The following is a 55677-nucleotide window of genomic DNA, read 5'->3' as shown; positions in this document are numbered from 1 at the left end:
TCCAACCGCAGCCACTGGTGCTGGAGATAATCAAGGCAAGTGCGGAAAGTCCGGCCATTCGCTTCATGCGTTGTACTTCCTCAATTAAACCAAGACGCCGGACTGGCGCATGGCCTGCCGCAGCGGTTCGTGACAGGCGGCACTGAGCCAGGTGAGCGGCAGACGGATACCGTCCGGCATCAAGCCCATTTCGTGCAGGGCCCATTTCACGGGAATAGGGTTGGATTCGATGAACAGAGTCTTGTTCAGCGGCATCAGGGTCTCGTGGATCTCCCGGGCCTTGGCGGCATCGCCGGCCATGGCCGCGGCGCACATCTGGCTCATGGCCCGAGGCGCGACGTTGGCGGTCACCGAGATATTGCCCTTGCCGCCCAGCAGGATCAGCTCGACTGCGGTGGCGTCATCGCCGGAGTACACCAGGAAATCGCCGGGCACGCCGGCCAGGATGGCCTTGGCGCGCTGCAGGTCGCCGGTGGCTTCCTTGATGCCGATGATGTTCTTCACGCTGGACAGGCGGATCACGGTCTCGGCCTGCATGTCGCATGCGGTGCGGCCCGGAACGTTGTAGAGGATCTGCGGGATGTCCACGGCCTCGGCAATGGCGCGGAAATGCTGGTACAGGCCTTCCTGGGTCGGCTTGTTGTAGTACGGGGTCACCAGCAGGCACGCATCGGCGCCGGCGATCTTCGCATTGGTGGTCAGCTCGATCGCTTCGCGCGTCGAGTTGGCGCCGGTACCGGCGATCACCGGAATGCGCCCTGCAACCTGGGTGACCACCCGACGAATCACTTCGATGTGCTCGTTCACATCCAGGGTGGCCGACTCACCTGTGGTGCCGACCGCCACGATGGCGTTGGTGCCCTCTTGCAGGTGGAAGTCCACCAGTTTGCTCAGGCTGTCCCAGTCGAGATTTCCCTGTGCATCCATGGGTGTGACCAGTGCCACCATACTGCCCGCAATCATGCAACCGCTCCTGCCGGAAAAAGAGAGCGGTAATGGTACTGGCGCCAAGTTCCTTGCACAAGCGAAGTCCCGCGCCATGAGCATTCCCCTGAGCGATGGTTTTCGCTACCCTTCAGGCTTTGATCGCTACTGATAAGCGTGTAGACCGGGTTATCGCCTGCCTGTTGGATCTGCAAAGCCCCATTCCCGCGTTGCCAGCCTGTGTTCCGAGCGTTTCGGGGCCAGTCGCCGGCTTGTGGTCCGAGGCCTTGAAGTTCCGCCGGCGACGCTTGCCCGGTACTGGCTTGTCAAAAAGTACCGACCGCTCATCGCTTTAGGAATGCTGCATGTCCACCCCCACAGTTCGCGAACAATTCCTTGTCATCAGTGCCCTCGGCGCCAACCCCATGGAGCTGACCAACGTCCTGTGCCGCGCCAGCCATGAAAACCGCTGCGCCGTGGTGACGTCGCGCCTGACCCGGCATGGCGAGTGCAGCGCGCTGGTTCTGGAGATTTCCGGCAGCTGGGACGCCCTGGCGCGCCTGGAAAGCAGCCTGCCGTTCTTGGCCAAGAAGCATGCCTTCACGGTCAACGTGGTGCGCAGCGCCGCCCTGGAAAGCCGCCCCCAGGCCCTGCCTTATGTGGCCTACGTCAGCGCCGCGTACCGCTCGGACATCGTCAATGAGCTGTGCCAGTTCTTCATCGACCATCAGGTCGAGCTGGAAAACCTCACCTGCGATACCTACCAGGCTCCACAGACCGGCGGCACCATGCTCAATGCCACCTTTACCGTGACCCTGCCCGCCGGCACCCAGATCAGTTGGCTGCGCGACCAGTTCCTGGACTTTGCCGATGCCATGAACCTCGACGCGCTGATCGAACCCTGGCGCCCACAGAACCCCATGTAAGGAAGCCCCATGGCCGTTGCTATCGATCAACCTATTGCCGATTTCCAGGCCCCCGCCACCAGCGGGCAGACCGTCAGCCTGTCCGACCTCAAGGGCAAGCAAGTGGTGATCTACTTCTATCCCAAGGACAGCACCCCGGGCTGCACCACCGAAGGCCAGGGCTTTCGCGATCAATACGCCGCCTTCCAGGCTGCCAACACCGAAGTCTTCGGCGTTTCCCGCGACAGCCTGAAGTCCCACGAGAACTTCAAGTGCAAGCAGGAATTCCCCTTCGAGCTGATCAGCGACAAGGACGAAGCCGTCTGCCAGCTGTTTGACGTGATCAAGCTGAAGAAGCTCTACGGCAAGGAATACCTGGGCGTGGACCGCAGCACCTTCCTGATCGACAAGGACGGTGTGTTGCGCCAGGAATGGCGCGGGGTGAAGGTACCCGGGCACGTCGACGCCGTACTGGCCGCGGCCCAGGCCCTGAACAAGGCCTGAAATGACCGGGGCGGCTGTATCAGCCGCCCCGTTTATCTAGAGTAGAGGTGCCACCACCGGGTCCTTCCTGGGCCAGGCATCCAGCACTGCCTTGAACAGGGTCGCCAGGGGAATCGCAAAGAATATCCCCCAGAACCCCCACAGCCCGCCAAACAGCAGCACCGCACAGATGATCGCCACCGGGTGCAGGTTCACCGCGCCGGAGAACAGCAGTGGCACCAGCACGTTGCCATCCAGGGTCTGGATGATCCCGTAGACCGCCATCAGGTAGATGAACTGATCGCTCCAGCCCCACTGGAACAGCGCAATCAGCGCCACCGGTACCGTTACCACCACGGCGCCGACATAGGGCACCACCACCGAGACCCCCACCAGCAGAGCCAGCAAGGCCGCATAGTTCAGGCCCAGGGCGACGAAGGCGATGTAGGTCACCCCGCCACAGATGACGATCTCGATGACCTTGCCGCGAATGTAGTTGGCGATCTGCCGGTTCATTTCATGGGCCACGCGAGTAATCAGCGTACGTTCGCGGGGCAGATAGCTGATCACCCAGCGGCTGATCATCGCCCGATCCTTGAGGAAGAAGAACACCAGGATCGGCACCAGTACCAGGTAGATCATGATGTTCACCAGCAAGGGCAGGCTGGACAGGGAGAAGGTCAGCGCCCACTGGCCGAACTTGCCGATCTCGCCCCTGGCCACTTCGATGGCCTGCAGCACCTGCTCGTCGGACACAAGATGTGGGTAGCGCTCGGGCAACAGCAGCAACAGCGACTGCCACTTGGCGAGCATGCCCGGCAGCTCGTTGAACAGGGTGATCAACTGATGCCAGAGCAACGGCACCACCACCAGGATGAACACCAGCAGCAGCCCCATGAACAGCGCGAACACCAGCCCCACGGCCGCCCCGCCAGGCAGTCGCAGCCGCTCCAGGCTCACCACCAGCCCCTGCATCAGGTAGGCCAGGACCATCCCCGCCAGCACCGGCGCGAGCATGCCGCCCAGGGTCAGGACGGCAGTGAAGGCCAGAAACAGCAGAACGGCCAGCACCACCGCCTCTTCATCCGAGAAGTAGCGCTGAATCCAGTCACGTAGCACTTTGAACATCGATGTTCCTTAGATGAAGGCCCTCAAGGGCAGACTGCGCTCAGGCCTTTTTCAACCAGTAGCGATACACCCCGGCCTCATCCTCTTCACGCAGCAGGGTATGACCGGCCAGGCGGGCGAAAGTGCGGAAGTCACGCTGGGAGCCGGCATCGGTGGCAATGACCTTGAGTACCGAGCCACTGGCCAGGCGATTGAGTTCCATCTTGGCCTTGAGCAGCGGCAGCGGGCAGTTCAGGCCGCTGGCGTCCAGCTCGGCATCATGGGCGACAACATCGGTCATTGGGTTACTCCGATCATCAATTCAAGGCGTCTAGAATACCCTGCAAGCCAGGCCCACCGGCAATAAAGAAGGCCGACACCAGAGCACTGCCGCGCGCTGCCGGAGCCACGATCAGGTAGACGCCGGAATTTACCCAAAAGCACTTTTTATCCTCAGAGTTTTCACTGGCTTTGTCTGGTCCCCGGCCAGGTGTCCAGCTACAGTAGAGCCTTTGTCGATTAAGGCTTTGTGCATGAATGTATTGCGCCCTACCCTGCTGACGCTCGCTTGCCTGCTCGCCTCACCGGGCTTCGCCGACGACCTGCCGTCACTTGGTGATGCCAGTTCAGCCATTGTCTCTCCGCAACAGGAATACCAACTGGGCCGTGCCTGGCTGGCGTTGCTGCGCAGCCAGGTTTCGCAGCTCAACGACCCGCAACTCAAGGACTATGTCGAAACCAGCGTCTACAAACTGGTGGAAACCAGCCAGGTCAACGACCGGCGCCTGGAGTTCATCCTGATCAACAGCCCGCAGCTCAACGCCTTCGCCGCTCCCGGGGGAATCATCGGGGTCAATGGCGGGCTGTTCCTCAATGCCCAGACCGAAGGCGAGTACGCCTCGGTGCTGGCACACGAACTGGCGCACCTTTCCCAGCGCCACTTCGCCCGGGGGGTCGAAGCCCAGCAGCGCATGCAGGTGCCGATGATGGCCGCCCTGCTGGCCGGGATCGTGATTGCCGCCGCTGGCGCCGGGGACGCGGGGATCGCCACCATCGCCGGCACCCAGGCCGCAGCCATCCAGGAACAGCGGCGCTTCTCCCGGCAGAACGAGCAGGAAGCCGACCGCATCGGCATCCTCAACCTGGAAAAGGCCGGCTACGACCCGCGCTCGATGCCCACCATGTTCGAACGCCTGATGCGCCAGTACCGCTTCGATGCCAAGCCGCCGGAATTTCTCCTGACTCACCCGGTGACCGAATCGCGGATCGCCGACACCCGCAACCGCGCGGAACAGGCCCGGCAAGGCGGCACCGAAGACAGCCTGCGCTACCAGTTGATCCGCGCCCGGGTGCAACTGACCTATGAGGAATCGCCAGGGCTGGCCGCCAAGCGCTTTCGCGCGCAGCTCGATGAGAACCCGAAGAACGACATCGCTCGCTACGGCCTGGCCATCGCCCAGATCAAGGGCAGCCAGTGGAACGAAGCACGGGAAAACCTCAAGCCGCTGCTGGCCAAGTCGCCCAACGACGTGACCTACAACCTGGCTCAGATCGAACTGGACATGGCCAACAGCCGCCTGCCGGACGCGCAGACTCGGGTCGAAAGGATGCTCAACCTGTACCCGGGCAATTACCCCTTGAACCAGATCCGCGTGGACCTACTGCTCAAGCAGAACCGCCCGGCCGATGCCGAAAAGGCCCTGGAAGGCCTGCTGAAAAGCCGCCCGGACGACCCGGATGTCTGGTACCTGGTGGCGGAAACCCGCGGCCTGTCGGGTAATATTATCGGCCTGCACCAGGCCCGAGCCGAGTACTTCGCCCTGGTGGGCGACTATCGCCAGGCCATCCAGCAGCTGGACTTCGCCAAGCGCCGGGCCGGCAGCAACTTCCCCCTGTCGTCGAGGATCGACGCTCGCCAGCGCGAGATGATGGACCAGGAACAGATGGTCAAGGACATGATGCGCTGACATTGACGCAAGCCACAAAAAAGCCCGCCTCTTACGAGGCGGGCTTTTTATTGGGCAACCTCAGGGGCTGGCGAATTACTCGGCCAGCTTGAAGGTGATGAAGCTGGCTCGCCCCTGACGCAGTACCCGCATGGACACCGAGCGGTTCTTCGGCAATGCCTTGGCGATTTCAGTGAACTCCTTCGCCGAAGTGATCGCCTGATTGTTCAGGTGAGTGATCACGTCGCCCGGCTGCAAGCCGATCAGCGCCGCAGGACCGTCCTGGACTTCCTTGATGACTACCCCGCCCTTGAGGTCGAAGGCTTTCTTCTGCTCATCGTTGAGCTCGACCACCGCTACACCCAGACGATTGCTGCTGCGCTCGACACCCGACTTGGGCAGCATGCTCAGGTCTTTGTCTTCTTCAGGAATCGCGCCGACGGTCAGCTCGACATTCTTGCGCTTGCCGTCGCGGATCACTTCCAGGTTGGCCTTGGCCCCGGCCTTCAGCGCGCCTACCAGGTGCGGCAGGTCGGCCGACATGACGATGGGCTGGCCATTGAGGCTGAGGATCACGTCACCCACTTGCAGGCCGCCCTTGGCCGCCGGGCCATCATCCTGGATCTGTGCAACCAGCGCGCCGGCCGGTTTCTCCAGGCCGAAGGATTCAGCCAGGTCCTTGTTGACCTCCTGGATTACCACGCCAAGCCAGCCACGGCTGACTTTGCCACCGGTTTTCAGCTGGTTGGAAACGTCCATCGCCACATCGATCGGGATGGCGAAAGACACACCCATGAAACCACCGGAGCGGGTGTAGATCTGCGAGTTGATCCCCACCACTTCACCGGCCAGGTTGAACAGCGGGCCACCGGAGTTGCCCGGGTTGATCGGCACGTCGGTCTGGATGAACGGCACGTAGTTTTCGTTCGGCAGGCTGCGACCGATGGCACTGACGATACCCTGGGTCACGGTATGGTCGAAGCCGAACGGCGAGCCGATGGCCACCACCCACTGGCCGGCCTTGAGGTCCTGGGATTTACCCAGTTTCAGCACCGGCAGGTCTTTGCCATCGATTTTCAGCAGTGCTACGTCGGAGCGTGGGTCGGTACCGATCAGCTTGGCTTTCAGCTCACTGCGATCGGCCAGACGCACAAGAATTTCGTCCGCATCGGCGATCACGTGGTTGTTGGTGAGGATGTAACCGTCCGCGGAGATGATGAACCCGGAACCCAGCGACTGCGCTTCGCGCTGACGATCCCCGCGCGGAGAGCGTGGCTGGGGCATGCCCCGTTCGAAGAACTCGCGCAGCATTGGCGGCAGGCCTTCGAGATCGGGCATCTGAGCCGAATTGGAAACCCGGCGGTCCGGCAGTTTCTGCGTGGTACTGATGTTCACCACCGCAGGCGAGGCCTGCTCGACCAGTTGGGTGAAATCAGGCAGCTCGGCCGCCTGGGCAGAAACGGCCTGCCCAAGCACCAGCACGGTGGCAAGAATGGTGAAGTAGGACTTCAAGCGTGGTATCGACATACGGCTCCCGTTACGACGAGCGTGGTTAAGCGATATGGAACAGCAAATACCGAAACTGCAGGGGCGGCATCTTTGTTCCAGGAACGACAAATAAGGTCAGAACCGAGGGGGTTCTGACCTATAGAAAAACTCTGGGAATTTTGCAAATGAAATTGCTGACCAAACATTTCATCTTCTCAATTGTGGAGCGGGCATCACTGACCTCTTACACAACCAACAAAGGCTCATTGCTTGGCAGTGGTATCGGAACGCATCGACAGCGCAATACGTTCAGCAGTACCAATGGGGATCTCCCCGACCACCGTGACCATCATCTCGCCATCGGGGGTAGTCAGGCGGCGTGATACAGCCACCGTAGGTCCGAGCTGAGTGCGGGTATCGGTGACCGTCGCGCCGTTGAGCGGCTCGAGAAACACCGAAAAGCGCGCAAGACCATCGTCATACAGCAGGCTGTTGACCATGGATTTGGTTTCCGGATCCTTGCGGGCACTGCTGCTGGTCAATTCGAAGCCCGGAGGCAGCCAGTCGGAATGCCAGGTTTGCACAGTCTTGACCGCCGAGGCCTTGTCGCTGTCCAGAGACACCGGCTTGCAGCCAGCGCTGGGACGCAACTCGACGTCGTCAGGCACATCCGCAGTATCCAGGCGAGTGAACTGGAAGCGCTCCAGCAACTGCCCCTTGTCGTTGAGCAACAGGGACTTGAGCGGCAGCCCGGTCTCACGATCCAGGTGCAGCTCGAAACCATAGCGATGCTGGTCCTTGGGCGTGACCGAAACGATCACCGCCTGGCGACCGGCCACGCGCGACTTGCCGATGACAGCAAGGTTGTACCAATTCTTGAGTTTTTGCGGGTCCAGGGCTCGGGCGGCACCGTCAGGGGAATCCCCGAGACCTGCCACCAACTCGCCACTGACGCACTGGGTACGACCATCGACACGCACCACCTCTTGAGCGGACCCATCGAGCTGGATCAACCGCTCACGGACCTTTCCATCCTGGACGCGATGCCAGATGTTATGGGTAGAAAAACTACCGTTGCGCTCGTAAACGAAAGTGCCCTGAAAGCTTTGCTGCTGTTCCGCTTGCCCAAGACGCTGCAACCAGTCCTGGGCTTCGTCGGCATGGGCTGGAACCACAAACCAGCCACTGAGCAGAAGCGTTAATAGAGGTATGGCGCGCATGATCCTCCTTAGCGGTTTTCCAGGCTTGCCGCACGGGCGTAAGGCAGAGCGCTTTCAGTGCCTTTGAGTGCAGCTTGCTGGGCGTGCTGGCGCAAGTAGCTTGGCAGACGCTGATCGTGCCAGCCTGGCTGCCCTTGTAGTACGCCATTGGCCATGGGGCCAGTAGCTTCCGAGCTTTCATTGTAGCCGGCCAGTACTGCCGGCCCTTTGACTTGTGGAGTCGCCAGGGTGGGCTGGCCGGTTTGCTGTGCCAGTTCGACACCTGCGATCTCGTCCTGGTTGTACAGGCGAACACCGGCCAGCACGGCCACGGTCACCGAGGCAGCTACTGCCAGACGGCCCAGGCTGCGCCAAGGTCCGCGGGAGGCTTTGGCCGGCACGGCCTCATCAGCCAGAGCTGCAGAAACGGCAGCGGCGATGTCCAGACGCGGAAGCAGCAACTCCTTGTGCATGGCTGCCCGGGCGATTTGATAACGGGCCCAGGTCTCACGGGTTTCCACTTCGTCGACGGCATTCAATACCCGACGCAATTCCAGTTCGTCCGCTTCGTTATCCATCACCGCGGACAGCGATTCCTGCAGGGCTTCACGACTCATGGCGGTTCCTCTCTTGGCTGTCGCCGCTGTCTCAGGTTTCCTGCAACAACGGCTGCAGGGCTTTATCGATGGCTTCCCGAGCGCGGAAAATCCGGGAGCGCACGGTACCCACCGGACACTGCATGACGCTCGCAATGTCCTCGTAACTCAGACCATCGAATTCACGTAAAGTTAAGGCCGTACGCAAATCTTCAGGCAGTTGCTGGATGGTTCGATGGACGGTGCCCTCGATCTCATCCCGCAGCAACGCACGCTCCGGCGATTCGAGATCCTTCAGGCCATGATCGCCGTCATAGAACTCCGCATCCTCAGAACTTACATCGCTATCCGGCGGCCTGCGGCCGCGTGAAACCAGATAGTTTTTCGCCGTGTTGATGGCGATACGGTACAGCCACGTGTAAAACGCGCTGTCACCCCGAAAATTACCTAGTGCACGGTAAGCCTTGATAAAAGCTTCTTGTGCAACATCCTGGGCTTCATGGGTGTCGTGCACGAAACGCACGATCAACCCGAGAATTTTGTGCTGGTACTTCAGCACGAGCAGATCGAACGCTCGCTTGTCGCCACGCTGAACGCGTTCGACCAGCTGCTGATCCTCTTCCTGGGTTAGCATGAACACTCCTCGATAAGCTCGGAGGAGGCTTGCATCACTAAACGATCAGGCTTGCAAACATAGACTCGGGCTTTTCGCAAAAGTTCTCCCCCTCCAAGCAAGTTTCCTGCGGGCTCTGATCCGGCACGCACGAAAAACGCAGCACGGGCGAGGCCGGCTGCGCGAATAATCCTGTCGTCGAATTCTGTCACAAGGGACACACTGTAAACCTTGGATATAACCGACGCTGTCCCTTCTTTCAGGCAACCTTCTATTGAGTTTGGGGCCTTGGCAAAAGTTCCCAATCTTTATAGCTGCGCCAGACGAAGATTGTGTAACGGTGGCAAGAAAAACCGCCCTATGTCTTCGATCAGCCGCTCCAGAGGCTGGAATGCTCCGAATATCGGACTGACCGAGAGCAACGCTTTTGCTCGGTGAAGTCGCACAATGCCATGAAGGCGCGACTATTGTGCCGATCCCCCCCTCTATATACTAGTGGGCTGTGTGGCTGCTTTGACTTGCCGATTCAGGCGTCTTGCGCCAACCCCTTCCCGGGTCGCTTTGAGCGGAATCCTTCAAATGAGCCAACAGTTTCAACACGATGTTCTGGTGATTGGCAGCGGTGCCGCCGGCTTGAGCCTGGCCCTGACCCTGCCCAGCCACCTGCGTATTGCCGTCTTGAGCAAAGGCGACCTCGCCAACGGCTCGACATTCAGGGCCCAGGGCGGCGTCGCGGCCGTGCTGGATGATACCGACACCGTAGAATCCCACGTCGATGACACCCTCAATGCCGGCGGCGGCCTGTGCCACGAGGATGCGGTGCGCTTTACCGTTGAACACAGCCGCGAGGCCATCCAGTGGCTGATCGACCAGGGCGTGCCCTTTACCCGCGACGAAGACTCCAGCAGCGACGACAGCGGCTTCGAATTCCACCTGACCCGCGAGGGCGGCCACAGCCACCGGCGGATCATCCACGCGGCGGATGCCACCGGTGCGGCCATCTTCAAGACCCTGCTGGCCCAGGCTCGGCAACACCCCAATATCGAATTGCTGGAACAACGGGTCGCCGTCGACCTGATCACCGAAAAACGCCTGGGGCTGGAAGGCGACCGCTGCCTGGGAGCCTACGTGCTCAACCGCAGCACCGGCCAGGTCGACACCTTTGGCGCACGCTTCGTGATCCTCGCCTCCGGCGGCGCAGCCAAGGTCTACCTCTATACCAGCAACCCCGACAGTGCCTGCGGCGACGGTATCGCCATGGCCTGGCGCTCGGGCTGCCGGGTGGCCAACCTGGAATTCAACCAGTTCCACCCCACCTGCCTGTATCACCCATTGGCCAAGAGCTTCCTGATTACCGAAGCCCTGCGTGGCGAAGGCGCCCACCTCAAGCTGCCCAACGGCGAACGCTTCATGCCGCGCTTCGACCCTCGGGCCGAGCTGGCACCACGGGACATCGTGGCCCGGGCCATCGACCATGAAATGAAGCGCCTGGGCATCGACTGCGTGTACCTGGACATCAGCCACAAGCCGGAAGCCTTCATCAAGAGCCACTTCCCCACCGTTTACGAGCGTTGCCTGGAGTTTTCCATCGATATCACCCGGCAGCCGATCCCGGTGGTGCCGGCCGCGCACTACACCTGCGGCGGGGTGATGGTGGACCAACAGGGCCGCACCGACGTGCCGGGCCTGTACGCCATTGGCGAAACCAGCTTCACCGGCCTGCACGGCGCCAACCGGATGGCCAGCAACTCATTGCTGGAGTGCTTCGTCTACGCCCGTTCGGCGGCGGCCGACATCCTTCGGCAACTGCCCCAGGTGTCGATCCCCATCGCCCTGCCCGCCTGGGATGCCAGCCAGGTCACCGATTCCGATGAAGACGTGATCATTGCGCACAACTGGGACGAGTTGCGGCGGTTCATGTGGGACTACGTAGGCATAGTGCGTACCAACAAGCGCCTGCAGCGGGCCCAGCACCGGGTGCGCCTGCTGCTGGACGAGATCGACGAGTTCTACAGCAACTACAAGGTCAGCCGTGACCTGATCGAGCTGCGCAACCTGGCCCAGGTGGCCGAGCTGATGATTCTCTCGGCCATGGAGCGCAAGGAGAGCCGCGGCCTGCACTACACCCTGGACTACCCGCAGATGCTGCCCGAGGCCCGGGACACTATTCTGGTGCCGCCCACCTACGCCGGCTGAACTTGAGCCGCAGCCGCAGGCGCCGATGCTGGTCGGCGGCCTGCGCGTCCCGCGGTACACAGAGGGAGCGCACCCAGCGCTCCCCCCGCAGCCGAAAACGCAGCACCACGATCAATGGCAGCGCCAGGCTGTCGGGGCGCAACTGCACGGCCTGCCACCCCTCGGATCGACTCCACAGCTGCCAGCCTTCGGGCGAATGACGCAACCCGGTGAAGGCCCGTGGATGGCTCAAGAGAATCTGCCGCGGCAACACCCAGCCGGCGTGCAGCAGGCACAACCCTAGCCCCACGAGCCTGGCGACAGACGGAAGATCCAGCAGGAAAAACGCGCCCAGGGCGAACGCCTGGGCCAGCAGGTAGGCCGCCAGCAGTTGCCGTGAGGCACGCCAGCGGCATTCGAACAACCTACTTGGGTTGGACACGGTCCAGAATCATGCGGACCATGCGTTGCAGCTCGGGGTCCTCGGACTCGCTGCGCTCCATGAACCAGCCAAACATGTCCTGATCCTCGCACTCCAACAGCTTGCGATAGCACTCGCGGTCGGTCTCATTGAGATGCGGGTACACCTCCCTGACGAACGGCACCAGCAATACGTCCAGCTCAAGCATGCCGCGGCGGCTGTGCCAGTAGAGGCGATTCAGTTCAACATCTTCAACCATGGAGCGCTCCTCAAATAGAGCGCAAGTATACAGCCCGGGGGAGACGAGAACAGTCGGCTTTGGTCGGTGGCCACCCATCCTTTGTGAACTATCCATTTCAGGGGCGCCCCCTTATGATGTGCTCCAGACTTTTTACCCTGCGATGAACCATGGCTGACTCCGCTTTTTTCTGCTCCCTCTCCCACGAAGGCGTGCTTGCTGTCCGCGGGCCTGACGCCAGCAAATTCCTTCAGGGTCAGTTGACCTGCAACCTCAATTACCTCAGTGACAGCCAGTCCAGCCTCGGCGCCCGCTGCAATCAGAAAGGCCGCATGCAATCGAGCTTCCGCATCCTTCTGGAAGGCGACGGCTGCCTACTGGCCATGGCCCGCGAGCTGATCGAGCCGCAACTGGCGGACCTGAAGAAGTACGCGGTGTTCTCCAAGGCCAAGCTTGCCGACGAAAGCGCCAGTTGGGCGCGTTTCGGCCTGGCCGATGCCCAGGTCGCCCTGAGCGGTCTGGGCCTTGAGCTGCCCGAGGAAGACGGCTCCGTGGCCCGCGCCGATGGCCTGATCGCCTTGCGCGTATCCAGCCAGCGCGCCGAACTCTGGGTGCCGGCCGAGCGCGTCGCCAGCCTGCGCCAGCAACTGGCCGCGCAACTGCCCGAGGGCGAGCTGAACCAGTGGCTGCTGGGGCAAGTCCGCGCCGGCCTCGGCCAAGTCATGCCCGAGACCCGTGAACTGTTCATTCCACAGATGCTCAACCTGCAGGCCGTTGGCGGCGTCAGCTTCAAGAAAGGCTGCTACACCGGCCAGGAAATCGTCGCCCGCATGCAGTACCTGGGCAAGCTCAAGCGTCGCCTGTACCGCCTTGCCCTGCCTGGCGACGCCCTCCCCGTTCCAGGCACTGCGCTGTTCGCTCCCAGCCACAACAGCGCCATTGGCGAAGTGGTCCTGGCCGCCCGGGCGCAGCAGGGCGTGGAACTGCTGGCCGTGCTGCAGGCCGAAGCGGTGGAAGGGGGCGAACTGCACCTGGAAACACTCGAAGGGCCAACCCTGCAACTGCTGGACCTGCCGTACCAGCTGGATCGCGACCGCGAGATCCAGCGCTGATTGCCTGCCTTTTCTTGCAACACCCTAGAGAACTTACATGACTGAGCTGGCGCAAAAGGTCCAACAGGATTTGCTGGAGGCCATCGGCAACGATGACCTGGTTCTGCCAACCCTGCCGGAGGTGGCCCTGCAGATTCGCCAGGCAGCCGAAGACCCGGAAATCAGCGTCAGTACCCTGAGCAAGGTGATAGGCCGCGATACCGCGCTGTCGGCGCGGCTGATCAAGGTGGTCAACAGCCCCTTGCTAAGGGCGGCCCAGGAAGTCACCGACCTGCACACGGCAATCACCCGCCTGGGGGTCAACTACAGCAGCAACCTGGCCATCGGCCTGGTGATGGAGCAGATCTTCAACGCCCGCTCCGAAGTGGTGGAACAGAAAATGCGCGATGTCTGGCGCCGCAGCCTGGAGGTGGCCGGGGTCAGTTATGCGCTGTGCCGCAGCTACAGCCAGCTCAAGCCGGACCAGGCGGCCCTGGGCGGCCTGGTGCACCAGATTGGCGTGCTGCCGATTCTTACCTACGCCGAAGACCACTACGAACTGCTCTCCGACCCGGTCAGCCTCAATCACGTGATCGAGCGCATCCACCCGTTGCTGGGAGACAAGCTGCTGCGGGTCTGGGAGTTCCCCGAGCAACTGGTGGAGATCCCCGGGCAATACCTGGACTTCAGCCGCCAGTCGAGCCGGATCGACTACGTCGACCTGGTCCAAGTGGCGACCCTGTACTGCCACAAGGACACCGAGCACCCGCTGTCGCGGATCGACGCCTTCAGCGTGCCGGCCTTCAAGAAGCTGGGGATAGACCCGGACAACAAGGCCATGTGCCTGGACCTGGAAGAATCCCGCTCCATGCTCTATTGAGCATCCCCTAGCCGGCTGTAAAGCTCACCCGCACCTTCAACCCCGACGGCTCGCCATCGTGCAGGCTGATCTGTGCCAGGTGCGCGCGACAGATCTCACCGACGATCGCCAGCCCCAGGCCCGAACCCGCACCCTGCTGATTGCGCCGGTAGAAGCGCTCGAAGACCCGGTCACGGTCTTCCAGGGGAATGCCCGGCCCATCGTCCTCCACCTCCAGCACCCCGGGCGGTGACACCCGCAGCACCACATTGCCACCCGGCGGAGTATGGGCCAGGGCGTTGTCCACCAGATTGCTGAGCAGTTCATTGAGCAGGGTCGGTTCGCCCCTGAGCCACACCGGTTCGTCGGCCTCCAGGGCCAGGGCCACGCCCCGGGCATGGGCCAGAGGCGCCATGGCCATGCCCAGTTCACGGGCCAGCTGGCTGAGGTCGAGCAACTGCGCCCCGCCCTCGGCGATCGCCCGGGCGCCGTTTTCCACCCGGGCCAGGGACAGCAACTGATTGGCCAGGTGGGTCAGGCGGTCGGTGCCCTGGGCCGCACTTTCCAGAGTGGCGCGCCAGGTATCCGGCTCACTTGCGCGCAAGCCCAGTTCCAGGCGGGCCTTGAGCGCAGCCAGCGGGGTGCGCAACTCATGGGCAGCCTCGGCGATGAACTGCGCCTGGCGCTCGAACTGCCCGCGCAGGCGCTCGGTGAAATGGTTCAAGGCGCGTACCAGCGGCCACAGTTCGCGCTGCACCGAGACCAGGGGCAGCGGCCGCAGGTCGTCCGGCTGGCGCTCTTCCACCGCCCCGCGCAGGCGTTCCAGGGGGCGCAAGGCCGCACTCACCGCAAACCACACCAGCACCAGGGCGCCGATGGCCAGCATGCCCAGGCGCAGCAGGGTATCGGCCATCAGGCTGCGGGCCATGGCCACCCGCGCCTCGTCGGTCTCCGCCACGCGGATTTCCGCCATGCCGTTCATGTTCGGCTCGCTGACCGCCTTGAGCAGGCTCACCACCCGTACGTTCTGGCCCTGGTAGCGGGCGTCGTAGAAGCGCGCCAGGGCCGGGTAATCATCGGTTCGCGGGGTGCCGGGCGGCGGCCCGGGCAGGTTCTCATAACCGGAAATCAGTGTCTGATGGATGTCGTTGACCTGGTAGTAGATGCGCCCGGCGCTGTCGTAGGCAAAGGTGTCCAGGGCCACATAGGGCACGTTGGCACTCAGGCTGCCATCGCGCTGGGACAAGCCGGCGGCGATGGTTCGCGCCGAAGCCAGCAAGGTCCGGTCATAGGCGGTATCGGCGGCCTCACGGCCGTTCCAGTAGGCGCTCAGGCCGCTGGCCAGCATCAGCACCACCAGCAGCAGTGCGAGGTTCCACAGCAAGCGCCAGCGCAGGCTGCTGGGCTTATGCATCGCGGCTTTCCAGCAGGTAGCCCAGGCCGCGGAAGGTGACGATGGCGACCGCATGGCCGTCGAGCTTCTTGCGCAGGCGGTGCACGTAGATCTCGATGGCGTCGGGGCTGGCCTCTTCGTCCAGGCCGAACACCTGGGAGGCCAGTTGCTCCTTGCTCATGACCCGGCCGGGGCGGGCGATCAAGGCTTCGAGCACCGCCTGTTCGCGGGAAGTCAGGGTCAGCAACTCCTCGCCCAGGGTGAAACGCCGGGTGTCCAGGTCATAGGCCAGCACTCCGCAACGCTGCTGGCGCTCGCCCCCCAGCACGCTGCGGCGCAACAGGGCCTTGACCCGGGCCTCCAGCTCGGTCAGCTCGAAGGGCTTGGCCAGGTAATCGTCGGCCCCCAGGTTCAGGCCGTGGACCCGGTCCTTGACGTCACTGCGGGCGGTCAGCATCAGCACCGGCAGGTTCTTGCCGCGGGCCCGCAGGCGCGCCAGCACTTCGAAACCATCCATGCGCGGCAGGCCGACATCAAGGATCGCCACGGCGTATTCCTCGCTGCCCAGGGCCAGGTCGGCCGCCACCCCATCGTGCAGCACATCCACGGTCAGGCCGGTACTCTTGAGCGCCTGGGCGATACTTTCGGCCAGTTGCAGATGGTCTTCCACGAGCAGGACTCGCATGGCTGTTTACCTCGTTTCAGGGGGGATCGACGCCGCTCTTTGGCGCGGAGTGTACCGCCGCAACCGCCGCTGTGAAGCCCGAAAGCCACGAAAGTGCACTGAAAGGTTAGCGAAAGGTTGGCCCTTTAGAGTCCCGCCACGGACAGTCTCGACTGCCCTGGCCGTGAAGGCCGCTGACCCGCAAAACGCCTCGAAGCGTTTTCGTCAAAATAAGAACAATAACGGAGTACTCCAGGATGCCATCCACGCACCCTCAGGCTGTCCAGCCCACGCGCTTTTCCCGTCTGACCCCGACTGCTCTTGCCAGCGCCGCCACCCTTGCCGGTTTCGCGCCCTTGAGCCAGGCCGCCTTTATCGAAGACAGCAGCGCCACCTTCGAAACCCGCAACATGTACTTCAACCGCGACTTTCGCGACGGCACCAGCGCCCAGCAGTCCAAGCGCGACGAATGGGCCCAGGGGTTCATGCTCAACCTGCAGTCGGGCTACACCGAAGGTACCGTGGGCTTCGGCCTGGACGCCCTGGGCATGCTCGGGGTCAAGCTCGACTCCAGCCCCGACCGCACCGGTACCGGCCTGCTGCCGACCCACGATGACGGGCGCGCGGCCAACGAGTACTCCAAGCTCGGCCTGACCGGCAAGGTGAAGATTTCCGCCACCGAACTGAAAATCGGCAGCCTGATTCCGGAACTGCCGATCCTCAAGCCCAACGACGGGCGCATCCTGCCGCAGACCTTCGAGGGCGGCTTGCTGACCTCCAGGGAGATCAAGAACCTGACCTTCACCGGTGGTCGCCTGGACAAGGCCAAGGACCGCGATGACAGCAACTACGAGGATATCCGCCTCAACAACAAGAACAGCCGCTTCGCCGGCACCGTGGCCGGCAAGCACTTCAATTTCGGCGGCCTGGACTACAAGTTCACCGACAAGATCACCGGCAGCTACCACTTCGCCCAACTGGACGATGTCTACAACCAGCACTTTCTCGGCCTGGTAGCCTCCCAGCCCATGGGCCCGGGCACCTTCGGCAGCGACCTGCGCCTGGCCATCAGCGACGACCAGGGCCAGGCCCGGGGCGGCAAGATCGACAACAAATCCCTCAACGGCCTGGTGAGCTACGCCCTCAACGGGCATAAACTCAGCGCCGGCTACCAGCACATGTCCGGCGACAGCGCTTTCCCCTACGTCGATGGCAGCGACCCATACCTGGTGAACTTCGTGCAGATCAACGACTTCGCCGGGGCCGAGGAGCGCTCCTGGCAAGCCCGTTACGACTTCGACTTCGCCAAGCTGGGAGTGCCCGGCCTGAGCTTCATGACCCGCTACCTCAGCGGCGACAACATTGCCCTGAAGAACGGCGACACCGGCAAAGAGTGGGAACGTAACACCGAGGTCAAATACGTAGTGCAAAGCGGCACCTTCAAGGACGTCGCCGTGCGCCTGCGCAACGCCACCTACCGTTCCAACTATTCGGCACGCGATGCGGATGAAGTACGCCTGCTGGTGAGCTACAGCCTAGCGCTGTGGTAAGCCCCACCTATCACGCTCCTACGAAAAACGGGTCGGGGATGACCCGGACATACCTACAACAACTCCTGTGGAGACGCTCATGGACCTTTCACTGCGCAAACTCGCCCTCGCCGCCGGCTGCATGTTGTTCGCCGGCCAGTTGCTGGCAGCCTCCGCCGAGCCCAAGCGCCCGGAATGCATCGCCCCGGCCTCCCCTGGCGGCGGTTTCGACCTGACCTGCAAGCTGGCGCAAAGCGCCCTGGTCAACGAGAAACTCCTCTCCAAGCCGATGCGCGTGACCTACATGCCCGGCGGTGTCGGGGCCGTGGCCTATAACGCGGTGGTGGCCCAGCGTCCGGCCGATGCCGGGACCCTGGTTGCCTGGTCCAGTGGTTCGCTGCTGAACCTGGCCCAGGGCAAGTTCGGCCGCTTCGATGAAAGCGCGGTGCGCTGGCTGGCGGCGGTGGGCACCAGCTACGGCGCCATCGCGGTGAAAAGCGATTCGCCCTACAAGAACCTCGACGATCTGGTCCAGGCCCTGAAGAAAGACCCGAGCAAAGTGGTGATCGGCTCCGGTGGCACCGTCGGCAGCCAGGACTGGATGCAGACCGCGCTGATCGCCAAGGCCGCCGGGATCAACCCGCGGGATCTGCGCTATGTCGCCCTGGAAGGCGGCGGCGAGATCGCCACTGCCCTGCTGGGCGGGCATATCCAGGTCGGCAGTACCGACATCTCCGACTCCATGCCGCATATCCTGGCCGGCGACATGCGCCTGCTGGCGGTGTTCTCCGAGCAGCGCCTGGACGAGCCGGAAATGAAAGACATCCCCACCGCCAAGGAGCAGGGCTACGACATCGTCTGGCCGGTGGTACGCGGCTTCTACCTCGGGCCTAAGGTCAGCGATGCGGAGTACGCCTGGTGGAAAGAGGCCTTCGACAAGCTGCTGGCCTCCGAAGAGTTCGCCAAGCTGCGCGACCAGCGCGAGCTGTTCCCCTTCGCCATGACCGGCCCGGAACTGGATACCTACGTGAAGAAGCAGGTAGCCGACTACAAGACCCTGGCCAAAGAGTTCGGCCTGATCCAGTGACCGTCCCTTTCTGACGGCCCGGCCCTCGCGCATCGGGGGCCGGGCCCGGGAGTTAGCCATGCTCGTTCAACGTCTCTTCGCCGCGGTGTTGCTGCTGGCCTGTGCCGGCCTGGCACTGATGGCCTGGCCCTACCAGGCGGCCTTTTCCTACGAACCGGTGGGCCCGCGGGCCTTCCCCCTGCTGATGCTCGGGCTGATGGGCCTGGCCCTGCTGTACATGCTGTTTCGCCCGGCACCGATCAAGCACAGCGAAGAAGAACCGCCCCTGGACCGGCAGACCCTGACCAAGATCGCCCTCTGCGTGGCCTTGCTGCTGGTCTTCGCCGGGGCCTTCGAGCCCTTGGGCTTCATCGTCGCCAGCATTCTCATCGGCGTGCCCATGGCCCGCCTGTACGGCGGCCGCTGGCTGCCCAGCCTGGTGATCATCTGCCTGCTCAGTGTCGGCCTCTACTGGTTGTTCGACCGAGTCATGGACGTCCCCCTGCCCCTCGGCCTGCTCGACGTTCTGGAGAATTGATATGGATACCCTCAGCTATCTGGGCCAGGGCTTCGGCGTTGCACTGACCCCCTACAACCTGGTCACCGCTTTGTCCGGCACCCTGATCGGCACCGTGGTCGGGCTGCTGCCGGGCCTGGGCCCGATCAACGGCGTGGCGCTGCTGATCCCCATCGCCTTCGCCCTGGGCCTGCCGCCGGAATCGGCGCTGATCCTCTTGGCGGCGGTGTACCTGGGCTGCGAATACGGCGGCCGGATCAGCTCGATCCTGCTGAACATTCCCGGCGAAGCCTCCACCGTGATGACCACCCTCGACGGTTACCCCATGGCACGCAAGGGCCTGGCGGGCGTAGCCCTGTCGTTGTCGGCCTGGAGTTCGTTCATCGGTGCCTTAATCGCCACCTGCGGCATGGTGCTGTTCGCCCCGCTGCTGGCCAAGTGGGCGATCGCCTTCGGCCCGGCGGAGTACTTCGTGCTGATGGTGTTCGCCATCGTCTGCCTGGGCGGCATGGCCGGCGACCGGCCGCTGAAGACCTTCATTGCCGCGCTGATCGGGCTGTTCCTGTCGGCGGTGGGCATCGACGCCAACAGCGGTGTGTACCGCTTCACCGGGGACAATATCCACCTCACCGACGGCATCCAGTTCGTGGTGCTGGTGCTGGGCCTGTTCTCCATCAGCGAGATTCTCCTGCTGCTGGAAAAGACCCATCGCGGCCAGGAAGCGGTGAAGGCCACCGGGCGCATGATGTTCAACTTCAAGGAAGCGGCCTCGGTGTTCGTGGTGAACATCCGCTGCGGCCTGCTGGGCTTCATCATGGGCGTGCTGCCCGGAGCCGGCGCGACCCTGGCCAGCGCCGTGGCCTACATGACCGAGAAACGCATCGCCGGTGCCAGCGGCACCTTTGGCCAGGGCGACAAGCGCGGCCTGGCAGCACCGGAAACCGCCATCGGCGCCTCGGCCTGTGGCGCCCTGGTACCAATGCTGACCCTCGGCGTGCCCGGTTCCGGCACCACCGCGGTGATGATCGGCGCCCTGTCGCTGTACAACATCACCCCCGGCCCGCTGCTGTTCCAGCAACAGCCGGATATCGTCTGGGGCCTGATCGCCTCGCTGTTCATCGCCAACATCATGCTGGTGATCCTCAACATCCCGATGATCCGCATCTTCACCCGCATCCTTGCGGTGCCGAACTGGGCCCTGGTGCCGGTGATCGCCATCATTACCGGGATCGGCGTCTATGCGGTACACGCCACCACCTTCGACCTGTTCCTGATGGTGGGCATCGGCATCTTCGGCTACATCCTGCGCAAGCTGGACTTCCCGCTGTCGCCAGTGCTGCTGGGCTTCATCCTCGGTGGCCTGATGGAGCAGAACCTGCGCCGGGCGCTGTCGATTTCCAACGGCGCCATGGAGATCCTCTGGTCGAGCCCGATCACCGTCGGGGTCTGGGTGCTGACCGTGATCATGCTGCTGATGCCGCTGCTGCGTATCTGGCGCAAGCGCGCGGCCCAGCAACGTGCCGTGGCCGATGTCTGAATCCACTTGGAAACAGTGGTGGGGCACGCCCCTGGTGGGCCTGGCTGGCGGCTACCTCGCCAGCCAGATCGGCTGGCCGCTGCCGTGGATGGTCGGCTCGTTGCTGGCGATCATCCTGGTGCGCTGCCTGACGCCCTGGCAACTGGCGGAAATCCCCGGCGGGCGCAAATGCGGGCAATGGGTAGTGGGCATCGGCATCGGCCTGCACTTCACCCCGCAGGTGATGGAGCAGGTGCTGAGCCATTTCGGCCTGATCTTCTTCGGTGCCCTGGTCACCAGCCTGTCCAGCGTGGTCGGGGTCTGGCTCTTGCGGCGCACCGGCGAGGACCGGGCCACCGCGTTCTTCTCCAGCATGCCCGGCGGCTCCGGGGAGATGGTCAACCTCGGCGCGCGCAACGGCGCGGTGCTCAGCCGGGTAGCGGCCGGGCAGAGCCTGCGGGTACTGACGGTGGTGCTCTGTGTGCCGGCGGCGTTCAAGTACCTGCTGGGGGAAGGCACGCCCGCCCTGCATGCCGCTACGGTGGACTGGCGCTGGCTGGCCCTGCTGTTTCCGGCCGGTGCCCTGCTGGCCTGGCTCTGGCAGCGCCTGCGCCAGCCCAACCCCTGGCTGTTCGGCCCCCTGCTGCTCAGCGCGACACTGAGCATCGCCTGGGACCTGCACATCGGCCTGCCCGACGGCGCCAGCCAGATGGGCCAGTGGCTGATTGGCAGCGGCCTGGGCTGCCACTTCAACCGCCAGTTCTTTCGCCGGGCCCCTTCGTTCATGGGCCGCACCCTGATCGGCACCGCCCTGACCATGCTGATCGCCGGCCTCGCAGCCCTGGGCCTGAGCGCCCTGACCCGCCTGGACCTGCGCTCGCTGACCCTGGGCATGATGCCCGGCGGTATTGCGGAAATGAGCCTGACGGCCGAGGTCCTGCAACTGTCGGTGCCATTGGTAACGGCGATGCAGGTCATGAGGTTGCTGTTCGTGCTGTTTCTCGCCGAGCCCCTGTTCCGCCACTGGAACAAAGGCCCCCTGTAGCCCCAGGCTGCGACAAGGTCCGCAGGACCTTCAGTGGCCGAACCACCGCCGCGTCCCCACGGGCCGTTCGCAGCCTGCGGCAGCGGCTACAGATATGCCTTGGTTCAAGTCGCGAGCGGGGTGGCCGCCAAGCAGCCCCCCCATCGAGCACTGGTTACAACGGCGGCAGGCGCCACTCGATCGGCGTCTCGCCGTTCTGCTCGAGGTATTTGTTGGTGCGGCTGAAATGCCCGCAACCAAGAAAGCCGCGATAGGCCGACAAGGGCGAAGGGTGCACCGAGGTCAGCACCAGGTGCTTGGTGGCGTCGATCAGCTTCTGCTTGCTCTGGGCATGGGCGCCCCACAGCAGGAACACCAGGTGCGGCTGATGCTCGCTGACCACTTCGATGATCCGGTCGGTGAAGAACTGCCAGCCCTTGCCCGCATGGGAAGCGGCGTTCGCCCGTTCCACGGTCATGGTGGTGTTGAGCATCAGCACGCCCTGGTCGGCCCAGCTCTGCAGGTAGCCATGGTTGGGGATGTCGATGTTCAGGTCGCGCTTGAGCTCTTTATAGATATTCACCAGCGACGGTGGCGCGGGCACCCCGGGCTGCACCGAGAAGCACAACCCATGGGCCTGACCCGGCCCGTGGTAGGGGTCCTGGCCGAGGATCACCACCTTGACCTTGTCCAGCGGCGTGGAGTTCAAGGCGTTGAAGATCATCGGTCCCGGCGGGTAGATTTCCTTGCCGGCGGCATGTTCCTGGCGCAGGAACTCCCGCAGTTCGCTCATGTAGGGCTGGTCGAATTCGGCACGCAGGGCCTCCTTCCAGCTCGGTTCGAGTTTGATACGATCGTCAGCAGTCATGGCCATGCCCGTGAAAAAACAATGGCCGCACCCTAGGAAAGCCCACTTCGCTTGTCAATTGATCTGACACAGAACCGGCACTTTCCCTTACAGCGATCATACTGACCGCTTAAATTTCCCATCGAGGTCACGATGAACCTGCACGTCGAAGAACTCACCGGCACCGATGGTGCACGCATCGCCATTGCCACCCTGGACGCGGAAAAATCCCTGAACGCCCTGTCCCTGCCCATGATCCAGCAGTTGAGCGAACACCTCGACACCTGGGCCAAGGACCCGCAGGTAGTGTGCGTGCTGTTGCGGGGCAACGGCGCCAAGGCTTTCTGCGCCGGCGGCGAAGTGCGCAGCCTGGCCCAGGCCTGCCTGGCTCACCCCGGCGAAGTGCCGCCGCTGGCCGGGCACTTCTTCGCCGCGGAATACCGCCTCGACTATCGCTTGCACACCTACCCCAAACCACTGATCTGCTGGGGCCACGGTTATGTCCTCGGTGGCGGCATGGGGCTGCTGCAAGGTGCTGGCATTCGTATCGTCACCCCCAGCAGCCGCCTGGCAATGCCGGAAATCAGCATTGGCCTGTACCCGGATGTGGGCGCCAGTTGGTTCCTGTCGCGCATGCCCGGCAAGCTCGGGCTGTTCCTGGGCCTTACCGGCGCCCATATGAACGGCCGCGACGCTCTGGACCTGAACCTTGCCGACCGTTTCCTGCTCGATGAGCAACAGGAAGCGCTGATCGAGGGCCTGCTGCAACTGAACTGGCAGGAACAGACCCCAAGGCAGCTCAACAGCCTGCTCAAGGCCCTGCAACAGGAAGCCCTGGAGCAGATGCCCGACGCTCAATGGCTGCCGCGCCGGCAACAGATCGACAGCTGGCTGGATGTCAGTGACGTGGGCTGTGCCTGGCGGGCTATCAGCCAATTGCACAACCACAGCGATGCCCTCTACAGCCGTGCGGCCAAGACCCTTGTCGAAGGCTGCCCGCTGACTGCACACCTGGTGTGGGAACAAATCCGCCGCGCCCGCTACCTGTCCCTGGCCGAGGTGTTCCAGATGGAGTACACCCTGAGCCTGAACTGCTGCCGGCATCCGGAATTTGCCGAAGGCGTGCGCGCGCGGCTGATCGACAAGGATCATCAGCCGCACTGGCACTGGGCGGATATCACCAGCGTGCCCGAGGCCGTGGTGGAGGCGCATTTCCACAAGGCCTGGGAAGGTCGCCATCCCCTGGCGGACCTGACGGATTACTAGATCGTCACAGGCTGCGCACTGCCCGAAGGGACCCGGCGACAGTGGACTCGCCGAAGGTCCTGCGGACCTTGTCGCAGCCTGCGGCAGCGGCTACAGGGTTTAGCCCAGTACCGGCTCAATGACCGCGGCCACCGTGGCCATGGTCGCCGCGCCCGTGATCGCCGCGCCCGCCATTGTCACGCCCGCCGTGGCCGCCCCAGTCCTGGTTGCTCCAGTTGTTCGGCCGGCCATGCCCACCCCAACCCTGGTTCGGATAAGGCCGGTATACCGCGCGCGGTGGCTGGTAGTAACGCGGGGCCGATTGGTAATAGCGCGGCGCGGGCTGGTAGTAGCGCGGTGGGTAGTAACTGCGCCCCGTGGAATAGTAGGAAGACCCGCCACCGTAGTAATAGGCCGGCGCGGGAGCGCTGTAGACCTCCGAGCTGTAGTAGCCGGAGCCTCCACCGTAATAAGGGGCACACGCAGCAAGGCTCGAACCCAGTAAGGCAATCAGTAGAAGTCGACGATACATGGCGGCCTCCTGGACCGCGAAGAAGCCTCGCCAGCGACGCTGGCAGGCGGCAATCAGCAACAGGCTGACTGACGCAATATCTGACCGCGAAAAGCGCTTGTGGTGCGATTTGCGCAACACTTTGAAACAAGTGCTGCTGACGTCCTTTCCCGCGGTTTTCCACGCCCACGAAAAAGCGCTGCCTCAGGCAAAGGCAGCGCTGTGGGCAACGACTCTCGGCCCTTGGCCTCTTGTCATCCGAGGCGGTGGCCTGTTGTACGGGCCTTGGTGCCGGCTAGTGGTGCCAGCGTCGGTAGCCGCCGTAGTAGTGCGGCCCGTAGCCCCCGTGATAGTAGGGCCGGTAATAGTAGTGAGGCCTGTAGCCGCCTCCATAGTAGGGGTAGCCACCGTAGTAATAGGGGCCTGGAACCGCATACACGTCAGTGCGGTAGTACCCCGGCTCGACGTAATAGGGCACACAGGCGGACAGACTCAAGCCAAGCACAACACCGAGCAAGATTCGACGGAACATGGCGGCCTCCCGGACCGCGTGCAAGCCGTACCAGCGACGCTGGACGACGCCAATCGAAACGGCATGACTGGCATTGCATAGGACCGCAAAAAGCCTTTGTGGTGCGCCGCGCAGCAGTGCCCCGATGACTTCACCGACCAGTGGCGGGGCCTGCTCGGCGGCCTTGCAGGCTCCAGTTGCAACGAGCCCCCCGCTGGCCTTCCAGCGCCTGGCAAACGTATCGAAGTCGAGACAATTCAGGCGCGTGATGAACGAGTTATTTGCGCGCCGTGCCACTAGAATGCGTCATCGGGCCACTATCACGGAATCACCATGCCGCGCCGCTCTCCCCTGTATTCCCAGCGCTCGCTGGTTCTGGTCCTGATCGCCCTGCTGGGCAGCGGTTTTCTCGCCACCTCGCTGCTCAGCTACTACGCCTCGCGGGATTCGATCCGCGACAGCATCGTCAATACCGAACTGCCCCTGACCTCCGATACCGTGTACTCGGAAATCCAGAAGGACCTGGTGCGGCCGGTGCTGATCTCCTCGATGATGGCCCGCGATACCTTCATGCGCGACTGGGTGGTGGCCGGCGAGCGCGACCCGAGCCAGATGACCCGCTACCTCAACGAGGTCATGACCCATTACGACGCCTACACCGCGTTCTTCGTCTCCAACACCAGCCTCACCTACTACCAGGCCAAGGGCGTGCTGAAGAAGGTCAAGGCCGATGAGCCCCGGGACGCCTGGTACTTTCGCGTACGCGACATGAGCACGCCCTACGAGATCAACGTCGACCCGGACCTGGCCAACCAGGACAAGTTGACCTTCTTCATCAACTACAAGGTCTACGACTACCAGGACCGCTTCATCGGCGCCGCCGGGGTCGGCCTGACCGTGGATGCGGTGATCAAGCTGATCGACAAGTACCAGCAGCGTTACCAGCGCAGCGTGTACTTCGTCGACGCCTTCGGCCGCATCGTCCTCACCGGTGCCGACGGTGGCCCCCAGGGCGCCCGCAGCGGCCAGTCGCTGCATGAACTGGGCAGCCTCAAGGAGCTGCTGAGCCAATTGCCCAAGCCCCACAGCGGCAGCTATGAATACAATTCCCAGGGCCAGGGGCACTTTCTCAATGTGCGCTTCATTCCCGAGCTGAACTGGTACCTGTTCGTCGACAAACGCGAAGACGGCGCCCTCAACAGCATCCGCCAGTCGCTGTACCTGAACCTGCTGATCTGCCTGGTGATCACCGCCATCGTGCTGGTCCTGCTCAGCGCCGTGGTGCGCCGCTATCAGCGCAAGATCGAAGCCCAGGCCACCCTCGACAGCCTTACCCGTCTGCCCAACCGCCGCGGGTTCGACCTGCTGGCGGCCCAGGCCCTGCAAGAGGCCTGGCGCGACCTGACGCCGCTGTGCGCCGTGCTGCTGGATCTGGACCACTTCAAGCGCCTCAACGACACCTACGGCCACCTGGCCGGGGACCAGGTGCTCAGTGGCTTCGCCCGGGACCTGCAGGGCTGCCTGCGCCAGTCCGACATCGTCTGCCGCTGGGGCGGCGAAGAATTCATCGTCCTGCTCAAGGACACCGACAGCAGCGTGGCCCTGGGCATCGCCGAGAAGATCCGCCTGCTCACCGAACAGCAGCGCTATCACTATGAAGGGCAGCCGCTGCAACTGACCGTCAGCATCGGCTTGACCAGCCTGCAAGCCCAGGACACCCTGCACAGCCTGCTGTCCCGTGCCGACCACGCGATGTACCGTGCCAAGCACACCGGACGCAATCGAACCTGCGTGGAAATGCCTCACTCCAGCCATGAATGAACCTGAACTCTGCCCCGCCTGCGGTGCCCGCAACGACTGCACCCTGGCTGACCCGCGCCGCGCCGGCCAGGCCTGCTGGTGCTACAGCGTGGACATCGACCCGGCGATCATCGAAGCCCTGGCGCCGGAGCTGCGCAACCAGGCCTGCCTGTGCCCGCGCTGTGCCGGGGTCGACGCGCAGCTGCGCGCCGCTACCCTGCCCCGTCCCTGAGCCCCTCCAGCCGATAGCCACCGATCACCATGCGCATTGACCGTTTTCTCAGCAACCTGCCCCGTTTCAACCGCCAGCAAGTGCGCGTGCTGCTGGTGCAACGACGCATTCGCATCGATGGGCAGCCGGTCAGCGACCCCAAGGCCGAGGTCCGCGAGTTCAGCCGGGTGGAGCTGGACGACGAAGTGCTGCAGGCCGGCAAGCCGGCGCGCTACTTCATGCTGCACAAGCCCATGGGCTGCGTCAGCGCCACCCGCGACCCCGAGCACAAGACCGTGCTCGAACTGATCCATGAGCCGGACCCGCAGGATCTGCATATCGCCGGGCGCCTGGACTACAACACCACCGGGCTGATGCTGATCACCAACGATGGCAACTGGTCGCGGCGCCTGACCCAGCCCCAGACCAAACTGCCCAAGCTCTATTACGTGGAAACCGAGCAGGAGATCGGCCCCGAGTACGTCGAGACTTTCGCCCATGGCCTGTATTTCGCCTTCGAGGACCTGACCACCCTGCCCGCTCAACTGCAGATCCTCGGCCCCCGCAGCGCCCGGCTGAGCATCGTCGAAGGGCGCTATCACCAGGTCAAGCGCATGTTCGGCCACTTCAACAACAAGGTGCTGCGCCTGCACCGCGAACGCATGGGCCCGCTGCTGCTGGACGAACGCCTGGCCCCCGGTGAATACCGTGCTCTGAGCGACGCCGAAATACGCCTGATCTGAGCGTTGCGCCGCGCCACACGACCGCTGGGCAGAAGCTGTCGAACAATTTGCCCAATGACCTTGCAGGTTCCCGGTTGCCCTGCTTGAATCTGTCCGTCGGCCGAATTGTGACCGACGAGTCACAACCACACATCTAAGAAACCCTTTGCCGGCCTGAGCCCTGCCTGCTCTGCCTTCCCCCCGGCAAATCGCCCGCCTATAACAACACCCGTCGACCTGCCTTACCGGATCGACATGGGCTCCGATTCCAGGCGTATGCCTACCTGTCACATTGCCCGTGCACACTCACATTGCGCGCATACCCGCTTGCCAGGAGTCTTATGACATGAGGCCAGAAATCGCTGTGCTGGATATACAGGGTCAGTATCGGGTTTACACGGAGTTCTATCGCGCAGATGCCGCAGACAAGACCATCATTCTGGTCAACGGCTCACTGGCCACCACTGCGTCCTTTGCCCAGACCGTGAAGAACCTCCACCCGCAGTTCAATGTGGTGCTCTACGACCAGCCCTACGCGGGTCGCTCCAAGGCCCACAACAGGCACGAACGGATGCTCACCAAGGAAGTCGAGGGGCAGATCCTGCTGGAGTTGATCGAGCACTTCGCCGCCGAACATGTGCTGTCGTTTTCCTGGGGCGGCGCCGCCGCCCTGCAAGCGCTCTCCCAGCGCCCGCGACGCATCGAGAAGGCGGTGATCAGCTCGTTCTCGCCGGTGATCAACGAGCCGATGCGCGACTACCTGGAACGCGGTGTCGACTACCTCGGCAGCCGCGATGGCCATCGCGTCGGCGACCTGGTCAACAACACCATCGGCAAGCACCTGCCGTCGCTGTTCAAGCGTTTCAATTATCGCCACGTCAGCAGCCTGGCGGAACATGAGTACGGGCAGATGCACTTCCACATCAGCCATGTGCTCCATGGTGATCGCCAGTGCTACCTCAGGGCCGCACGCAACATCCAGGTCCCGGTGCTGTTCATCAACGGCGAATGGGACGAGTACACCTCGGCCAACGATGCCCGGCTGTTCGCCAACCATGTGCAGCAGTCGAGCTTCAGTACCATCCAGGCCACCGGGCACTTTCTCGACATGGAGCACAAGGCCGCCTGCCGCGACACTCGCCAGGCCCTGATGGGGTTCCTCAAACCGGGCCAGTACGACAACCGTTCGCGTGCCCCGCATGTCCAGGAGCAGCATGTACGAGCCCTCTGAAAAGCCCTCCTCGCAGGCCGCCTGCACACCGTGACAACCCCGGTTTTCACGGTATGGGGCGGGCTTGCGATGAAGGTCAGCGGCGCGCAAGCGCAAGTCAGCTAAAGAAAAACTTCAAATCCACGGCCACATCTGGTACAAAGTCAGCCGTTCGAGCGGGTGTCGTATAATGGCATTACTCCAGCTTCCCAAGCTGATAACGAGGGTTCGATTCCCTTCACCCGCTCCACTTCCCCAATCTGCGTGCCCACGCAGAAGCTCCAAGCAGTTTCCCAGTCGTTGAACCGCAACGATCTCTCCCTCCAGACCTGACCATTCAAGCCCAAGCCTTGTGCCTACCCGGGCCGATCGGTGCTGGCCAGAAAAGCTGCATAGCCATCGGCAACCACGGACGTGGCGCCAGTCTCATGGGACCAGAGCACCACCACCGGCTCACCGGCCTCCCCCAGCACGGCGTAATCGAAGCAGTAGTAGTCGCCCGTGCCGAACTGGGCGAACGGCAGCAGGCTGGAGAAACCCGCCGGGTCAGCGCAGACGTTGTCCTGCCAGGCCCGCCAGCCGCCTTCGAAATGGCGGACTATCGACTCCCAGGTCTTGCGCGGATCCCGGGCATCGAAGACCGGAAACACCTCCAGCGCCCCCAGGGCCTTGCCGTTGTGCTCCAGCAACCAGCGCGCGAACGAGCAGGGCAAGGTACGCCCCAATGCCATCTCTGCCGCGCGGATCGCCTCGATCGTCGTGCCTGTCACTCGCGCTTTGCCCATGATGCCTCTCTTGGGGTACGAATTCGGAGCCGGGGACACTCGGTGTTCCCGGGCCGGCGATTGTGCCGATGAAGATCCTGGCGTGCAAAGCATCCGGCGATGGCCCGGCCCGCAAAACTGGCTAAGATATCCGACCTGTTTTGCTGCACCACCTGCCCGGCCATCGACGATACCTGCGTCGCGCCCTGCGAGGGAGAAGCCCCTCAGCTGTTTCAACTGCATGACATTCCCTGCCCACCAGGGCTGCACACGAACCTGATAGAGCCTCCCGACATGACTCAGAACATCTACGACGACCCGATTTTTTTCCAGGCCTACAGCCAGATGGGCCGCTCCCTCGGCGGCCTCGACGCCGCGCCGGAATGGCCGGCCCTGCAAGCCCTGCTGCCACCGATGAACGGCCTAAGGGTGCTGGACCTGGGCTGCGGCTATGGCTGGTTCAGCCGCTGGGCCAGCGAGCACGGTGCCCGCCAGGTAGTGGGCCTGGACGTTTCGCAGAAGATGCTGGCCACCGCCCGCGCCACCACCTCGGCACCCAACGTGCAGTATCAGCAAGAGGACCTGGAGCAACTGCGCCTGCCCGCCTGCAGCTTCGACCTGGCCTATAGCTCACTGGCCCTGCACTACATAAAGGATTTGCCCGGCCTGTTCGCCCAGGTCTATGCGGCCCTGGTACCGGGGGCGCGCCTGGTGTTCTCCATCGAGCACCCGATCTTCATGGCACCGCGCAACCCGGGCTGGCAGGTGGACGCGCAGGGCCGCCAGTCCTGGCCGGTGGACAGCTACCAGCAGGAAGGCGAGCGGGTGACCCACTGGCTGGCCGAAGGGGTGATCAAGCAACACCGTACCCTGGGCACGCTGCTCAACACGCTGATCGATACCGGCTTCAACCTGCGCCATGTGCAGGAGTGGGGCCCCACGGCGCAGCAGATCGAGGACCTTCCGGCGCTGGCAGAGGAGCGGGAGCGGCCGATGCTGTTGCTGGTGGCAGCGCAGCGGTGAGGAGGTGCGGCGCCCTCAAGGTTTTTTAACGCCCCTTCGGGCCGCTCGCAGCCTGCGACAGCGGCTACAGAAGCCGCAGTCAGTAGCCTTGCTGTAGTGGAAAGCGCTGGGCCGCGCTGCGGGCCAGGAATTTTTCCTGGACCATGGGCCGGGCCAGGAAATAACCCTGGGCCTCATCGCAGCCGAAGGTGCGCAGCATCTGCAGGCACTTGAAGCTTTCAATACCCTCGGCCACGGTGCGGTAGCCCAGTTCCCGGGCCAGGGCGATGACCGAGCGGGTGATCTTCTGGTGCTGGGCACTGCTCTCAAGGTCGGTGACCATGGATTTGTCGAGCTTCACCACATTGGCCGGAATCTGATGCAGATAGGCGAAGTTACTGTAGCCGGTACCGAAATCGTCGATGGCCACATCCATGCCCAGGGCGCGGATCTTGCTCAACTGGTCCAGCACCCGCGGGTTGGAACGCAACCAGGCACCCTCGGTGATTTCCACTTCCAGGCGATGGGGTTCGATGCCGTGGCGGCGACAGGCCGCCTTGAGCACATCAGCGATGTCCTGGTCCTCGAAATCCTGGGGCGAGAGGTTGATCGACAGGCGCTGCACTTCACCGTCGCTCCAGGCCTGCAGCTTGCCGAGCACCGCATTGATCACCCAGTGGGTTACCCGGTGGATCAACGCATTGCGCTCCATCACCGGAATGAACTCCGCCGGTGAAATCGGCCCCAGCCAGGGGTGATCCCAGCGGATCAGCGCCTCGGCGCTGACCTGGGCGCCGTCGGGCAGGGCGAAACGCGGCTGAAACATCAGGTAGATCTGCCCACTGTCCAGGGCTTCGCTAATATCCGAGGCAAGGTTGAAGGCTCGCCGGTAGGCCTGGTCCCGCACCACGTCGTAAGGCGCCCAGGTGCTGCGGTTGAGGGTCGCCAGTTCCAGGGCGAACATGGCCTTGCGCAACACGTCGGGCACGGCGTCGCGGTCCGTGGAGAACTCCACCGTGCCCGCGCACACCCCGGGAATCATCGGCAGTTCCAGCCCTGGCGGCTGACGCCGCAGGCGCCGCACCAGGCCTTCCAGGAAGCGCTCGATCCCGGGAGCCGCCGGCAGCAGGAAGCCGAAGCGCTTGACCGATACGTGATACACCCGCACATGGCGCCCCAGGTAGGCGAGCAGTTGCTGGGCCAGGAACCGCACGATGGTCTCGAACGGCGCCAGGCCCATGGCCAGGGTCAGCTCGTGGGCCACGGTCATGTCCACCGCGTCCACCAGCACCAGCACGCGCCGTTCTCCCGGGTTCTCATCCGCCAGGTCGTACAGGTCGCTCTGAAATTGCTCACGGTTGGGCAGCCTGCTCACCGGGTCGCGCCGGGTCAGGCGCTGACGCTGCTCCACCTGCTCCATCACCAGGGATGCCAGGTCGCGCAGTTGCTGACGCTCGGCAGCGTTCAGGCGCTGGGGCTGGCGATCGATGACGCACAGGCTGCCGATCGCATGCCCGGTGGAGGTAATCAGCGGCGCGCCGGCATAAAAACCGATGCCCGGGTCTTGGGTCACCAGTGGGTTGGCGTGGAAACGCACATCCTGGCGGGCGTTTTCCACCTCGAATACATCACCGGACTTGATGGTATAGGCGCAGAACGATTGCTCGATGGGGGTCTGCTCGGGCGCAAAGCCCACCCGCGACTTGAACCACTGCCGATCACGGTCCACCAGGGTGATCAGGGCCGTGGGCACCTTGAAGTACTCTGCGGCCAGCCGGCAGATGCGGTCAAAACGCTCGCACCGGGCCGTATCCAGCAGTTCCAGGGCATACAGGGCAGCCAGGCGCTGCTCCTCGGCCAGCGCCTTATCGGGCATATTGCGCCTCGGGCAGGATCAACACACTCATCACCAATCTATCTCACCAACGCAGGGATGGAACGACACCCGGAAACCGGGTCGGGCCTTGAAGTAGTGGCACTACGACATCCATCGACAGCATGACGCAGTGACTAGTGCTTGCCAATTCCATCCGTCGGACGAACGGTCGACGGCAAGCCCCCCAACCCTGCGTTGAAACACTTGTCCTAGAGCATTGCCGACTGAAAGCCGGAACAACCCTCTGATAGCCTGCGACGCTATACCGCTGTGCTGCCCAGGGAGCCGGAACAGGCTTCACGCCCTGCCCTGAACCTGGCAACGGACGGCGAAAATCCCATCGGCCGCGACCTCTCACTTCGGACCAACCGCCCATGCCAAGGCTTTCCCCGTTGCCCCGCTGCCTGTACCTGGCTGTGCTGCTGCCAATCCTGGCCCATGCCGCACAACCTCAAGCGCCCAGTGCCGCCGACATCGCCTGGCTGCGGCGTGACGGCTTCGACCTGGACGCGGCGCAACTCCAGCGCCTGCACACCCTGGGGCGCAATGAGCTGCTGAGGGCGCAACTGGACGATCGCCTGCACGATCCGTTGCCACCGGTCATCGACACCCTGCTGCGCAGTTATCCGGCCCTGAACGATTCACCCCGCTCCCTGCTGGAGGAGTTCCAGCAGCGCCAGGAACAGATCAAGGCAATGCCCGAGGGCGAAGCGCGCAACCAGGCGCAAAAAGACCTGCGCCAGTACGCCGCCCAACTGGCTGAACAGACCCAGTCCAGTGTGCTGTTGCAAGCTGTCTACGGCCCCAACCAGCTCAAGGAACAACTGGTGCTGTTCTGGCTCAACCATTTCAGCGTGTTCCAGGGCAAGGGCAGGGTGCGGCTGCTGACCGCCGACTACCTTGAAAACACCCTCCGCCCCCACGCCCTGGGCAAGTTCAAGGACCTGCTGCTGGCCACCCTGCAAAGCCCGGCCATGCTCGAATACCTGGACAACAGCAGCAACGCCAGGGGCAAGGTCAACGAGAACTACGCCCGTGAACTGATGGAACTGCACAGCCTGGGCGTCGACGCCGGCTACAGCCAGGAAGACGTGCAACAGCTGGCGCTGATCCTCACCGGAGCCGGGCTGGCGCCCCTGGACGGTCGCGAGCAGCACTTTCCCCGCAACCTGCAGCCCCTGGTGGTGCAACAGGGCCTGTTCCAGTTCAACCCCAAACGTCACGACTTCAGCGACAAGCACCTGCTGGGCCATACCATCAAGGGCAGCGGGTATGACGAGATCACCCAGGCCGTAGACCTCATCACCCGGCAACCGGCCTGCGCGCGGTTCATCTCGCGCAAGCTGGCCCAGTACTTCGTCGCGGACGAGCCGCCGCCGGCGCTGGTGGCGCGCATGGCCAAGAGCTTCAGTGACAGCGATGGCGACATCGCCCAGGTCATGGCCACCCTGATGCAATCGCCGGAGCTGCTGCACGCGGCCGGCAGGAAATTCAAGGACCCGCAACAGTTCGTGGTCTCGGCGCTGCGCCTGACCTATGACGGCAAGCCCCTGGCCAACCCGCGACCACTGCTCAACTGGCTGAATCAGATGGGCCAGCCGCTGTTCGGGCGCATCACTCCCGACGGCTGGCCGCTGGTAGCCAGTGGCTGGTCGAGTTCCGGGCAGATGGCCAAGCGCTTTGAAATCGCCCGGGCCATGGGCTCGGGCAACAACCGGCTGTTCACCGCCGAGGGCAGCCAGGTCCCGGGGCCGGGGTTTCCCATGATCACCACGCCGATGTATTACCAGGCAATCGCCCCCTACCTCTCCAGCACCACCCGCAACGCCCTGGAGCAGGCCGTTTCCCCCCAGGAATGGAACACCTTCCTGCTGTCCTCGCCGGATTTCAACAATCGCTGAGAGCGCCCCACCTGACCAGGAGCCGTCATGAATCGTCGCCAATTGTTGATCGCAGCCGCCGCCCTGCCCAGCCTGACGTTTTGTGCCCGGCTGTTCGCCGCACCGGCCTCGGCGCCGCGCACCCTGCTGGTGTTCCTGCGCGGCGGCTATGACTGCAACAACCTGCTGGTGCCCTACAGCAGCGACTTCTACTACGAGTCGCGCCCGACCCTGGCGATTGCCCGGCCCGATGGGCACAACCCACAGAGCGCCATCGCCCTGGACAGCCACTGGGGCCTGAACCCGGTGCTGCGCGATTCGCTGTACCCGCTGTGGCAGCGCCAGGAACTCGCCTTCGTGCCCTTTGCCGGCACCGACGACCTGTCCCGCAGCCACTTCCAGACCCAGGACACTATCGAGGCCGGCCAGCCAAGCCAGCAGCACCGGCGCTACGACTCGGGGTTCCTCGCACGCCTGGCGCGGCAGGTGCCCGACAGCGCGCCTATCGCCTTTACCGACGCCCTGCCCCTGAGCTTCCAGGGCGGCCAGGAGATTCCCAACCTGTCCTTGCGCAGCGCCGGCAAGACGCCCTTCGATGAGCGCCAGGCAGCGATTCTGGCCTCCATGTACCAGCACACGCCCTATGCCGCCGCGGCCAGCGATGGACTGGCCCTGCGCCAGAAGGTCTCCCGGGAGCTGCAGCAAGAGATGCTCGCAGCCAATCGCGGGGCCGCCAATGCACAGAGCTTCGCCGCCCAGACCCGACGCATGGCCGGCCTGATGCGCGAGCAGTATCGCCTGGGCTTCGTCGATGTCGGCGGCTGGGATACCCACGTCAACCAGGGCAGCACCCAGGGCCAACTGGCCAGCAACCTGGCCAACCTCGGGCAAGGGCTGGCGGCCTATGCCGAGGCCATGGGCGAGCACTGGAAGGACAGCCTGGTGGTCGTGGTCTCCGAATTCGGCCGGACCTTTCGCGAGAACGGCGCCCGGGGCACCGACCACGGCCATGGCACGGTGTACTGGGTGTTGGGCGGCAGCATTCGCGGCGGGCGCCTGGCCGGCGAGCAAGTGACGGTGAACGCGCAAAGCCTGCTGCAGAACCGCGACTACCCGGTGCTCAACAACTACCGGGATCTGCTCGGTGGCCTACTGGGCGCTACCTGGGGGCTTTCCAGCGCTCAGGTGCAGGCGGTGTTCCCCGGTTCCCGGCCCGCGACCCTGGGCCTGGTCTGATGCCGTTGCTGAAACGACCGGGTGCTGGCAAAAAAAGAGCGATCCCAGGGTCTGTACGAAAACTCGCCGAGCAAAGATCAGGCAAGGCAAAAACAGGCGAGGAAGCGGAGTTTAGGAACCTAAATGAGCATTCCGAGCCTGTTTTTAACGCAGTCTGATCGAAGCGCAGGTAGTTTTCGTACAGAGCCCACGATCGCTCTGCGGTTCGCAAACGGATGCACCGGGCCATTCGCCCCGGCAGACTCTTGGCAACCTGCCGTGAATCCGCTTGAAACCATTTGCCCCCTGTCACCGCCCGGCTCCTGCCCGGCGTGCCGATATTTTTACCAGTGCGCAACTGTCTGCTTGCTGAACCTGAAGCCAATCCCGCCATCGATGCTGTCCCCCCTCCTGCCCGAGCGCTTGCCAAGCCGGGGAAAAACCTGAAGCATTCGCAGCCCGCGCCCCTGGCGCCCCCCCACGGAAGGAGCCGTGCCTTGAAAACACTGCTGTTGCTGCTCTCCCTCATCCTGCTGATGGTGCTCAACCTCGGTTACTACACCGAGCTTGAAGAGGCTGAAACCCATACCCGCTGGTTTATCAAGACATCCCCGACCCTGCGCCTGGAATTCTTCAACATCCACGCCAATGACGGCGACTACCGGCGCGTGGAAAAGCTCACCGATGAACAGCGCCAGATGATCATCGACTATTGCAAATACCGCCTGGGCATCGACACCCAGGTCACCACCCAGGCCGATGTGGAACGTTGCGCCAAGCTCTAGGGCCGCCCTGCCCCCCTCTCTCCCAGCCTCCGACCAGGGCTACGACCGCGCTAAACAGCCCTGATGCGGCGCTCATTGGCCCCTGGGGGCCGGAGCACCTGCGCCCGACACGGCTCCCAAAGTGCTATGGTGGCCGGCTGCCCTGCGTGCCAGGGCTCACTGGAGGAGCAATACGCTGAGCGCGTGGTCGCCACCTTGAGGAGGTCACTGAAGAGATATGTGTAACGCAAAAGATATCTATACCGCGGGTTGGGCCCTGGTGGTCATGGCCGGGCTGGTGTCCCTGGCGATCCAGGTCTACCTGGGCTATTTCAGGCTTGATGACATGGTCAAGCACCTGTCGCGCTGCCGGGTCATTGCCATCCGCATGCCGCTCCTGGGCAAGGACCCCCTTAGCCGTTTCTTCATGCTGCTGTGCATCGGCGCACTGTTCGCCATGCCCCACCTGTTCCTGCGCAACGGCGGCCTGAACGTGAAGGACTACAGGAAATTCCCCCTGGGCCTGAAGTGGCTGATCAATCTGTTCCAGTTCGCGGCCCTGGTGGCCGTCATTGCCTTCCTGGTGCTGTGGTGGGTCAGCCGCCACCTCTGACGGCAGGCATGGACCATACGGGGCGCCACCACCGGCGCCCCACGCTTGCCCCCCGCCTCAGCCAGCCGGCCGTTGCTGGCAAAAATCCTCACGGGTCATTGCAAAGAAGCGGCAGGGCAAGCCTTCGAAATCGGCATTGTGAGTGAAGCGAAAACCGACCTTGCGCGCCACCGCCAACGACGCCTCGTTGTCGACATGGGCATCGGCGACTATGCGCTGCACCGCCGGGTCGGCAAACGCATGCTCGACGATCCGCCGCGCGGCCTCGCTGGCAAAACCCCGCCCCCAGGCCCGCCGCACCAGGCGCCAGCCCATTTCCAGCTCGGGCCCCACAGCATCGAAGGGAATGAAGGAAACCCAGCCCAGCAACTCATCCGGCGCGTCCTTGGCGAAGATCGCCCAATACCCGCAGCGCGGGCCGAAATCCTGGGTCATGCGCCCCTGTAAAAAGTCCCTGTGCCACTGCCCGCCATCCCAGGTCCCGGTGATGAAGCGCGTGACTTCGGGATCCTGATCCATACCCAGGCACGCCTGGAAGTGCTCAAGGGTACGGGGGCGCAGCAACAGGCGGGCGGTTTCGAAATGCAGGTTCATCCGTGAGCCTCCTGAAAGGGGGCGCTCATGAAACCGCAACGCCGGAAAAAAAAGAACCCTCCGGTTCAGCAACAGGCCACGGCCCCTTGGTAGCGGTCCTGAGGAGGGCCCGGATATCGCGCATACAACGACGCATACACTTTTCGACATGATTGTTCAGATAGTTCTGATTGAATGATATTAATTCGCAGATGAGAATCCATTCCAAATAAAACGGAGGCTCTATCTGAAATGTCCAGTCCTGCCCGCCCACACCCATGGAAGTTGTGGTCCACATCCCTCGGTTTGATGGCCCTTAGCGAAGCCAGCCTCGGCGCCACCGAGCAATCCACCGAACGCCCATCCGACCCGGCATCCGTCACCCTCGGCACCACCCACGTCAAGGGCGAACACAAGCCGGGATACAAGCGCGAAACATCGGATTCGGTGAAGTTCACCGCACCGCTGCGCGAAACCCCGAAGTCGGTGACCATCATCACCGAATCCCTGATGCAGGAGCGTGCGGTGTCGACCCTGGCCGATGCCCTGCGCACCACGCCGGGAATCACCTTCGGCGCGGGCGAAGGCGGCACGCCGCTGGGCGACCGGCCCTTCATCCGTGGTTTCGAAGCCAGCACCGACATCATGATCGACGGCATTCGCGATGTCGGGCGCATGACCCACGAAGCCTTCAACGTCGAGCAGATCGAGATCGTCAAGGGCCCGGGCTCGGCCTACGCGGGGCGCGGTTCCACCGGCGGCACCATCAACCTGGTCAGCAAAGTGCCGCAGCAGGAAACCTTCGCCGCCGGCAGCCTGACCCTGGGCACCGATCAACTGCGCCGCACCACCGTCGACCTCAACCAGTACCTGCCCGAACAGAACATGGCGCTGCGCCTGAACGCCATGAAGCATGAAGCCGATACCCCCGGGCGCGACGATGTGGAAGTCACCCGCTGGGGCCTGGCGCCGAGCTTTTCCTTCGGCCTGAACACCGATACCCGCGGCACCCTCAGCTACTACCACATGCAGAGCGACGACATTCCCGACCAGGGTGTTCCGGTATCGGCCATCAGCGGCAAGCCGGTCAAGGTCGACCGGGACAATTTCTACGGCTTCAGCAAACGCGACTTCCGCAAGACCTCGGCCGACCTGTTCACCCTGCAACTGGAGCACGACTTCAATGACCACCTGACCCTGCGCAACACCACACGCCAGGGGCGCAGCATGCAGGACTACATCATGAGCCGGCCGATTGCGACACCGGCCCAGGAGCGCAACAACCTCGCACAACGCACCGCTCGCCCACGTAACGTGGTCAATACCTCGCTGATCAACCAAACCGATATTTTCGGCAAGTTCGACACCGGCTCCATCGGCCACAGCTACAGCGCCGGCCTGGAATTCTCCCGGGAACGGATCGACGAGAAAAACCGCTATGGCAGCGCGGGCAGCGCCGACCTCGGTGACCTGAACCACCCTAACCCCAAGGATCCCTTCACCCCGGTGCCACGCGGCGATGGCCAGCATCGCGTTACCAAGCACAACAACCGCGCCCTATACGTGATGGACACCCTGGCCCTGCATGAACAATGGGACCTGAACCTGGGGGCGCGCTTCGACAACTACCACGTGCGAGATGGTGTGCAGAGCAACCGCAGCAACCTCTGGACCTACCAGAGCGGCATCGTCTTCAAGCCGCTGCCGTACGGCAGCATCTACCTGTCCTACGGCACCTCGTTCAACCCATCGGGGGAAACCGCTGGGCAATCCGGGGGGGCCGACGGCGCCGCGGGCGGGCGGTTGAGCAACCTGGATCCGGAAAAGAGCCGCAGCATCGAGCTGGGCACCAAGTGGGACCTGCTGAACGAACGCCTGTCCCTGACCGCGGCCCTGTTCAAGACCGAGAAGACCAACGCCCGGACCTACGACCCGATCAGCAACGAGGTCACGCTGGACGGCGACGTCGAGGTGAAGGGGTTTGAAGTGGGAGCCACCGGCCATCTCACCGAGCAGTGGGAAGTGATGGCGGGCTACACCTACCTGGATGCCAAGACGGTCAAGTATGCATCCGGAAAAAACACCAACTTCGATGGCAACCAGGCCAAGTTCATCGCCCCCAACAGCGGCTCGGTCTGGACCACCTACGCCCTCACCGACCGCTGGAAGGTCGGCGGCGGCGCCAACTATGTGGACAAGCGCTATACCAACGATGAAAACACCCGCAGCCTCGATTCCTACTGGCGCTACGACGCCATGCTCGCCTACCGGGTGAACAAGAACCTGGACCTGCAACTCAACGTGCTCAACCTCACCGACGAGACTTACTACGACGCCTCCCACGTGGGGATGTTCGCCACCGTCGCGCCGGGGCGCTCCGCCGAGCTGGCGGCCAACGTACGCTTCTGATGCCGTAAAGCCGGCTCCTGCACTCATCCGCAGGAGCCGTCTGCCGGTGAACAGGCCTCAGAGCAACCCGCGAATATCCTCCAGCAGCCCTCGGGGAATCTGCACCCCGTGCTCCAGGCTGCGGGCCCGGGCCGCAAAACGCCGCTGTGACGGCAGCCGTGCGCCCTGTCGGGCAATCGCCGCGAACAACCCTTCCGCCCGTTCCAGCCCCTGCTCATAGCCCTCCCCCAAAAACACCCTGGGATCGAACGCCAGCACCAGTTCCCCATGGCAGGGCGTAGCCCCCACGCCTCCATCGAAGGCCATGGACTCGGCACTGGTCAGGTCGCCGATCAGGGCACCGGCCAGCAACTCGATCATCGCCGCCAGGGCCGAACCCTTGTGCCCGCCGAACGTCTGCATGGCGCCCTGCAACGCCGCCTTCGCATCAGTGGTGGGCTGGCCATCGGCGTCGATGGCCCAGTGCTCGGGAATCGGCTTGCCCTGGCGCGCATGCAGTTCGATATCCCCCCGGGCAATGGCACTGGTGGCGAAGTCAAAGACAAAAGGCTGGCCCCCCGGGCGCGGCCAGGCAAAGGCCAGGGGGTTGGTGCCGAACACCGGATGACGCCCGCCCGCCGGGGCCACCCAGCTATGGCTGGGGTTCATCGCCATCCCTACCAGGCCGTAGTCGGCAATCGCCTCGACCTCCGGCCACAGCGCGGAAAAGTGGAAGCAGCGCTTGATCACCATGGCGGCGATGCCCTGGCTGCGGGCCTTTTCCGCAAGGATCGGCAAACCGGTATGAAAACCCAGCAGGGAGTAGCCGTAATGGGCATCCACCTCCAGCACCCCGGGAGAAACATGCCGCAGGCTGGGTTCGGCCCGGGGGTCTATCCGGCCCTCGCGCACCGAACGTACGCAGCCCAGCAGACGATACACCCCATGGGAGTGGCACTCGTCACGCTGGCCCTGGGTGATGACTTCGGCGATCGCCCGGGCATGGGCGTCGGACAGGCCGTGGCGAGTGAGGACCTGATAGGACAGGGCACAGACTTCATCCAGTGACAGGGTGATGTATTCAGACATGCAGGAACCTCTATGGCAGGTGGGGAACGCTCCTGTGGGAGAGTTTGCGGATAGGTAAGGCAAGAAGGATGAGCAGGCGCGCCGGCACTCCCGAGGAGAGCAGGCGCGCCTCGGGTCAGCCCGGGCCCTGGCCGTCGAGCAACTGCGGCACCTGCAATGGATTGGCGCTGTGCAGTTCAGCCGGCAACAGCGACTCGGGCAGGTCCTGGTAGGACACCGGGCGCAGGAAGCGCTGGATCGCCAGGCTGCCCACTGAAGTGCTGCGGCTGTCGGAAGTGGCCGGGAACGGCCCGCCATGGACCATGGCATGGGCCACTTCGACACCGGTGCCGAAACCGTTGGCCAGCAGGCGCCCGGCCTTGCTCTCCAGCAGCGGCAGCAGCGCCCGCACCTGCGGCTGATCGCCCTCGCCCAGGTGAATGGCAATGGTCAGCTGGCCCTCCAGGCTGCGCAGTACCTGTTGCAGGACAGTCAAGTCGGCGCAGCGGACAATCAGCGAGGCCGGGCCAAAGATCTCCCCGCGCAACTCGGGGCACGCCATGAACGCCGCGGCCGAGGTGGCGAACAATGCCCCGCGCGCCTGCTGGCCCTGCCCTTCCGGGCCCTGGGCCAGGAGCTGCACCCGGGCATGCGCCGCGAGGCTGGCCACGCCTTGGCAGTAGCTGCGGTAAATGCCCGGCGTGAGCATGGTCTGCGCCGCCACGTGGCCGAGGGCCTCGGCGGCGGCCCGCTCAAAACGCTGCAACGCCGGCCCATCGACGGCCAGGATCAACCCCGGGTTGGTGCAGAACTGCCCGGCGCCCTGGGTCAGCGAGGCGACAAACGCAGGGGCGATCTGCTCGCCGCGCTCCTCAAGGGCATGGGGCAACAGCAGCACCGGATTGATCGAACTCATCTCCGCATACACCGGGATCGGCTCGGCGCGCGCCGCGGCGATCTGCATCAGGGCCATCCCGCCGCTGCGCGAGCCGGTGAAACCCACGGCCTTGATCCGCGAGTCCGCCACCAGCCCCTGGCCGATATCCCGGCCACTGTCGAACAACAGTGAAAACACCCCTTCGGGCATTCCCTGCTGCCGTGCCGCCCGGGCGATGGCCTGGGCCACCAGCTCCGAGGTGCCGGGGTGGGCCGAGTGCGCCTTGACGATCACCGGGCAGCCCGCCGCCAGGGCCGATGCGGTATCGCCGCCGGCCACGGAAAAGGCCAAAGGAAAGTTCGACGCACCGAACACCGCCACCGGCCCCAGACCCATCTGCCGCAAGCGCAGGTCGACCCTGGGCAAAGGCTGGCGCCCGGGCTGCGCCGGGTCGATCCGCACCCCGAGAAACCCGCCCTTGCGCACCACCGCGGCAAACAGCCGCAACTGGCCAACAGTGCGCCCGCGCTCGCCTTCCAGGCGGGCACGGGGCAGGCCGGTTTCCAGCAGGCAACGCTCGATCAGTTCATCCCCCAGCTCAAGAATCTGGCTGGCGATACTCTCCAGAAACGCCGCCCGCCGCTCCAGCGGCAACAGCCGATAAGGCTCGAACGCCGCCTGGGCCAGGGCACAGGCACGCTCCAGGTCGGCCGGTGCGGCCCCGCCAAAAGCCGGTTGCAGCACCTGGCCGGTGGCCGCGTTCAGCCCATGGATATGCCCGTGGGTGCCCAAGGTAGCTTGCTGGCCGATCAGCATCTGTCCAGTAACAGTCATGGTTTGCCTCGTCTGCTTGAAAGTGGGCACCCTCATTCCACCTCATCGCCGTCCAGCACCAGCTTGGCGCCGGGCACGCCGGTGTTGGCGCCCCAGTAGTAGATACACAGGGCCATGAGGGTGACGGTCAGGGTGTCGAAGGGGTGAGCCAGGGCGCCGATGCCGCCGAAGCTGCCCAGGTAGGAAATGACGATGGTCAGGGCATAGAACGCGATCAGCCACAGGGACGAACGCACCTGTTCGCCAAGGCTCAAGTGATCGGTGGGCACCAGGCGCTTGCACAACAGGTAGATCACGAACATCAGGATCTGCAGCCCCAGCAGCCAGGACACCGTGCCCCAGCCCGACCAGTAGACGATCAGCGCCGCGATCACGAAGGACACCGGCCCCAGCAGGGCAAAACCACGCACGCGGAACGGCCGCGCCAACTCCGGCGCGCTCTTGCGCAAGGCCGCGACACTGATGGGCGCCACTGCATAGCTCAGTACCAGGGCCGCCGAGACCACATTGATCAGGGCTTCCCAGGAAGGGAACGGCAAGGTCCAGAACACCGACAGGCCGAAGGTCAGCCACAGCGCCGGACGCGGAATGCCGGACTCTTCGTCGATGCGGGTGAAGATCTTGAAAAAGGTCCCGGTACGGGCCCAGCCGTAGACCACCCGCGGCGTGGCGTTCATGTAGATGTTGCCGCAGCCGCTGGGGGAGATCACCGCGTCGGCCACCACCAGGTAGGCCAGCCAGCCGACCCCGAGCGTCAGGGCGATATCGCGGTACGGCAGAGAGAACTCCTTGCTGATGCCGCTCCAGCCGTTGGCCAGCATTTCCGTGGGAATGCTGCCCAGGAAGGCCAGTTGCAGCAGGCCGTAGATCAGGGTCGAGAGCAACACCGAAAGGATCAGGGCAATGGGAATGGTGCGCTGCGGATTGCGCACTTCGCTGGCCACGGAAATGATCGGGGTCAGCCCCAGGTAGGCAAAGATGATGCCCCCCGCCGAGACCGCCATCTCGATCCCCGAGAGACCGAACGGCGCAAAGCCCTGGACATGGAAGTTATCGGGCTTGAAGAAGCTGAACAGCACCCCGATCACCAGCAGCGGCACGATGAACTTGAACAGGCTGATGAAGTTGTTGGATTTGGCGAAGGTCTTGACGCTGTAGTAGTTGAGCCAGAAGAACAGGCACAACAGGGCGAACTGCACCAGCCAGCCGATGATCGTCGGGTTGCTCGAACCCTCGTGGGTCAGCGCCGGGAACCAGGCCGCGGCGTACTGCCGGGCCGCCACCACTTCAATCGCCACCAGGCTGGAAAAGGCGATCAGGGTGATGAACCCCATCAGGTAGCCCAGCAGCGGCCCGTGGGAAAACACTGGATAGCGCACTACCCCGCCGGCCCGGGGCAGGGCTGCCCCCAGCTCACAGTAGACGATGCCCAGCAGCAGTACGGCAAAGCCGCCCAGCAGCCAGGAAAAGATCCCCGCCGGCCCGGCAATCGCCGAAACGTGGCTGGCAGCGAACAGCCAGCCGGAACCGAAAATCGCACCCAGACCGATAAAGGTCAGGTCCACCAGAGAGAGTTGTTTCTTGAATTTGCCTTTGCCTGACATGGGGCTGCGCCTGTTTTGGATTATTGGAATGGGCAGATGGAATGTCACGTCGGCGGGGCCGTCCGACGCTTGCAGCACTGCACCCGGGCTGTGCCTCGTGGCTTCCCGGAGCTGTTGTTCGAAAGCGGGCGCCCTTCACCCTGGGCGCCCGTGAACGCCTTACAAGCCGACGTTGGGCAGGCTCGGGCGCGTGGCCAGGGCCTTGGCGACAATCGCCTTGACCTCGGCCAGGGTCTCGCCTTGCAGTGGCAAGCGCGGCGGCCGGGTAATGGACGAACCACGCCCTACCAGTTCCTCGCAGAGCTTGATGCATTGCACCAGGTCCGGACGGGCATCCAGGTGCAGCAGCGGCATGAACCAGCGGTACAGGGCCAGGGCTTCCTCGAAGCGCTTTTCCTTGGCCAGGCGGAACAGCGTCTCGCCCTCCTTGGGGAAGGCCACGGACATCCCGGAGACCCAGCCCTCGGCGCCCACCGCAACGCTTTCCACCACCACGTCATCGAGCCCGGCGAACAGCACGAAGCGGTCGCCGACGGCATTGCGCAGGTCGATGAAGCGCCGGGTATCGCCGGAGGAATCCTTGAAGCAGACGATGTTCTCGCAGTCCTGCAGGGCGATCAGTACGTCGGGGGTGACGTCGTTCTTGTAGATGGGCGGGTTGTTGTAGACCATCACCGGCAGGTCGGTGCCGGTGGCCACTGCGCGAAAATGCGCGGCGGTCTCATGGGGCTTGGCCGAGTACACCAGGGCGGGCATCACCATCACCCCGTCGGCCCCGGCCCTGGCGGCCTCGCGCACGGTGTTGCGGGCAAACTCGGTGGTGAATTCGGCCACCCCGGCAATCACCGGCACCCGGCCGCCGGCGGCGTCCTTGGCCACTTCGATCACCGCGAGTTTTTCCGCGGTGGTCAACGAGGTGTTCTCCCCCACGGTGCCGCACACCACCAGCCCCGAGACGCCATCGTCCACCAGGCTGCGCATGACCTTGTGGGTGGCTTGCAGGTTCAGGGAAAAATCGGCGTTGAACTGGGTGGTCACTGCGGGGAACACACCGCTCCACTGGATGGCTTTACGGCTCATGGTCTTGTCCTTGTATGAGGTCGGCCGGGCCGACAGGCGTTGGATACGAAATCCAGAGTCGCCTTTTATCCCCGTCGCAGCTTGAGACTTTTCACCCCCGAAGGAGACGAAATCGGCACACTTGCCCGACGCTCGCGGCTCACCGGCGCGTTCCTCGCACACCGCCTCGACAGCCGAACGGACTGTGCCGATTTCGTCATCCACGACAGCGAAAACCCACAAGCGGCAGCGCCCCCGCCAAGGCCACTCTGTAGCTCTTTGCCCTCAGGTGCCCTCATGAAAAAAATAACCGTGATCGACTCCCACACCGGGGGTGAACCCACCCGCCTGGTCATCGACGGCTTTCCCGACCTGGGCCGCGGCTCCATGGCCGAACGCTTGCAGATCCTGGAGCGCGAGCACGACCAGTGGCGCCGGGCCTGCGTCCTCGAACCCAGGGGCAGCGACGTGCTGGTGGGGGCCCTGCTGTGCCAGCCGCAGGCCGGCGACGCCTGTGCCGGAGTGATCTTCTTCAACAACAGCGGCTACCTGGGCATGTGCGGCCACGGCACCATTGGCCTGGTGCGCTCGCTGTATCACCTGGGGCGCATCGACCAGGGCGTGCACCGTATCGAAACCCCGGTGGGCACCGTCGAGGCCACCCTGCACGAGGACCTGTCGGTGAGCGTGCGCAACGTCCCCGCCTACCGCTACCGCACCCAGGTGATGCTGCAACTGCCCGGCCACGGCAAGGTGCACGGCGACATCGCCTGGGGCGGCAACTGGTTCTTCCTGATCAGCGACCACGGCCAGCGCATTGCCCTGGACAATGTCGAAGCCCTGACCCACTACACCCGGGACGTGCGCCAGGCCCTGGAAGCCGCCGGCATCACCGGCGCCGAGGGCGGGGTCATCGACCACATCGAATTGTTCGCCGACGACCCGCAAGCCGATAGCCGCAACTTCGTGCTCTGCCCCGGCAAGGCCTACGACCGTTCGCCCTGCGGCACCGGCACCAGCGCCAAGCTGGCGTGCCTGGCGGCGGACGGCAAGCTCGCCCCGGGCCAGGCCTGGCGCCAGGCCAGTGTCATCGGCAGCCAGTTCAGCGCCCACTATGAGAAGGTCGGCGAGCAACTGATTCCGATCCTTCGCGGCAGTGCCCACATCAGCGCCGAAGCCACTCTGCTGCTGGACGACAGCGATCCGTTCGTCTGGGGCATCGGCTCGTGACGCCGGTGGCCGAGGCCGAGGTGATAGTGGTGGGCGCTGGCATCATCGGTGCCGCCTGCGCCCATGAGCTGGCCCGGCGCGGCCTGCGGGTGCAGGTGCTCGACGATGGTCGTGGCGGTGCCACCGGGGCCGGCATGGGCCATCTGGTGGTGATGGACGACAACCCGGCGGAACTGGCCTTGAGTCACTACTCCCTCGGCCTCTGGCGGCAGCTGCGCGAACGCCTGCCCGACGCCTGCGCCTACCGGAACTGCGGCACCTTGTGGTTGGCCGCCGACCACCACGAGAGGGACCTGGCGCGGGCCAAGCAGCAGGCCCTGGCCGACCACGGCATCAGCGGCGAGCTGCTGGACAGCACCCGGCTGGCGAGCCTGGAACCGATGTTGCGCAAAGGCCTGGCCGGTGCGCTGAAGATCTCCGGCGACGCGATCCTCTACGCCCCGGCCACTGCCCACTGGCTGCTCGGCAACGCTTCGCTGATCAGGCGCCAGGCAGCCCGGGTGCGCAGCGTCGCCGGGGACCAGGTGGAGCTCGCCGACGGTCGCGTGCTGAGGGCACAACGGGTGCTGCTGGCCAACGGCTTCGCTGCCCGGGAACTGTTGCCGGCCCTGCCCCTGCGCCCGAAGAAGGGCCATCTGCTGATCAGCGACCGCTACCCGCACCAGGTCGGCCACCAACTGGTGGAGCTGGGTTACGCCGCCAGCGCCCACGCCAGCCACGGCACCTCGGTGGCGTTCAATGTCCAGCCGCGGCCCACCGGTCAGTTGCTGATCGGCTCGTCCCGACAGTTCGACACCCTCGATCCGGCCATCGAACCCAGCGTACTGGCGCCCATGCTGCGGCGCGCCGTGGACTACCTGCCGGCGCTCGCCGAGCTCAACGGCATCCGCGCCTGGACCGGCTTTCGCGCCGCCACGCCGGATGGCCTGCCAATCCTCGGCGAACACCCGCGGCAACCGGGCCTGTGGCTGGCGGTCGGGCACGAAGGCCTGGGAGTCACCACCGCTCCCGGCAGCGCGCGACTGCTGGTGGACCTGATGCTGGGCGAATGCCCGGCGCTCGACCCGCGCCCCTATCTGCCCGGGCGCTTCGCCGCCCTGACTGGAGACTTGCCATGATCATCTACCTGGACCAGCAGGCCCTGCAGGTGGCCGACGGCCTCAGCGTGGCCGCCGCCGTGGCCGGCAGCGCCGACCCGCGCACCCGCACCTCCTGCGGTGGCCAGCCGCGGACCGTGTTCTGCGGCATGGGCATCTGCCAGGAATGCCGGATGACCATCGATGGCCGCCGCCAGCTGGCCTGCCAGACCCTGTGCCGGGACGGCATGCAGGTGGAGCGCAGCCAATGACCGCCCGCCACCTGCAGTGCCAGATCCTCATCGTCGGCAGCGGCCCGGCGGGGCTGGCCGCCGCCCAGGCCGCCAGCCACAGCGCCAGCTCGATCCTGATCGTCGATGACAACCCGCGCCCCGGCGGCCAGATCTGGCGCCACGGCCCCCAGCATCCGCCCAGCGCCGCCCAGGCCGAGCACTTCAAGGTACTGCAGCACCCGGCGGTGCGTTACCTCAGCGCCACCCGCATCATCTCAACCCTGGGCACCCACAGCCTGTTGCTCGAAGATGCGCGGCAGGCCTGGCACGTGGAATTCGAACAACTGATCCTGTGCTGTGGCGCCCAGGAACTGCTGCTGCCCTTCCCCGGCTGGACCCTGCCCGGGGTGACCGGGGCCGGCGGCCTGCAAGCGCTGCTCAAGAACGGCCTGGCGGTGGCAGGAAAGACCCTGGTGATCGCCGGCAGCGGTCCCTTGCTGCTGGCCAGCGCCGCCACCGCGCGCCGCGCCGGCGGCCGGGTGGTGCGGGTGCTGGAACAGGCCCCGGCGGCCTCGCTGCTGGGTTTTGCCGCCCAGTTGTGGCGCTGGCCGAACAAGCTGGCCCAGGCCCTGAGCCTGGCCACCCCGAGCTATCGCTGCAACGCCCACGTGGTCGAGGCGCTGGGCGAGCAGCACCTGCAGGCCGTGCGCATCCGCCAGGGCCGGCGCACCCTGGAAATCCCCTGCGACTACCTGGCCTGCGGCTTCGGCCTGGTGCCCAATGTGCGCCTGGCCAGCCACCTGGGCTGCCGCCTGGAACAGGGCGCGATCGCGGTCGATCAGCAACAGCGCAGCAGCCTGCCCCAGGTCCTGGCCGCCGGCGAGTGCACGGGCATCGGTGGCAGCGAACTGGCGCTGATCGAAGGCCGGATCGCCGGCTGTGTGGCCAGCGGGCAGGCAGACCGGGCCGCCGAACTGATCCAGCAGCGCCGTCACTGGCAGCATTTTGCCGAGCGCCTGCTGCGGCATTTCGAGCTGCAGCCGCAGGTCCTGCAACTGGCCCGAGCTGATACTCTGCTGTGCCGGTGCGAGGATGTGCCCTACGCCGCCGTGGCCGCAGCCCCCGACTGGGCCCAGGCCAAGCTGCAGAGCCGCTGCGGCATGGGCGCCTGCCAGGGCCGGGTCTGTGCCAGCGCGGCCCACCGCCTGTTTGGCTGGGTACCCACCCCGCCACGGGCACCCCTGGTGCCGGCGCGGATCGCCACGCTGCTGCTCGACAGCCAGCAGGCACGCCCCGGCGCCGACAATGCAACCGGCGGCCCCTGAACCCCTTGGCTTTATCGACCCAGATCCATCCCCCAAGCCCCCATAGAGAGAGGCAGACGATGATCGATGGCGCACAGCTGCACCACTTGCCCCGGGCCATCGCCGCCCATGCACCCCGGGACCTCAATGGCCTGCTGGCCAACATGGCGCCGATCACCCCGCTGCTGGACTGCATCCCCAGCGCGGTGTTCTTCATCAAGGACCTGCAGGCCCGCTACCGAGTGGCGAACCTGACCCTGGCCCAGCGCTGCGGTTTCAAGAATGTGCGGCCCCTGCTGGGCAAGACCTCCGCCGAAGTCTTCCCGGCGGTGCTCGGCCCGGTCTACACCGAGCAGGACCAGCGCGTGCTGCGCCAGGGCATCACCATCAAGGGCCAGCTGGAACTGCATCTGTATGGCAGCCGCGAGCCCGGCTGGTGCCTGACCCACAAACTGCCGCTGTACGGGCGTGACGGGCAGATCATCGGCATGGCCGGGATCTCCCTGGACCTGCAGGCCGCCCATGACACCCATCCGGCCTATGAACGCCTGGCAGCGGTGGACCGGCATATCCGCGAGCACTACAGCGAGGCCATCCGCCTGGACGACCTGACCCGCATCGCCAGCCTGTCCACTGCCCAGCTGGAGCGCTACTGCAAGCGCATCTTCCACCTCACGCCACGGCAGATGATCCACAAGGTCCGCCTGGAACACGCTTCGCAGTTGCTGCTCACCGAAGAACCCATCACCGAGGTCGCGCTGCAATGCGGCTACACCGACCACAGTGCCTTCAGCCGCCAGTTCAAGGCCCTGACCGGGCTCAGCCCGCGCCAGTTCCGGCAGAACGCTGCCCGCTAGGGCAGGCTCATTCCTGGCAGAAGGTGCGGTAGTCGAACAGCGCTTCGAAGCCGGCCTTGCGGTAGATCGACAGGCCATCGAGGGAGGCTTCCAGCACGCAGGTCCTGGCGCCCCTGGCCCGGGCGAACGCCAGCACCGCTTGAATCAGCGCCGTGGCATAGCCCTGGCCCTGGCAATCCTGCACGGTGCCGATGTCATCCAGGCGCGCCAGCCCCGGCAGCAGCGAGAGGGTCAGGGCACTCACCGGGCGCTCCTCGACATACAGGGTGAAATGGCTCAGGGCCCGGCCCGCCGACAGCGCCGCCCGATGCCGGGCCAGGTACTGCTCGATCCCCCCCTCGCCGGACTCGAATGCACTCTGCACGGGCTGCGCCCAATCCTCCAGGCGCAGGTCGCTACAGCGCACCTGGGCCTGCGCCGCAAGCGCTTGCCAGGGCTCATGGCGCGTCAGATCGAGCACCATGCAGGTAGTCTTGTCCGCCGCCAGCAGATGCTGCTGGTGCAATTGCCCGCTGACCCGGGGCACCAGCGCCTCGGGCACCACCACACAGAACGGCATGCCCGTGCGCTGCAGGAACGCCACGCCTTCGGCCAACGCCCCCGGCTCGTCGACGGCGCAGACATTCATCATCAACAGGTTCAGGCTGCTGGCTTCGACCCCGGTGCAATAGGCACTCAGGCCACTGCCGAAACGTCGATAGAACTGGGAGATGGAAACGAAGAAATAGTCTTGCGCCTGGTGATACAGGTCGATGACCGAAGCACCGGTACTGGCCGACATAAGCTGCCTCCTTGAGCGTCGTGGCGCCCCATGGGGCACCTGGCCCGGGCCACGTTAAGCCCAGCGCCCCGACAGCTCCAGCACAATCCTGTTTTATTGTGCGAAGGAGTGTTGTGAGGTGTAAGCGGGCACTGGAAAAAAAGCACTTTCGCCAGAGCCCTGCTGTCACAGCTTCAGACAACTCCCCCATAAGGAACACGGCCATGAAGTTCTCGAAGATCTCGCAAGCGCTGTCGATGTGGGCCGGCAGCCCGAAAACCTTTCTCGGCGCGCTGTTGCTGATTCTGATCTGGGGGCTCAGCGGGCCGGTGTTTCACTTCAACGACACCTGGCAGTTGATCATCAATACCTCCACCACCATCATCACCTTCCTCATGGTGTTCCTGATCCAGAACACCCAGAACCGCGACAACGACATTCTGCACTTGAAGATCGACGAGCTGCTGCGGGCCACCAAGGCGGCCCACAACGCCATGCTCAACCTGGACGGGCTGGACCTCAAGCAGTTGGAGCAGATGCGCCGCGAATACCGCGAGATCGGCCAGGGCGGCGATTCCGAGCTGTCCGTCAGCACCTCCAGCCAGCAGGACAAGACCGATCTCAATCAGTGCTGAGATCGGCTCGGCGAAGGCAGGCCCCTGCGCCGATCATCCTAGGGCAGAGGGTTGCCGCCGGTGACCCCGAACACTTCGCCGGTGATGTAGCTCGATTCCTGCGACGCCAATAGCACGTACAGGGGAGCGCATTCGGCCGGCTGTCCCGGACGCTTCATGGGGGTTTGCAGGCCGAACTGCGGGATCTTTTCCCGAGGCTGGCCACCACTGGGTTGCAGTACGGTCCAGATCGGCCCCGGCGCCACGGCGTTGACCCGGATCCCCCGCCCGATCACCTGTTTGGCCAGGGCCTTGGTGAAAGCCACGATCGCTGCCTTGGTGGTGGCGTAATCCAGGAGGCTGGCCGAAGGCTGGTAGGACTGGATCGACGCGGTATTGATCACCGTGGCGCCAGCCGGCATCAGCGGCAAGGCCGCCTGACAGATCCAGAACAAGGCATACACGTTGGTCTTCAAGGTGGCGTCGAACTGAGCGGTGCTGATGTCGGCGATGTCCTCCTGCGCCACCTGCTTGCCGGCCACGTTGACCAGGATGTCCAGCCCACCCAGTTGCTCATGGGCCCGGCGCACCAGGTCGCGGCAGAAACGTTCGTCGCTGATATCGCCGGGAAGCGCAACGGCCTTGCGCCCGGCGGCCTTGATCAGCTCTATCACCTGGCGGGCGTCACGCTCCTCCTCGGGCAGGTAGTTGATGGCAACGTCCGCGCCTTCACGGGCATAGGCAATGGCCGCCGCGCGGCCGATACCCGAATCGCCGCCGGTGATCAGGGCCTTGCGCCCCAGCAACCGGCCAAAACCGTGATAGCTGTGCTCGCCGTGGTCGGGACGGGGAATCATGTCCTGGTCGATGCCCGGCGCCGTTTGCGGCTGGTCGGGAAATTCCGGCTGGGGGTACTGGGTCAGGGGATTCTGCATCGCGTACTGATTGGATACGGGTTGAGTCGACATGGTGCTCTCCAACTAAAGGGCAAGGATGGGGCAACGGCGGGGCTCAACCGTCCAGCCGGTCGGACCGGCGCCCGGCCTGCAGGGCCTTGGCCATCTGCAGGTGGTTTTCCAGCTTGGGCAGGGTCTCTTCGGCAAATGCCTTGAGCTCCGGCACCTCGCTGGTCTGCGCCTGCTGCTGGATCTGCTCGATGGCTTCTTCGGTGGCCTTGACCTGGCGGGCGGCGTAGGCGCGGTCGAAGTCCTCGCCCTCGGCCTCAGGTACGCGGGGCATCAGGCGCTTGGCCTGGTCCATCACCTGGTCCCGGGGGGCGACCGGCAAGTCCAGCTGCTTGGCGATCTTGGCCAGATGCTGGTTGGCGGTGGTGCGGTCGTTGATCACCTGGATGGTGTATTCCTTGACCGCCTTGGATGAGGTCTGCTGGTGGGCCAGGCGGCTGGCTTCGATATCGGCCATGCCCTTGGCCGAGGCGTCGTCGATGAAATCCGCGGGGGACTGGGCCAGGGCGCTGGTGGCGCCAAGGCCCAGGAGCAGTGCCAGTCCGGCACCGCGCATGACTGTGGCCATGGGGTTCATGAGGTGGCTCTCCGCTTGCAAATTGATCTGCCGGAAGCCATGGCTCCCGTCTGCATAGGGAAAGGTGGGGGGCGCAAAGGTTTAGAAAAACCCTCGCTTGCACGACGAACGGTGAACCCCGGCACGGCCGGGCCAGGGCTTCATCCGGTGCTTGCCGGCTCAGGCGTTGGAGCGGCTTTTCTGTGCCCGCTTGACCGCGTACATGGCTTCGTCGGCGTGCTTGAACAGCTGTTTTTCCTCCAGGCCATGCTCGGGATACAGGCCGATGCCGATGCTCGGCAGGATGTTCAACGAGTGGCCGTCCAGGCGCAGCGGCTCGCCCAGCGTCCGCCGGATCTTCTCCGCTACCCGCTGGGCGTCCTCGCTGTGCTGCACGCTCTCCAGCAGGATCACGAACTCGTCGCCGCCGATCCGCGCCACGGTGTCGGTTTCCCGCACGCAGCCCTTGAGCCGGTTGGCCACCGCTTGCAGCAGCATGTCCCCCACCGCGTGCCCGCAGGTGTCGTTGACCTCCTTGAACTTGTCCAGGTCGACATACAGCAGGGCCATGCGCCCCGACTCGCGCCGGGCCCGGGCCAGGGCCGAACGCAGGCGCTCGCGCAGCAGTTCGCGGTTGGGCAGGTGAGTCAATTGATCGTATTCGGCCATGTAGTGCAGGCGTGCATGCAGCTGCTTGCGTTCGATGGCCGCGGCCAGCTGCGCGCTGACGTACTGCAAGAGTTCCTGGTCCTGTTCGCTGTAGCTTTCGGTGCCCGGGGCGCTCTTGACCATCAGCACGCCGATGGTGCCCTTTTGCGAATTCAGCGGTACGCCCAGCCAGCAGCGCGAACCCTGGATAGCCGCGAACTCGCTCCAGAGCACCCGGTTCACCGGGCACTCCGGCGCCAGCAGCAAGGGCTGGCCGCATTGCAGCACCTCGACGCAGAAGCGTTCGATCAAGGTGCCCGGCAGTTCCGGGCTGCCCTCGCAGTCATCGACGTGATAGGGAAAACTCAGGCTGGCGCTGCGCTCGTCGTAGAGCGCCAGGGAACAGTTCAGCGCCGGCAGCCATTCGCCGATGATCCGATGCACATGCCGGAACAGCACCAGCAGGTCTTCGGTGGCATGGGCCGCCTCGGAAATCGCGTACAGCGCCGCCTGCCGGGATTCCGCCTGCTTGCGCTCGGTGATGTCGCGGGCCACGGCGATGCGCAACTGGTCCACTTCCGACCAGCGCGCCGACCAGAGAATATGCGCCACCCGCCCGTCCTTGCGCACGTAGCGGTTCTCGAAATTCGGCTTGGGCACCCCGCCCATGATTTCCCGGGCGGCCTGCAAGGTACGTTCACGATCGGCCGGGTGCACCAGCTCGATCATCGGGCGGCCGATCAGCTCGTCGGCGGTGTAGCCGAAGACCCGCTCACAGGCGGCGCTAACGAACACGAAGCGACCCTCGACATCCACGGCGCACACGGCGTCCAGGAGCAGGTCGATGAAACTGGCCAGAGGCGCGGAGTTCTTGGTTGCCATCAGAGAAAGCTACTACCCATGAAAAATGCACTGAGTACCCATCCCTTGAGCCCGGTCGCAGGCCGAAGCCTGCAACTGCACACCGTCGCAACCCGCGCGGCGCGTCACGCCTTGTTGCCGACCAACCCTGGCACTGCGTGCAGCAGGGCATTGATCGCGAAACCGATGAACATCACCCCGCAGACCCGGGTGATCGCCAGCTCGTGGCGCTGGTACCAATTGCGTACCTTACGCGCGCCGACGATGCCGATGAGGATAGCGTATGCGCCAAGGCCGCCAAGGAAACTCAGGGCAATCAGCCCCGGCAGCATCGACCAGGTCAACAGCTCCGCGCGGCTGGAGAGCAGCGCGGTGAAGGTTGCCACCGCCACCGGATAAGCCTTGGGATTGGTCAGGCCGAACAGGATCCCGTGCCAGAACGGGTTGCGCGCCGGGCCCTGGGGTTCGTCGCCATCGCGCGGTTTACTGCGGATGGCCCGCAGGCCGAGCCAGAACAGGTACAGGCCGCTGAGCACGCCGAGGATATTGAACGCATCGCTGCCGATCTCCCGGGCCCCGACAATGGCGATCAGCGCCGTGCTGCACCAGACCACGTCGCCCAGCATGTGCCCGCAAAGAAACCCGGCCCCCGCCTGCCGCCCGCGGGCCGCGCCGATGCCGAACACCGCCAGCACTCCGGGCCCGGGGGTGATCGCATAGATGAAACCCGAGGCGATAACGGCCAGCAACAGCGATGAGGTCATCAGCAAGACTCCAGGACGATGCGCCTGACAAAAACGCCAGGCACAGGGGGAATGTGGCGGATTCTGCACGATCAAGGCACCTTGCCACCAGCCGCTTTCGTCAGCTGCCCCTGTGGAACGGTCTCTCAACCGGCGGAGTAAAAGCGCATTCCCGGGTAAGGATGATCGCGCCAGGCCAGCAATCGCGAGGCCAGATCGCTGACGGCCAGGCTCAGGTGGTTGAGCCCCTTGAGCATGGTTCACGCTCCCGTCAAGGTTTTCGGCAAGGGATAGCGCTGGCCGTCGTAGTGCAAGGTGACACGGCTGTCCCTGGGCGCCAGGTCGCGGCTCTCGCAACCGGCCGGCCCCTTGAAATGCTCGGTGTCGACGATTCGCGTACGCACCAGCAGGTCGGCATGGCCGTTGCGCTGGCCGTTGCCCAGTTCCAGGGTCCGGTGCAGGGTCCGGCTGCGCCCGACACACTCACCGCCCCGGCCGAGCT

56 protein-coding genes and 1 tRNA gene (2 of these 57 running past the window's edge) are annotated in these 55677 nt (G+C 64.4%); 29 read left to right on the top strand and 28 right to left on the bottom strand.

The features are described 5' to 3' along the window. Together bamC and dapA are read right to left on the bottom strand one after the other, a co-directional pair. Positions 1-67, bottom strand: the 5' end (the start) of a protein-coding gene (bamC, locus tag BM382_RS15725; protein ID WP_011059797.1) for an outer membrane protein assembly factor BamC. Its footprint begins 1049 nt before the window's first position; only the first 67 of its 1116 coding nucleotides appear in the window; the start codon lies at positions 65-67; its stop codon lies beyond the left edge, outside the window. A 17-nt stretch (positions 68-84) separates the two neighbouring features. Further along, on the bottom strand, positions 85-963 hold the full coding sequence (dapA, locus tag BM382_RS15720; protein ID WP_011059796.1) for a 4-hydroxy-tetrahydrodipicolinate synthase: 879 nt from the start codon (positions 961-963) through the stop codon (positions 85-87). Between the two features lie 326 nt (positions 964-1289). Between dapA and BM382_RS15715 the strand changes: the two genes are divergently transcribed. Together BM382_RS15715 and BM382_RS15710 are read left to right on the top strand one after the other, a co-directional pair. Continuing rightward, positions 1290-1850: a glycine cleavage system transcriptional repressor gene (locus tag BM382_RS15715; RefSeq protein ID WP_011059795.1), complete on the top strand. Its 561-nt coding sequence runs from the start codon at positions 1290-1292 to the stop codon at positions 1848-1850. A 9-nt stretch (positions 1851-1859) separates the two neighbouring features. Further along, the gene (locus BM382_RS15710; protein WP_011059794.1) at positions 1860-2333 is read left to right on the top strand and encodes a peroxiredoxin; all 474 of its coding nucleotides are present in this window, start codon (positions 1860-1862) and stop codon (positions 2331-2333) included. 36 nt (positions 2334-2369) lie between these two features. Here the strand turns inward: BM382_RS15710 and BM382_RS15705 are convergent, their stop codons facing one another. Next, the gene (locus tag BM382_RS15705) at positions 2370-3440 is read right to left on the bottom strand and encodes an AI-2E family transporter (RefSeq protein ID WP_011059793.1); all 1071 of its coding nucleotides are present in this window, start codon (positions 3438-3440) and stop codon (positions 2370-2372) included. Between the two features lie 40 nt (positions 3441-3480). Next, positions 3481-3720 (bottom strand): sulfurtransferase TusA family protein, encoded by a 240-nt coding sequence (locus tag BM382_RS15700; RefSeq protein WP_072443262.1) that lies wholly within the window; start codon positions 3718-3720, stop codon positions 3481-3483. Positions 3721-3952: 232 nt separating this feature from the next. Here BM382_RS15700 and BM382_RS15695 point away from each other — a divergent pair, with 232 nt between their 5' ends. After that, complete coding sequence (locus BM382_RS15695; protein ID WP_011059791.1) at positions 3953-5386, top strand: M48 family metalloprotease; 1434 nt, start codon at positions 3953-3955, stop codon at positions 5384-5386. A gap of 75 nt (positions 5387-5461) precedes the next feature. Here the strand turns inward: BM382_RS15695 and BM382_RS15690 are convergent, their stop codons facing one another. The 4 genes from BM382_RS15690 to rpoE all read right to left on the bottom strand — a co-directional run bounded on the left by BM382_RS15690 (position 5462) and on the right by rpoE (position 9282). Continuing rightward, positions 5462-6892 carry a DegQ family serine endoprotease gene (locus BM382_RS15690; RefSeq protein ID WP_011059790.1) on the bottom strand — a complete coding sequence of 477 codons (1431 nt, stop codon included), beginning with the start codon at positions 6890-6892 and terminating at the stop codon, positions 5462-5464. Positions 6893-7116: 224 nt separating this feature from the next. Beyond that, a complete protein-coding gene (locus BM382_RS15685) occupies positions 7117-8073 on the bottom strand; it encodes a MucB/RseB C-terminal domain-containing protein (protein ID WP_011059789.1) in 957 nt (318 codons plus the stop codon). Positions 8074-8081: 8 nt separating this feature from the next. Further along, positions 8082-8669 carry a sigma-E factor negative regulatory protein gene (locus BM382_RS15680; protein WP_011059788.1) on the bottom strand — a complete coding sequence of 196 codons (588 nt, stop codon included), beginning with the start codon at positions 8667-8669 and terminating at the stop codon, positions 8082-8084. 31 nt (positions 8670-8700) lie between these two features. Further along, positions 8701-9282, bottom strand: coding sequence for an RNA polymerase sigma factor RpoE/AlgU (gene rpoE, locus BM382_RS15675; protein WP_007930230.1), 582 nt, complete (start codon positions 9280-9282; stop codon positions 8701-8703). 558 nt (positions 9283-9840) lie between these two features. Between rpoE and nadB the strand changes: the two genes are divergently transcribed. After that, entirely contained in the window at positions 9841-11457 is a 1617-nt protein-coding gene (gene nadB / locus BM382_RS15670; RefSeq protein ID WP_011059787.1) for an L-aspartate oxidase, read from the top strand. On the opposite strand, the gene BM382_RS15665 is transcribed toward nadB, so the two are convergent. Both BM382_RS15665 and BM382_RS15660 read right to left on the bottom strand, forming a co-directional pair. Continuing rightward, positions 11426-11878: a protein YgfX gene (locus tag BM382_RS15665; protein ID WP_015634517.1), complete on the bottom strand. Its 453-nt coding sequence runs from the start codon at positions 11876-11878 to the stop codon at positions 11426-11428. The genes nadB and BM382_RS15665 overlap by 32 nt on opposite strands. After that, on the bottom strand, positions 11862-12116 hold the full coding sequence (locus BM382_RS15660; protein ID WP_011059785.1) for an FAD assembly factor SdhE: 255 nt from the start codon (positions 12114-12116) through the stop codon (positions 11862-11864). The genes BM382_RS15665 and BM382_RS15660 overlap by 17 nt, the downstream gene beginning before the upstream one ends. 149 nt (positions 12117-12265) lie before the next feature. Here BM382_RS15660 and BM382_RS15655 point away from each other — a divergent pair, with 149 nt between their 5' ends. Both BM382_RS15655 and BM382_RS15650 read left to right on the top strand, forming a co-directional pair. Continuing rightward, positions 12266-13207 carry a CAF17-like 4Fe-4S cluster assembly/insertion protein YgfZ gene (locus BM382_RS15655; protein ID WP_019093294.1) on the top strand — a complete coding sequence of 314 codons (942 nt, stop codon included), beginning with the start codon at positions 12266-12268 and terminating at the stop codon, positions 13205-13207. Between the two features lie 37 nt (positions 13208-13244). Then, on the top strand, positions 13245-14066 hold the full coding sequence (locus tag BM382_RS15650; RefSeq protein ID WP_011059783.1) for an HDOD domain-containing protein: 822 nt from the start codon (positions 13245-13247) through the stop codon (positions 14064-14066). A gap of 7 nt (positions 14067-14073) precedes the next feature. Here the strand turns inward: BM382_RS15650 and BM382_RS15645 are convergent, their stop codons facing one another. Together BM382_RS15645 and BM382_RS15640 are read right to left on the bottom strand one after the other, a co-directional pair. Further along, the gene (locus tag BM382_RS15645) at positions 14074-15459 is read right to left on the bottom strand and encodes a sensor histidine kinase (RefSeq protein WP_011059782.1); all 1386 of its coding nucleotides are present in this window, start codon (positions 15457-15459) and stop codon (positions 14074-14076) included. Continuing rightward, complete coding sequence (locus tag BM382_RS15640; protein WP_011059781.1) at positions 15452-16123, bottom strand: response regulator; 672 nt, start codon at positions 16121-16123, stop codon at positions 15452-15454. The genes BM382_RS15645 and BM382_RS15640 overlap by 8 nt, the downstream gene beginning before the upstream one ends. Positions 16124-16359: 236 nt before the next feature. On the opposite strand from BM382_RS15640, the gene BM382_RS15635 reads away from it, so the two are divergent. The 5 genes from BM382_RS15635 to BM382_RS15615 all read left to right on the top strand — a co-directional run bounded on the left by BM382_RS15635 (position 16360) and on the right by BM382_RS15615 (position 21775). Then, a complete protein-coding gene (locus BM382_RS15635) occupies positions 16360-17652 on the top strand; it encodes an OprD family porin (protein WP_072443260.1) in 1293 nt (430 codons plus the stop codon). A 79-nt stretch (positions 17653-17731) separates the two neighbouring features. Then, the gene (locus BM382_RS15630; protein WP_011059779.1) at positions 17732-18718 is read left to right on the top strand and encodes a Bug family tripartite tricarboxylate transporter substrate binding protein; all 987 of its coding nucleotides are present in this window, start codon (positions 17732-17734) and stop codon (positions 18716-18718) included. Between the two features lie 58 nt (positions 18719-18776). Then, on the top strand, positions 18777-19235 hold the full coding sequence (locus tag BM382_RS15625; protein WP_011059778.1) for a tripartite tricarboxylate transporter TctB family protein: 459 nt from the start codon (positions 18777-18779) through the stop codon (positions 19233-19235). A 1-nt stretch (position 19236) separates the two neighbouring features. Further along, the gene (locus BM382_RS15620) at positions 19237-20751 is read left to right on the top strand and encodes a tripartite tricarboxylate transporter permease (protein ID WP_072443258.1); all 1515 of its coding nucleotides are present in this window, start codon (positions 19237-19239) and stop codon (positions 20749-20751) included. Then, a complete protein-coding gene (locus BM382_RS15615) occupies positions 20744-21775 on the top strand; it encodes an AbrB family transcriptional regulator (RefSeq protein WP_072443256.1) in 1032 nt (343 codons plus the stop codon). The genes BM382_RS15620 and BM382_RS15615 overlap by 8 nt, the downstream gene beginning before the upstream one ends. A gap of 154 nt (positions 21776-21929) precedes the next feature. Here the strand turns inward: BM382_RS15615 and ung are convergent, their stop codons facing one another. Beyond that, positions 21930-22622, bottom strand: coding sequence for a uracil-DNA glycosylase (gene ung / locus BM382_RS15610; protein WP_041120579.1), 693 nt, complete (start codon positions 22620-22622; stop codon positions 21930-21932). Between the two features lie 132 nt (positions 22623-22754). Between ung and BM382_RS15605 the strand changes: the two genes are divergently transcribed. Next, on the top strand, positions 22755-23867 hold the full coding sequence (locus tag BM382_RS15605; RefSeq protein ID WP_072443254.1) for an enoyl-CoA hydratase/isomerase family protein: 1113 nt from the start codon (positions 22755-22757) through the stop codon (positions 23865-23867). A gap of 115 nt (positions 23868-23982) precedes the next feature. Here the strand turns inward: BM382_RS15605 and BM382_RS15600 are convergent, their stop codons facing one another. Both BM382_RS15600 and BM382_RS15595 read right to left on the bottom strand, forming a co-directional pair. Then, positions 23983-24378 carry a hypothetical protein gene (locus BM382_RS15600; RefSeq protein ID WP_011059773.1) on the bottom strand — a complete coding sequence of 132 codons (396 nt, stop codon included), beginning with the start codon at positions 24376-24378 and terminating at the stop codon, positions 23983-23985. A 274-nt stretch (positions 24379-24652) separates the two neighbouring features. After that, complete coding sequence (locus BM382_RS15595; RefSeq protein ID WP_015634507.1) at positions 24653-24889, bottom strand: hypothetical protein; 237 nt, start codon at positions 24887-24889, stop codon at positions 24653-24655. A gap of 312 nt (positions 24890-25201) precedes the next feature. On the opposite strand from BM382_RS15595, the gene BM382_RS15590 reads away from it, so the two are divergent. From BM382_RS15590 to BM382_RS15570, 5 genes are all read left to right on the top strand, one after another. Next, complete coding sequence (locus BM382_RS15590) at positions 25202-26689, top strand: sensor domain-containing diguanylate cyclase (protein WP_011059772.1); 1488 nt, start codon at positions 25202-25204, stop codon at positions 26687-26689. Beyond that, positions 26682-26900 (top strand): cysteine-rich CWC family protein, encoded by a 219-nt coding sequence (locus tag BM382_RS15585; RefSeq protein WP_011059771.1) that lies wholly within the window; start codon positions 26682-26684, stop codon positions 26898-26900. Before BM382_RS15590 ends, BM382_RS15585 begins: the two co-directional genes overlap by 8 nt. A gap of 29 nt (positions 26901-26929) precedes the next feature. Next, complete coding sequence (locus tag BM382_RS15580; RefSeq protein ID WP_011059770.1) at positions 26930-27622, top strand: pseudouridine synthase; 693 nt, start codon at positions 26930-26932, stop codon at positions 27620-27622. Positions 27623-27947: 325 nt separating this feature from the next. Further along, positions 27948-28832, top strand: coding sequence for an alpha/beta fold hydrolase (locus tag BM382_RS15575; protein WP_015634505.1), 885 nt, complete (start codon positions 27948-27950; stop codon positions 28830-28832). Between the two features lie 155 nt (positions 28833-28987). After that, positions 28988-29061 (top strand) — tRNA-Gly (locus tag BM382_RS15570). Positions 29062-29167: 106 nt separating this feature from the next. Here the strand turns inward: BM382_RS15570 and BM382_RS15565 are convergent. Next, positions 29168-29596: an SMI1/KNR4 family protein gene (locus BM382_RS15565; protein WP_072443252.1), complete on the bottom strand. Its 429-nt coding sequence runs from the start codon at positions 29594-29596 to the stop codon at positions 29168-29170. A 273-nt stretch (positions 29597-29869) separates the two neighbouring features. On the opposite strand from BM382_RS15565, the gene BM382_RS15560 reads away from it, so the two are divergent. Then, positions 29870-30598 carry a class I SAM-dependent methyltransferase gene (locus BM382_RS15560; RefSeq protein ID WP_019096081.1) on the top strand — a complete coding sequence of 243 codons (729 nt, stop codon included), beginning with the start codon at positions 29870-29872 and terminating at the stop codon, positions 30596-30598. Positions 30599-30677: 79 nt separating this feature from the next. Here the strand turns inward: BM382_RS15560 and BM382_RS15555 are convergent, their stop codons facing one another. Further along, a complete protein-coding gene (locus tag BM382_RS15555) occupies positions 30678-32453 on the bottom strand; it encodes a sensor domain-containing diguanylate cyclase (RefSeq protein ID WP_053149541.1) in 1776 nt (591 codons plus the stop codon). 374 nt (positions 32454-32827) lie between these two features. On the opposite strand from BM382_RS15555, the gene BM382_RS15550 reads away from it, so the two are divergent. The 4 genes from BM382_RS15550 (at position 32828) to BM382_RS15535 (ending at position 36925) form a co-directional block, all read left to right on the top strand. Continuing rightward, positions 32828-34354, top strand: a complete 1527-nt coding sequence (locus BM382_RS15550) for a DUF1800 domain-containing protein (RefSeq protein WP_170866328.1) — start codon at positions 32828-32830, stop codon at positions 34352-34354. A gap of 27 nt (positions 34355-34381) precedes the next feature. Continuing rightward, positions 34382-35569, top strand: a complete 1188-nt coding sequence (locus tag BM382_RS15545; protein ID WP_072443248.1) for a DUF1501 domain-containing protein — start codon at positions 34382-34384, stop codon at positions 35567-35569. Between the two features lie 476 nt (positions 35570-36045). Then, positions 36046-36333: a hypothetical protein gene (locus BM382_RS15540; RefSeq protein WP_015634499.1), complete on the top strand. Its 288-nt coding sequence runs from the start codon at positions 36046-36048 to the stop codon at positions 36331-36333. Between the two features lie 217 nt (positions 36334-36550). Continuing rightward, positions 36551-36925, top strand: a complete 375-nt coding sequence (locus tag BM382_RS15535; RefSeq protein ID WP_011059761.1) for a hypothetical protein — start codon at positions 36551-36553, stop codon at positions 36923-36925. 57 nt (positions 36926-36982) lie between these two features. Here BM382_RS15535 and BM382_RS15530 read toward each other — a convergent pair whose 3' ends face one another. After that, positions 36983-37519, bottom strand: a complete 537-nt coding sequence (locus BM382_RS15530; RefSeq protein WP_072443246.1) for a GNAT family N-acetyltransferase — start codon at positions 37517-37519, stop codon at positions 36983-36985. Between the two features lie 231 nt (positions 37520-37750). Between BM382_RS15530 and BM382_RS15525 the strand changes: the two genes are divergently transcribed. Further along, entirely contained in the window at positions 37751-39907 is a 2157-nt protein-coding gene (locus BM382_RS15525) for a TonB-dependent receptor (RefSeq protein WP_011059759.1), read from the top strand. Between the two features lie 57 nt (positions 39908-39964). Here BM382_RS15525 and BM382_RS15520 read toward each other — a convergent pair whose 3' ends face one another. The 4 genes from BM382_RS15520 to BM382_RS15505 all read right to left on the bottom strand — a co-directional run bounded on the left by BM382_RS15520 (position 39965) and on the right by BM382_RS15505 (position 45349). Beyond that, entirely contained in the window at positions 39965-40975 is a 1011-nt protein-coding gene (locus BM382_RS15520; protein ID WP_053149530.1) for an Ldh family oxidoreductase, read from the bottom strand. Positions 40976-41090: 115 nt separating this feature from the next. Then, positions 41091-42665 carry an aldehyde dehydrogenase (NADP(+)) gene (locus tag BM382_RS15515; protein ID WP_072443245.1) on the bottom strand — a complete coding sequence of 525 codons (1575 nt, stop codon included), beginning with the start codon at positions 42663-42665 and terminating at the stop codon, positions 41091-41093. Positions 42666-42697: 32 nt separating this feature from the next. Continuing rightward, a complete protein-coding gene (locus BM382_RS15510) occupies positions 42698-44269 on the bottom strand; it encodes an APC family permease (RefSeq protein ID WP_011059756.1) in 1572 nt (523 codons plus the stop codon). Between the two features lie 159 nt (positions 44270-44428). Further along, positions 44429-45349 carry a dihydrodipicolinate synthase family protein gene (locus tag BM382_RS15505; protein ID WP_011059755.1) on the bottom strand — a complete coding sequence of 307 codons (921 nt, stop codon included), beginning with the start codon at positions 45347-45349 and terminating at the stop codon, positions 44429-44431. Between the two features lie 276 nt (positions 45350-45625). Here BM382_RS15505 and BM382_RS15500 point away from each other — a divergent pair, with 276 nt between their 5' ends. Genes BM382_RS15500 through BM382_RS15480 form a run of 5 tightly spaced genes read left to right on the top strand, consistent with a single transcriptional unit; the run spans position 45626 to position 50028 of the window. Beyond that, positions 45626-46558 (top strand): 4-hydroxyproline epimerase, encoded by a 933-nt coding sequence (locus tag BM382_RS15500; protein ID WP_011059754.1) that lies wholly within the window; start codon positions 45626-45628, stop codon positions 46556-46558. After that, on the top strand, positions 46555-47676 hold the full coding sequence (locus tag BM382_RS15495) for an NAD(P)/FAD-dependent oxidoreductase (protein ID WP_011059753.1): 1122 nt from the start codon (positions 46555-46557) through the stop codon (positions 47674-47676). Before BM382_RS15500 ends, BM382_RS15495 begins: the two co-directional genes overlap by 4 nt. Further along, positions 47673-47906, top strand: coding sequence for a 2Fe-2S iron-sulfur cluster-binding protein (locus BM382_RS15490; RefSeq protein WP_011059752.1), 234 nt, complete (start codon positions 47673-47675; stop codon positions 47904-47906). Before BM382_RS15495 ends, BM382_RS15490 begins: the two co-directional genes overlap by 4 nt. Next, on the top strand, positions 47903-49192 hold the full coding sequence (locus BM382_RS15485; protein ID WP_072443243.1) for an NAD(P)/FAD-dependent oxidoreductase: 1290 nt from the start codon (positions 47903-47905) through the stop codon (positions 49190-49192). The genes BM382_RS15490 and BM382_RS15485 overlap by 4 nt, the downstream gene beginning before the upstream one ends. A gap of 59 nt (positions 49193-49251) precedes the next feature. Beyond that, on the top strand, positions 49252-50028 hold the full coding sequence (locus BM382_RS15480) for an AraC family transcriptional regulator (protein ID WP_011059750.1): 777 nt from the start codon (positions 49252-49254) through the stop codon (positions 50026-50028). Between the two features lie 7 nt (positions 50029-50035). Here the strand turns inward: BM382_RS15480 and BM382_RS15475 are convergent, their stop codons facing one another. Beyond that, positions 50036-50809, bottom strand: coding sequence for a GNAT family N-acetyltransferase (locus BM382_RS15475; RefSeq protein WP_072443241.1), 774 nt, complete (start codon positions 50807-50809; stop codon positions 50036-50038). A 203-nt stretch (positions 50810-51012) separates the two neighbouring features. Between BM382_RS15475 and BM382_RS15470 the strand changes: the two genes are divergently transcribed. Beyond that, complete coding sequence (locus tag BM382_RS15470; protein WP_011059748.1) at positions 51013-51423, top strand: low affinity iron permease family protein; 411 nt, start codon at positions 51013-51015, stop codon at positions 51421-51423. 38 nt (positions 51424-51461) lie between these two features. On the opposite strand, the gene BM382_RS15465 is transcribed toward BM382_RS15470, so the two are convergent. The 5 genes from BM382_RS15465 to BM382_RS15445 all read right to left on the bottom strand — a co-directional run. Next, a complete protein-coding gene (locus tag BM382_RS15465) occupies positions 51462-52370 on the bottom strand; it encodes an SDR family oxidoreductase (RefSeq protein ID WP_072443239.1) in 909 nt (302 codons plus the stop codon). Between the two features lie 43 nt (positions 52371-52413). Next, complete coding sequence (locus tag BM382_RS15460) at positions 52414-52944, bottom strand: DUF4142 domain-containing protein (protein ID WP_072443237.1); 531 nt, start codon at positions 52942-52944, stop codon at positions 52414-52416. Between the two features lie 159 nt (positions 52945-53103). Continuing rightward, positions 53104-54453 (bottom strand): sensor domain-containing protein, encoded by a 1350-nt coding sequence (locus tag BM382_RS15455; RefSeq protein WP_011059745.1) that lies wholly within the window; start codon positions 54451-54453, stop codon positions 53104-53106. Positions 54454-54557: 104 nt separating this feature from the next. After that, entirely contained in the window at positions 54558-55196 is a 639-nt protein-coding gene (locus BM382_RS15450; protein WP_011059744.1) for a LysE family translocator, read from the bottom strand. Between the two features lie 239 nt (positions 55197-55435). Beyond that, positions 55436-55677: the 3' end of a PA3715 family protein gene (locus BM382_RS15445; RefSeq protein WP_015634482.1), read on the bottom strand. The gene runs 490 nt beyond the window's last position; 242 of the gene's 732 nt are visible here — the last part of the coding sequence; its start codon lies beyond the right edge, outside the window; it ends in the stop codon at positions 55436-55438.

This window comes from Pseudomonas sp. NFPP25 (assembly GCF_900116505.1).
GTDB classification, from domain to species: domain Bacteria; phylum Pseudomonadota; class Gammaproteobacteria; order Pseudomonadales; family Pseudomonadaceae; genus Aquipseudomonas; species Aquipseudomonas protegens.
The sequence above is the reverse complement of the archived record's forward strand: the minus strand, read 5'-3'. Positions and strand labels throughout refer to the sequence as shown.

Bases quoted from the DNA above. Each gene is read 5' to 3' on its own strand.
- BM382_RS15510 (WP_011059756.1), bottom strand. From the start codon at position 44,269: ATGTCAGGCAAAGGCAAATTCAAGAAACAACTCTCTCTGGTGGACCTG.
- BM382_RS15475 (WP_072443241.1), bottom strand. From the start codon at position 50,809: ATGTCGGCCAGTACCGGTGCTTCGGTCATCGACCTGTATCACCAGGCG.
- BM382_RS15715 (WP_011059795.1), top strand. From the start codon at position 1,290: ATGTCCACCCCCACAGTTCGCGAACAATTCCTTGTCATCAGTGCCCTC.
- BM382_RS15575 (WP_015634505.1), top strand. From the start codon at position 27,948: ATGAGGCCAGAAATCGCTGTGCTGGATATACAGGGTCAGTATCGGGTT.
- BM382_RS15700 (WP_072443262.1), bottom strand. From the start codon at position 3,720: ATGACCGATGTTGTCGCCCATGATGCCGAGCTGGACGCCAGCGGCCTG.
- BM382_RS15470 (WP_011059748.1), top strand. From the start codon at position 51,013: ATGAAGTTCTCGAAGATCTCGCAAGCGCTGTCGATGTGGGCCGGCAGC.
- BM382_RS15545 (WP_072443248.1), top strand. From the start codon at position 34,382: ATGAATCGTCGCCAATTGTTGATCGCAGCCGCCGCCCTGCCCAGCCTG.
- BM382_RS15615 (WP_072443256.1), top strand. From the start codon at position 20,744: ATGTCTGAATCCACTTGGAAACAGTGGTGGGGCACGCCCCTGGTGGGC.
- BM382_RS15520 (WP_053149530.1), bottom strand. From the start codon at position 40,975: ATGTCTGAATACATCACCCTGTCACTGGATGAAGTCTGTGCCCTGTCC.
- BM382_RS15565 (WP_072443252.1), bottom strand. From the start codon at position 29,596: ATGGGCAAAGCGCGAGTGACAGGCACGACGATCGAGGCGATCCGCGCG.
- BM382_RS15505 (WP_011059755.1), bottom strand. From the start codon at position 45,349: ATGAGCCGTAAAGCCATCCAGTGGAGCGGTGTGTTCCCCGCAGTGACC.
- BM382_RS15705 (WP_011059793.1), bottom strand. From the start codon at position 3,440: ATGTTCAAAGTGCTACGTGACTGGATTCAGCGCTACTTCTCGGATGAA.
- BM382_RS15485 (WP_072443243.1), top strand. From the start codon at position 47,903: ATGACCGCCCGCCACCTGCAGTGCCAGATCCTCATCGTCGGCAGCGGC.
- BM382_RS15455 (WP_011059745.1), bottom strand. From the start codon at position 54,453: ATGGCAACCAAGAACTCCGCGCCTCTGGCCAGTTTCATCGACCTGCTC.
- BM382_RS15625 (WP_011059778.1), top strand. From the start codon at position 18,777: ATGCTCGTTCAACGTCTCTTCGCCGCGGTGTTGCTGCTGGCCTGTGCC.
- BM382_RS15685 (WP_011059789.1), bottom strand. From the start codon at position 8,073: ATGCGCGCCATACCTCTATTAACGCTTCTGCTCAGTGGCTGGTTTGTG.
- nadB (WP_011059787.1), top strand. From the start codon at position 9,841: ATGAGCCAACAGTTTCAACACGATGTTCTGGTGATTGGCAGCGGTGCC.
- BM382_RS15635 (WP_072443260.1), top strand. From the start codon at position 16,360: ATGCCATCCACGCACCCTCAGGCTGTCCAGCCCACGCGCTTTTCCCGT.
- BM382_RS15500 (WP_011059754.1), top strand. From the start codon at position 45,626: ATGAAAAAAATAACCGTGATCGACTCCCACACCGGGGGTGAACCCACC.
- BM382_RS15560 (WP_019096081.1), top strand. From the start codon at position 29,870: ATGACTCAGAACATCTACGACGACCCGATTTTTTTCCAGGCCTACAGC.
- BM382_RS15590 (WP_011059772.1), top strand. From the start codon at position 25,202: ATGCCGCGCCGCTCTCCCCTGTATTCCCAGCGCTCGCTGGTTCTGGTC.
- BM382_RS15690 (WP_011059790.1), bottom strand. From the start codon at position 6,892: ATGTCGATACCACGCTTGAAGTCCTACTTCACCATTCTTGCCACCGTG.
- BM382_RS15555 (WP_053149541.1), bottom strand. From the start codon at position 32,453: ATGCCCGATAAGGCGCTGGCCGAGGAGCAGCGCCTGGCTGCCCTGTAT.
- BM382_RS15640 (WP_011059781.1), bottom strand. From the start codon at position 16,123: ATGCGAGTCCTGCTCGTGGAAGACCATCTGCAACTGGCCGAAAGTATC.
- BM382_RS15620 (WP_072443258.1), top strand. From the start codon at position 19,237: ATGGATACCCTCAGCTATCTGGGCCAGGGCTTCGGCGTTGCACTGACC.
- rpoE (WP_007930230.1), bottom strand. From the start codon at position 9,282: ATGCTAACCCAGGAAGAGGATCAGCAGCTGGTCGAACGCGTTCAGCGT.
- BM382_RS15605 (WP_072443254.1), top strand. From the start codon at position 22,755: ATGAACCTGCACGTCGAAGAACTCACCGGCACCGATGGTGCACGCATC.
- BM382_RS15660 (WP_011059785.1), bottom strand. From the start codon at position 12,116: ATGGTTGAAGATGTTGAACTGAATCGCCTCTACTGGCACAGCCGCCGC.
- BM382_RS15695 (WP_011059791.1), top strand. From the start codon at position 3,953: ATGAATGTATTGCGCCCTACCCTGCTGACGCTCGCTTGCCTGCTCGCC.
- BM382_RS15490 (WP_011059752.1), top strand. From the start codon at position 47,673: ATGATCATCTACCTGGACCAGCAGGCCCTGCAGGTGGCCGACGGCCTC.
- BM382_RS15525 (WP_011059759.1), top strand. From the start codon at position 37,751: ATGTCCAGTCCTGCCCGCCCACACCCATGGAAGTTGTGGTCCACATCC.
- BM382_RS15580 (WP_011059770.1), top strand. From the start codon at position 26,930: ATGCGCATTGACCGTTTTCTCAGCAACCTGCCCCGTTTCAACCGCCAG.
- BM382_RS15595 (WP_015634507.1), bottom strand. From the start codon at position 24,889: ATGTTCCGTCGAATCTTGCTCGGTGTTGTGCTTGGCTTGAGTCTGTCC.
- BM382_RS15515 (WP_072443245.1), bottom strand. From the start codon at position 42,665: ATGACTGTTACTGGACAGATGCTGATCGGCCAGCAAGCTACCTTGGGC.
- BM382_RS15535 (WP_011059761.1), top strand. From the start codon at position 36,551: ATGTGTAACGCAAAAGATATCTATACCGCGGGTTGGGCCCTGGTGGTC.
- BM382_RS15710 (WP_011059794.1), top strand. From the start codon at position 1,860: ATGGCCGTTGCTATCGATCAACCTATTGCCGATTTCCAGGCCCCCGCC.
- BM382_RS15480 (WP_011059750.1), top strand. From the start codon at position 49,252: ATGATCGATGGCGCACAGCTGCACCACTTGCCCCGGGCCATCGCCGCC.
- BM382_RS15655 (WP_019093294.1), top strand. From the start codon at position 12,266: ATGGCTGACTCCGCTTTTTTCTGCTCCCTCTCCCACGAAGGCGTGCTT.
- BM382_RS15585 (WP_011059771.1), top strand. From the start codon at position 26,682: ATGAATGAACCTGAACTCTGCCCCGCCTGCGGTGCCCGCAACGACTGC.
- BM382_RS15460 (WP_072443237.1), bottom strand. From the start codon at position 52,944: ATGAACCCCATGGCCACAGTCATGCGCGGTGCCGGACTGGCACTGCTC.
- BM382_RS15630 (WP_011059779.1), top strand. From the start codon at position 17,732: ATGGACCTTTCACTGCGCAAACTCGCCCTCGCCGCCGGCTGCATGTTG.
- dapA (WP_011059796.1), bottom strand. From the start codon at position 963: ATGATTGCGGGCAGTATGGTGGCACTGGTCACACCCATGGATGCACAG.
- BM382_RS15530 (WP_072443246.1), bottom strand. From the start codon at position 37,519: ATGAACCTGCATTTCGAAACCGCCCGCCTGTTGCTGCGCCCCCGTACC.
- BM382_RS15645 (WP_011059782.1), bottom strand. From the start codon at position 15,459: ATGCATAAGCCCAGCAGCCTGCGCTGGCGCTTGCTGTGGAACCTCGCA.
- BM382_RS15650 (WP_011059783.1), top strand. From the start codon at position 13,245: ATGACTGAGCTGGCGCAAAAGGTCCAACAGGATTTGCTGGAGGCCATC.
- ung (WP_041120579.1), bottom strand. From the start codon at position 22,622: ATGACTGCTGACGATCGTATCAAACTCGAACCGAGCTGGAAGGAGGCC.
- BM382_RS15680 (WP_011059788.1), bottom strand. From the start codon at position 8,669: ATGAGTCGTGAAGCCCTGCAGGAATCGCTGTCCGCGGTGATGGATAAC.
- BM382_RS15465 (WP_072443239.1), bottom strand. From the start codon at position 52,370: ATGTCGACTCAACCCGTATCCAATCAGTACGCGATGCAGAATCCCCTG.
- BM382_RS15450 (WP_011059744.1), bottom strand. From the start codon at position 55,196: ATGACCTCATCGCTGTTGCTGGCCGTTATCGCCTCGGGTTTCATCTAT.
- BM382_RS15600 (WP_011059773.1), bottom strand. From the start codon at position 24,378: ATGTATCGTCGACTTCTACTGATTGCCTTACTGGGTTCGAGCCTTGCT.
- BM382_RS15550 (WP_170866328.1), top strand. From the start codon at position 32,828: ATGCCAAGGCTTTCCCCGTTGCCCCGCTGCCTGTACCTGGCTGTGCTG.